Consider the following 57,395-nt stretch of genomic DNA (forward strand, 5'->3'; position numbering starts at 1 on the left):
GGTAGCCCAGGCCACCGGCGAAAGTCAGGCTGCCCAGTGGATCGAACCGCGCCGCCGAACCGTCGCGGGACTCCTCGATACTGCGTACGACCATGAACGCCAGCGCGATCACCAGCGGCAGGTTGATATAGAAGATCCAGCGCCAGCCCAAGGTACTGGCGATCAGCCCACCGAGCAGCGGCGCGAAGGTGATGGTCGCGCCCATGCAGGCGCCCCAGAAGGCCCAGGCCCGCATGCGTTCCTGCGGCGCATGGAAACGGTGGCCGATGGCGGCCAGCGCGGCAGTCAGCAACAACGCGGCACCGATGCCCTTGGCTGCGCGGGCCAGATCAAGCAACAACAGGCTCGGCGCGGCGCCGCACGCCAGCGAGGCAGCGCCGAACAGCGCCAGGCCGAGCAGCAGCATGCGCCGCCTGCCGAAGCGGTCGGCCAGGCTGCCAGCGGGTAGCAGGCAGGCAGCGAACGCCAGCAAGTACGCACTGACCACCCATTCGATGTCGCTGAACGAGCCGGACAGATCGCGGGCAATGCTGGGCAGGCTGACCGCGACGATGTTGGTGTCGAGGATGATCACGGCGCACACCGCCGAGGCAGTGAACAGGGTGAAGCGTGGTGAGGCGGCTGCAGGCATGGCAAGGCTCCATTATAGAGAGCAGGCAGGTCGTCGCCGCTTTACCGCCACGACGCCAGCCTTGTAGTGTTGCCTCAACCATAACGCCGCAGGGCGCCCGGCTTGTTAGCCAGCACGTCCCGCGTCATTAGCGCCTGGCTAACGAGGCCCCATGGAGATACGTCACTTCCGCTACTTCCTTGCCGTCGCCCGCCACGGCCACTTCACCCGCGCTGCCGAGCAACTGGGCATCGCCCCGCCGACCCTGAGCCGGCAGATCCAGGACATGGAGCGTGAGCTGGGCGTGCGGCTGTTCGAACGCAGCCAGCGCGAGGTAAGCCTCACCGCCGCCGGCCAGGCCTTGCTCACCGAGGCCGAACAGGCGGTGCAGCAGTTCGACGCCGCGCAGTTGGGTGCGCAGCGTGCCGGTCGCGGCGACAGTGGGCGGATCGAGCTCGGCTACGTTGCCTCGGCGGCTTACTCCGGTACCCTGCAGCAACAGGTCAGTCGGTTTGCCCAGGCTTATCCCGGCATACAGCTGAACATTCGCGAAGTGCCCATGCTCGAGCTCCCCTCGCTTGTCGAGGAGGGCCAACTCGACCTCGCCTACTTGCGCTCGCCGATGGAGCTGTCGCAGACCCTGAACGCCATCGCCCTGCATCAGGAAGGTTTCGTCCTGGCCCTGCCGGCCAGCTCGCGCCTCAACGAACTGAAGACCATCCCGGCCTCACGCCTGGTCGACGAAACCTTCATCTTGCCCGAGCAGATTTCCGGCACCCTGGCAATTGCCAGCCAGGGCAGTTTCACCCCGCGCCAGGGGCCGCAACCGGGCAGCCTGGTGGCGGTGCTCACCCTGGTGTCACTGGACCAGGGCGTGGCCGTGGTACCGGCGTCGGTGGTCCAGCGCATCAGTTTGCCCCAGGTCAACTACCGGCCCATCGCCGACGCCCAGGCAAGTTCATGGCTGAGCCTGGTGCACCGCCGCTTCGAAAAGTCGCCCGCGGTGCTGCGCTATATAGAAGGAGTGCGCCAAGGTGCCGAATGATCACCTACGTGCCGGCTATCGGGCACTGCTGGTGTTGCTCGCCTGCCTGGCCTGGCCCGCGTGGGCCGGCGACACCATGCAGACGATGACGCTGGGCAAGCCTGTGCCCTACCCTTTCTTCACCTATGCCAATGCCAGGCTCGACACCCGCCTGCCAGTCCAACATGCAGTGATCGTGCTCCATGGCGTGCACCGTGATGCCGACCACTACTATCGCAGCGGCCTGACCCTGCTCGGCAATGCGGGACTCACCCAGGACGACACACTGCTGCTGGCCCCCCGCTTCTTCAGCGAAGACGATCCCCAGGCAACGCCCACTCCGCCCTTGTGGGTGAAAAGCCAATGGTTGCAGGGCCACGAGTCCGTGGCCGGACGTTCCGGCATCTCGGCATTTGCCGTGCTCGACGACCTTCTCGCCTACCTTGCCGATCGTCATCGATTTCCACACCTTGAAGACATCACCTTGATCGGCCATTCCGCCGGTGGCCAACTGTTGCAGCGCTACACGCTGCTCGGCACGGGCGACCAGGCGCTGCGAGCCCTTGGCATCCATGTGCGCTACATTGTCGCCAGCCCCTCCACCTATCTGTACCTGGATGCCAACCGCCCCCTTGGCGAAGGCTTCGACCCTTTACCTGCCGCGCAGTGCGCCGACTACGACCGTTACCGCTATGGCCTGCCAGGCGCACCGGACTACTTCGTCACGCAGCATCTCGATGCCCGCCAGGTGCTGGGCCGCTACGCCGCACGCGACGTGACCTACCTGGTCGGCGAGCGCGACCGCCACCCCCACAGCCGGATCATGGACCGCAGCTGTGCAGCCCAGGCCCAGGGCAGTGACCGGGTCGAGCGGCAACTCAACTACCTGCGCTACGAGGCTTTCCTGGCCCAGCGCTGGTCGATTGCGCTCGCGCATCGTCAGTACGTACTGCCCGGAGTCGGCCATGACCCCGCCCGCCTGCTGAGCGATCCAGGCGTTGCCCAGCTGCTTTTCCCCGGCCACTGACATTCCACCACGCCGCGCAGTACACTCGGGCCCTCCCCCTTTCGGAGACGTCCAAGGTGCATCACGCAGGAAGCGATGAACATCCACCGGCACGTGCCCGAGCTGGCGCGGTCATCTGGCTTACCGGACTCTCAGGTGCGGGAAAGTCGACACTGGCCCAGGCCCTGGCCCGAGAGCTCCATGAGCTGGGACATGGCTGCTACGTGCTCGACGGTGATGTACTGCGCACAGGGCTGAATGCCGACTTGGGTTTCTCGCCCGAGGATCGCCACGAAAACATCCGCCGCACAGCCGAGGTGGCGGCGCTGTTTGCCGATGCCGGGCTGATCTGCATTGCCGCGTTGATCTCGCCCTATCGCGCCGGACGCGCCACCGCGCGCCAGGCCTGCAAGGCGGGCTTCCACGAAGTGCACGTCAAGGCTGATCTGGCCACTTGCGAGGCCCGCGACCCCAAGGGCCTGTATCGCCGCGCCCGAGCGGGAGAGCTGCCGGCCTTCACCGGGATCGATGCGCCCTACGAAGTGCCGGAGCGACCGGAGCTGGTGGTGGAGACGGCAAAAGTGCCGCTGGCGATAGCCACGGCGCAACTGCTGGCGTACGTACAGCAGCGGGTACTGCACCAAGCGCAGTAGGCGCGGGCTGACCCCGCGCCTGCTGGTTGCGCTCAACTGCCCGGGGCGATATCGCCACGCTGCCAGCGTGCCTCGTTGTTGCCCAGGGCCTGGGCAATGTCGGCGAGCTCGCCGGACGGCAGGGTCTGCGGCAGCGGGTCGAGCCCGGCGCTGGCGAACACCTGGCCATAGCTGTTGCGCAGTTCGGCATAGGCCAAGTCGCGGCGCAGGTCGGCCTGCAGCGCATTCAGTTCCCCCTGGATCAGCTCCAGCTCGCCAATGCCCTGCGCCTGGTGGCGATTGCGCAGTTGCTCGACGATCTGCTGGTCAAGGGCGACCAGTTGCTGGCTGGTGGCGAACTGGCGGCGAGCTTCGTTGTAATTGGCATTGGCCACGTAGAGCTGGGCCAGGATGGCCATCGACATCGCCTGGCGACGCGCCTCGACCACCTGCTCGCCGGCCTTGGCCACATCGATGGACGCCGGCCCCGATAGCACGTTGAACAGGTTCCAGGTGACCTTGACGCCATAATCGGCCCAGTGCTGGTTGGTCAGGAAGCTGTTGCTGTCGTAGTGCCCGCCCGCCGAGAACTCCAGCCCCGGCAGCATGCGCAGCATCGACTTGCGTACCTCGGCGGCGCTGATGCGGGCCTGGTAGTCCTGCTCGCGCAATTCGGGGCGCGTGGCCAGGGCCTGCTGCTCCAGCGCTTCGAGGCCTACCTTGAGCTCCGGTACACTGTAGTCATCGGTGGCGGCGAGGGTCAGCTCGCTACCCGGCGGCAGGTTGATCAGCGCCCCCAGTTCAGTCTTGGCCAGCGACAGCGCGCGACGCTGTTCCTCCAACTGGCGGGTGGCCTCGATCAACGAGCGCTGGTAGTTGAGCGCCTGGATCGGGTCGCCGATGCGCTGGTCACCCATGCGCTGGCTGTTGTCCCGGGCCTGCTCGACCCGCACCATCAGCGCGTCGATCTGCTTGAGCAGGCGCTCGGCGGCGACCGCACGCCAGTAGGCCGAGCGCACGTCCTGGATGATGGTCTGCACTACCTTGCGCCGGCGTTCCTGGACGATCAGGCGCTGATCGCCCTGTTGCTTGGCGCTGACATAGCTGACACCGAAGTCGAGCACGTTCCACACCATGGTCAGGTCGGCCACGTCGCGGTCGCGGTCCTGGGAGGTCGATGGCTCCAGGGACTGGGTATTGGTCAGTACGCTCTGGCTGCTGGATGCGCTGACGTTGCTGCGCCCGGCGTAACCGGCAGACAGGGCCATGCGCGGCAGCATGTCGAAGGTGGCCAGGTCGACCTGGCGCTGGGCCAGGGCTTCCTCCATGATCTTGAGGCGTGCCTCCAGGTTGTACTTGACCGCACGGGCCATGGCCTGGTGCAGGGTCAGCGGCCCGTGCAAGGCCTCCTGGCCCTTGAACATGCTGGCAAGGTCAGCCCGCGCCCGCTGCTCGCTGACGCTGCGGTCGATGGGCTGGGTCTTGACCGCGCACCCTGTTACCGCCAGTGCCAGTACGCTTACCGCAAAAATCCTCGATGCTCTGCTCATCCCTGTCCGCCCCCTTGGTACGGCACTGCTTTTCTTCTAATTGGATTGCTCGCGTGCGCAGGCTCAGGCCTGCGGCACGGGTACCTCGACCTGGCCCAACGCCTGCGCCAGTTGCCTGGCCTGGTGTTGTTCCCCCTCCCGGAAGGCCTGCAACTGCTGCCCGAGGGTCGGTGCCCCGGTCAGGCCCTTGCCCGCCCCCGCCTCTGCCCCCTGGCGGAATGGCTTGCCACCGCTCAGTTCATACTGGCCACCGTCATCCGGCAGCGTCTTGTCGAAGATGTTGGCCAGGCTGCTGGCCCCGAAGACATTGGCGTCACCGCCACCAAAGCCGAGGAAACCGGCCCCCGAACCGTTGCCGATAGCGCTGTCGGCGTGCTGGCCGGCGAATACCTGGGCCAGGTAGCTGGGCGCCAGCGCACCGTTCTGGATGAACAGATTGCCCAAGGTCGGCAGACCGCCGCCCACTGTCGGCACTTCGAACAACGGCTGTGGCAGCAGCGGCGACTGGAACGGTGCCGTTGCCGGCAACGGTGCGATCACCACTGGCGTGCCTGGGCTGGCCTGGCCCGGGCGCGCCGGTGGATAAGCGCGGAATTCCGGATCACCGTCGGTAGACTGCAATGTCACGCGTTGGCCGGCGAAGCCGCCGACCAGGTCGTTGCCTGCACCATCGCGAATGCCGGTGCCACTGGCCTTGAGCCCAAGGGCCAGGCCACCACTACCCGCTACCCCTGCGACATTGACCTGCCAGGTATGACCGTCGAGGCGTACCAGCGACTGCAGCGTGCCGCTGGCGTTGCCGCTGGTCAGCAGTTCGAAGTCGCCCAAGTCCACACCGCTGACATCCTCGCTGAAGGTCACGGTAAAGGACTGGCTGCCCGGCGTCGGCGACGGATTCGCCACGATCGAGACCACGCTGGGTGGCGTGCCGTCGACGATGACCCCATGGGTATCGCCAATATTGTTCAGCCCCGGTGTCAGTTGGTTGCCGGCCGCATCGTGCAGACTCGCGCCATTGGCCGACAGGCCGAGCACCTGGATGCCGTCGGCATCGTTGTCGCCGGCCTGGATCTGGTACTGGAACACCAGCGTCGGCGTGCCTGAACCGGCCACGAAATCGGCGTAAACCGTGCGCCCGCCGACATCCAGGGCAAGCCGCGGCACACCGTCGACCAGCACCGCTTCGCTGGTGTTGACCACGAAGGTGAGCACATCGCCCGTGTTATAGGGGACGCCGACCGGCACGCCGACACTGCTCACCGTGGGGGCGTCGCGGTCGATGTTGTATGTGGCGCCGGTCAGGCCACCGACCAGTGCGTTACCGGCCACATCAGTGATACCCGTGGCACTGCCATTGAGGTTCAGGCCCAGGGTGCCGGTGCCGTGCACGCCACTGACGGTGATCACATAGACTCCCCCGCCCAGCGCTTGCAGGCCGCTGAGCGCACCGCCGGCCGAGCCGGTGCCGACCAGGCTGAAATCGCTGAGGTCGACGCCATTGACCTGCTCGTTGAAGGTCACGGTGAAGCGCACGCTCTGGGCGTTGCTCGGCGACGGGTCGAGGGTGACGATGCCGACCGCGCTCGGCGCCTGGGTATCGACCAACACCTGGTGGGTATCGGCCACGCCATTCAGGGTCAGGTCCATGGCGTTGCCCGCGGCGTCGACAAGGGTCGCGCCATTGGCGGCAAGGCCAGTCACGGTGATGCCGTCAGCGTCGTTGTCACCGGCCTGGACGACGTACTGGAACACCAGGGTCGAGGTGCCGGCGCCCGCCACCAGTTCGGCAAACACCGCGTGCCCGCCGATATCCAGAGCCAGGCGCGGCGCCCCCGTGACCTGGACCGCTTCGCTGGTGTTGACCACGAACACCAGCGAGTCGCCGGCGTTGTAGGAAACCCCCGCCGGGCCACCGACGCTGGTCACGCTGGGAACGCGGGTATCGATGACATAGTTGTTGGAGTCGGTACTGCCCACCCCGGCGTTGCCGGAAGACACCCCGACCACACCGCTGTTGTCCAGGGTGATCAGGTTACTGGTGTCCTCAACCTGACTGCCAGGTGTCAGGGTCGCGGTCCAGGTGATGCCGCCGTCGCTGCTGCTCAACCCGCTGAGGGTGCCGTTGGCCACCGTCAGGTCGGCCAGGGTGAAGCCACTGACCGCCTCGCTGAAGGTGATCGTCACCAGGCTCGACTCGCCCGTGCGCAGGGCCGTGTCGGCAACCACGACAGTGGCGGTGGGGACGACGGTGTTGACCGTGTAGTTGGCCGATGAGGTAGTGCCGACTCCGCTGTTGCCGGCCAGGTCGGTGTAGCCGGTGTTGTTCAGTACGATCAGGTTGGTGCCGTCCTGCACACCGGTGCTTGGCGTGAAGATGGCGGTCCAGGTGATACCGCCGTCGGCGCTGGAGAGCGCGCTCAAGGTGCCGTTGGCCACGGTCAGGTCGGCGTTGCTGAAGCCGGTTACCGCCTCGCTGAACGTGATGGTCACCAACGAGGTTTCACCGACACGCAGATCGCTGTCGGCCATGACGATGGTGGCGGTCGGGCGCTGGCTGTCGATGGCGTAGTTGTTCGAGTCGGTGCTGCCGGAACCGGCGTTGCCAGCGGTGTCCGTCACCCCGCTGTTGTCCAGGGTGATCAGGTTGGAGGTGTCGGTAATGCCGGCGGTCGGCGTCAGGGTCGCAGTCCAGGTGATACCGCCGTCGTTGCTGCTCAGTCCGCTCAGGGTGCCGTTGGCCACGGTCAGGTCGGCGGTGGTGAAGCCGCTAACCGCCTCGCTGAAGGTGATGGTCACCAGCGACGTCTCGCCAATCGCGAGGCTGCTGTCGGCCACCACGATGGTTGCGGTCGGGCGTTGGGTGTCGATGGCGTAGTTGTTCGAGTCGGTGGTGCCGGAGCCGGCGTTACCGCTGCTCGTCCCGACCACGCCACTGTTATCTAGGGTGATCAGGTTGCTCGCATCCTGGATATTGCTGGTTGGCGTGAAGGTGGCGGTCCAGGTGATGCCGCCGTCGGCGCTGGACACCGCGCTCAGGGTGCCATTGGCCACCGTCAGGTCGGCATTGGTGAAACCGCTCACCGCCTCGCTGAACGTGATGGTCACCAGCGAGGTTTCACCGATACGCAGCGCCGCATCGCTTACCACCACAGTGGCCGTGGGTTGCAAGGTGCTGACGCCGTAGTTGTTGGAGTTGGTGGTACCGCTGCCGGCGTTGCCGGCCAGGTCGGCCACCCCGCTGTTGCTCAGGGCGATCACGTTGGTGGCGTCCTGCACGTTCACCGAAGGGGTGAAGGTCGCCGTCCAGGTGATGCCGCCGTCACTGCTGGAAAGCCCGCTCAAGTTGCCATTCGGCGCCGTCAGATCGGCCAGGGTGAAGCCAGTGACCGCCTCGCTGAAGGTAATGGTCACCGTGGTGGTCTCGCCGACGGTGAGATTGTTGTCGGCGACCACGATGGTGGCCGTCGGCCGCTGGGTGTCGATGGTGTAGTTGTTCGAGTCGGTGCTGCCGCTACCGGCGTTGCCGGCCAGGTCGGCCACCCCGCTGTTATCCAGGGTGATGAGGTTGCTGGTGTCGGTGATATTGCTCGACGGGGTGAAGGTGGCCGTCCAGGTGATCCCGCCGTCGCTGCTGGACACCGCGCTCAAGTTGCCGTTGGCCACGGTCACGTCGGCATTGCTGAAGCCAACTACTGCCTCGCTGAAGGTGAAGGTCACCAGCGACGTCTGGCCGATGGCCAGGGTGGGGTTGGCCACCACGATGGTCGCGGTCGGGCGCACGGTGTCGATGGCATAGTTGTTCGAGTTGGTGGTGCCGCTGCCGGCGTTGCCGGCGGCATCGCTCACCCCGGTGTTGTCCAGGGTGATGAGGTTGGTCGCGTCGCTGATGGCGCTGCTCGGAGTGAACGTCGCGGTCCAGGTGATCCCGCCGTCGCTGCTGGAGACAGCGCTCAGGGTGCCGTTGGCCACCGTCAGGTCGGCATTGGTGAAACCGGTCACGGCCTCGCTGAAGGTGATGGTCACCTGCGACGTTTCACCGATGCTCAGGCTGCTGTCGGCCACCACGATGGTCGCCGTCGGGCGCTGGGTGTCGATGGCATAGTTGTTCGAGTTGGTGGTGCCGCTGCCGGCGTTGCCAGCGGCATCGCTCACCCCGGTGTTGTCCAGGGTAATGAGGTTGGTCGCGTCGCTGATGGCGCTGTTCGGGGTTAGCGTCGCGGTCCAGGTGATCCCGCCATCACTGCTGGACACGGCGCTCAGGGTGCCGTTGGCCACCGTCAGGTCAGCATTGGTGAAGCCGGTCACGGCCTCGCTGAACGTGATGGTCACCTGCGACGTTTCACCGATGCTCAGGTTGCTGTCGGCCACCACGATGGTCGCCGTCGGGCGCTGGGTGTCGATGCTGTAGTTGGCCGAACTGGTGGTGCCAGCACCAGCGTTGCCGGCCAGGTCGGTGACGCCGGCGTTGTTCAGGGTGATGACGTTGCTGGCGCTGGTGATGTTGCTGGTCGGGGTGAAGGTGGCGGTCCAGGTCTTGCCGCCATCGCTGCTGGCCACCGCGCTCAGGGTGCCGTTGGTCACCGTCAGGTCGGCATTGGTGAAGCCGCTCACCACCTCGCTGAAGGTGATGGTCACCGTCGCCGTCTCACCCACTTTCAGGGCCGTGTCGCTGAGGCTGATGGTGGCGGTTGGCGGAACCGTCTCGTGTATGGCCACCGTGACCGACGCCGCGCTGGAAGTGGCACCGTCGCCATCGTTGATGGTGACCGACAGGGTACGGGTGGCCTGGCCGATGCTGTTGGCGGCATTGCTGTTGTCGTAGGTGAGGTTGCGCACCACCGCCTGGACCGCCGCCGCCGTGGCATTGCCGTTGAATGTCAGCACCAGGTTTGCGCCCCCCGTGCCTCCGGTGTAGGTGCCGATGGCCACGCCGCCGTAGCTGACCGTGTTGCCGCTGACGCCGATCTGCCCGACGCCATTGCCCTGGTTGCGAATGCCCAGCACATCTTCGCCGGCTACGCCGTTGGCGCTCACCGCCACGGTCAGGTTGCCGCCGGAGAAGTCGGCCGAGTCGCTGTCGGTAACGGTGGCATTGCCGCCGCTGTCGAGCAGCACCGAGCCAGCGCCTTGGGTGAAGGTCTGGCTGTCGCCGTTGAGGTTGGCGATCACCGGCGCGGCGTTGAGTGGCTGGACCACCACCGAAGCGGTGCGGGTGGTGCTGCCCATGTCGTCATTGACGCTGACCGTCACGCTGCGGGTGCCGCTGGTGTATGCCCCGGTGCTGTTGCCGTAGGCCACCACGGCGAGGATCGAGCGGTACTGGGCCAGGGTGGCCACACCGCTGAGCGACAGCACCGTGGTGCCGGAGCCGCTGATGGTGATGCCGTAGCTGGCCGCGGTGGCGATCTGCCCGGCGCTGAGCGACAGGGTTTCGTTGCCGCCGTCGAGCACGCCACCGAGGGTCAAGGTCGCGCCGCTGACCTGGGTGTCGCCGTCGGTCTGAGTGAGGCTGATATTCGGCACGATGGCCACCGGCGTGCCGGCGAAGTTGACCGTGCTGTCGTTGCCGCCGGTGCCGGTGTCCAGGTCGACCACCGGCGGCGCCGAATACAGCACCTCGTAGGCGCCGATATCAACGCCACCGCCACGGGGCCGGTCGAAGCCGCGCAGGTCGGTGAGCGGTGCGCCGGCGAGGGTGCCCTGGTCGATGGCGTTGCTGGCGGTGCTGGCCAAGCGGTAGTCACCGGTGGCGGTGTTGACGAAGTTGACCGCGGTACCGATCAAGTTGGTGGTGCTGGTGTAGCCGCCGCCAACGCCACCATTGGTGGCCGCATCGAGCTGGGTGCCGTTCACGGTATTGCCGGTGAGAATGCTGTTCTGCACCGTCACCGTGCCGGCCTGGCCGCTGACCCAGCCGAGGCCGCCCGAGGTGATGCTACCGGTACTGGTGTTGAGGAACACGTTGTTGGCGATGGTGCTGTTGGTGATGCGCACCGTGCCGCCGCTGTTGCTCAGCACGATGATCGAGCCGGCCGCCACCGTGCCGGTGGCGCCGTAGGTGCCGGTGTTGTTGTAGATGGCGACGTTTTCCAGCACGTGGTTGTTGGCGCCGCCCAGGCGCACGAGCGTCGACATGGCGGTGCCGCCGACAATGCTGGCGCTGTTGTCGTGGATCGTGGTGTTGCGCACCACCACGGTGGATCCTGCGGTGGTCGCCGAGTTGATCACCGTGCCGGCGTTGCTCTCGAAGTTGGAGTCCTCGACGGTGATCGAGCCGCCGTTGGCGCGGATCGCGCCGCCAGCAATGTTGCTGGAGAAATGGCGGAAATCCAGGTTGCGCACGGTCAGCACGCCCCCGCCGTTGCTTTGCAGGCCCGAGGCTTCGAGGGTATCGCGGGTACCGTTGTTGTTGACGTCACCGCTCAAGATGATGTCGCCCTTGCCGTCGCCGTCGACATCACCGTTGATAGTGATGTTGCTGGTCACCGCCAGTGCCGTGGCCGAGGACCAGCGGATGGTCTGCCCTTTCAGGTTCTGGTGGAACACGATGATGTCGCTGCCGCTGCCTGCGGCCGAGCCGTCCACCGAGGTGTCGGTGTTCGCGGCCTGGATGGCCTCGGCCAGGGACACCTGGCCATCGTTGGTGATGGCCGACGCATCGGTGGTGGTGACGGTGATGGTCGCAAGCGAAGTGTTGAAAGCCGACAGGTTGCCACGCTGCACGCCGACGTCCGTGGCAACCACCCCGGAGACGGTCTCCAGCGCCCAGTCCTCGCCGGCGCGGTTACCGGTGGCGTCGGACGAAGCGCCTACATCCGCACCGCTGAGCCGCGCCACTTCGTTGACGAACAGCTGGCCGTCGCTGCCGGCCCCGGTGTTGCAGGCAAAGAACCGGATGTCACCGCCCGGCGCCAGGCTGTTGCCAATACGCGCAAGGTCCGCGCCGTGGCTGGCCAGCTGGTTGGCCCAGATGGCGTTGCCGGCCAGGTAGACATAGCCCTTGTCACCGTGGCTGATGATATCGATCGAGGTCACGTCGTTGCGGCCATCGAGGTAATCGGCGATCTGCTTGAAACCATCCTTGCCGTTCTCCAGCACCACCACTTCGACCCCGGCGGGCAGGCCGGCAATGAGCTTCTGGTAGTCGCTGACGGCGGAGTCGACGAATACTACTTCGTGGTTGCCCGAAGCTGCCGTGACCGGCGCGGTGGCGGGCGCCGCCTCGTGGACGGGCTCGTGGGTGGCGCTGTCGCGGGTGCTGGCCGCATCGCTCGCGGCGCTGGTGTCCTTGGCCACGCTGGCGGCTGCGACTGCTTCGACCGCCTGGGCGCCCTGGTCGGCGACCACGCCCACCGAGGCGTCGAACATCATGCGCGGCTCCAGGGCCTGGATGAGGCTCGGGCGGCTCGTGGAAACGTTGGGTGTGTGGGTGTCCTTGCCGCGTTTCCAGAATGCCATGATGCCCTCGCTCAGCCCTGGGGCTGGTTGTGCGTGCCGCCCTTACGGGTGAGGACGGCCTGTCCTTGTTGGAAAATCCTGAACGGACGACGGGGCGCCGATGTGCGCCCCGCAGCCCTGCTTGTTGCCTATCCGGCCTCAGTTGCGGGACGGGAACAGCCCTTCCACTGCAATGATGAAGTTGATACCCAGGTAGGGGTTTCGGATCGAGAAGGGCTGGCTTTGCCCCGTGGTCGCACCGGTGCTGGCCGGAATGGTGAGGTTGAACGGTTTGAGCGTCGTGTCGCTGGCGGTCGAGGCATAGATGTCGATCGCAGCACCGGAGCCCGTGGTGTCCTTGGGCTTGGCCAGCACGCCACTGGTCGAAGGTGCGGGCAGGTCAGCATCGCCTTCCGCTGCGGGGATGGCGACCGACACCGTGCTGGCCGGGATGATCACGGGTTGCGAGGCCATGTTCAGTGACGTCAGGCTGGCCGTTGGGGCACCTGCCACCTCCCCTAGCACGACATTCGGCAACCCCGGCCCCGTCCCTTGCTGGATAGGCGCCCGGCCACGCAGGTCAGGCAGTGCGAAAGTGGTCTGGCCATTGCCACCGTAGGTCGTCCCGAGAATCGAGAACAACGCGGTGTTCTGGGCGATGCTCAGAAGCTGACCTTGGCAGAAGGCCCAGCCCCGAGGGGCGAAGTTGCCTGCGAACAAGGTGATCTGACCGAGGAACGGCTCACTCATTTGCTGCTCTCCTATGACAACACTGCGAAGACGGGCCCCATGGCCCGCCGGACATGACGCGTGTGGCGGACGCCCTCAGAGCGGCCGGTCTACGTGAAAAATCGCTTCCAGCACCGGGCGCCCATCGTCATCGGGGCTCACCGGGGTCATCAACAGCAGCCAACCTTGCTCGCCTGGCGGCGACAGGCGGAACACCGCCTGCGGCAGCTCGGTGCCGGCCGGCAGGGCGAATTCCGCCGCATAACGCTGGTGACGCGGCGACATGGCCGGTCCTTCGGTCACGGCCAGCAGTTGCGCCTGGAGCGCCTGTTCGTCGCTGATCCACAGCTGGAAATGGCTGCCGGTGGCCTGTTGCAGTGCGTCGAACGTGGGCATGGCATGCATGGGTCTGGTCCTTCAGGCGCGTATGGCAGTGGTGAGCGCCGCTCGGCGCATCTTCAGGGACAGGCCGGTCTCGCCGACCACCTCGAACCCGCAGCGCTGGTAAAGCCGCAAGGCCGGGTTATGAGGGGTGACATGCAGGCCGGCGCTGAGGCCGTCGGCATCGGCGTGTGCCAGCCACTGCCCGAGTAACCGGCTGCCGATGCCGCGCCCGCACCAGACGGGCAGCAGGGCCATGTCGATGAACTGCACGTGGCTGTCGGTCCAGTGCAGGTAGACGCGGCCAATGGGCTCGCCCGCCACTTCGATGATGAAGAAGTCGGCGTCGGCGAACTGGGCCTGGTAATAGTCGTGCTGGGCTTGGAACTGCTGGTCGAGGAACACATTGATGGCGGCCTGGGGCCACGGCAGCAGGGCCATTTCGGCGGCACGAGTGGTGCCGTAGAGGGTGCGCAGGAACGCCCGGTCGACGTCCACGATGGGACGGAGGCTCACCTCGGAAATGGACATCGGGTATGGCTTCCCTGCATAAGGTTACCCCATGGTGAGGGGCGCACATCCAAGTGAATTGTCCTACACAATCTGCAGCAGCGTAGCCGAAGATCAAGGCAAATAGCCACTACCCGAACAGGGTCTTTTCAACTTTTTTCTCAAACACCCGTTCGAGGTAGTTTGACGCCATTTCCTAGACGTTTCGCAACCGTATGGATTCCAACGCGTTGTAAGGCGCCTGGGCCCAACGGATGACCGCAGCCCGTATTTCGTCGTCGGCCTCCTCGCGCTTGCGCTGGCTGTCGGCGCTGAAGTTCATGGCCGGCTGCTTGGCGTCGAAGGCCGCGACGGCGCGCAGGTCAGCCACATCGCCTGGCTGGATGCCGAACAGTGGCCCGAGGCGTCCCCAGACGGCGTCGGGCAATTCGCTGTAGTTCACCGCGATGGCACCGTGGCGTTCGCACAACGCTAGGCCAGCCGTGAGGATTTCGCCAATCATCCGGCAGGTGTATTCCACCGTGTCCATGGCTTGGGGGGCGGACAGCAAGTTGTCCAGGCCCGAAGCGCCGAGTAGCCCCGGCACCCGGTGCATGCCCGCCTGGCGCAGTTGCGAGACGACGATTTCCAGCGGGTCACGATAGAGAAACACCCGAGGCACGTCGGGATACAGCGCCGTCAGCAATGATGCGTCGAAGATGTTCCAGGCATCGAGCTTGATCAGCAACTGGCGCTCGTCGCCCCGACGACGCTGACCGTAGGCCGAGCAAAGCGCCCGCAATGCATCGGCCTGCCAGGCGGCGGCGGACGGGTCCTGGCGCGCGGCACGCAACAGGTTGTCCAATGGCGGCGGCTCGGACAGCACGATATTTCGCGCTTGGCTGGCCAGCAATTGGGCGATCAGCGTCGAACCACAGCGTGAAGCGTGAAACACCAAGGCCGAGGGCGTCAGCCCCGGGCTACGGGCGTGCCAATCGAGCAAAGCTGAGACATCGGTGTCGCGGCGCATAGCCTGGTTGAACGGCAGGCGTAACGCCTGGTCGACGTCATCGCGGAAAAACGGGCGGGTCAGGCGCTGTTCGCCGAACCAGCACCAGTCCACCCGCCATCCGGCGTCGCCTTGCCAGAGGCGGATGGGCAGCCAGCCGTGAAAATCCATCGGGGTATTCACACTCGCCATTGATCGCTCCATGCCTGCTTGCCCCGGCGCATCGCGCCCAGGACCTCTGCCTCGGAAAACGCCAGCCCTAGCTCGGCACCAAGGCGCACCGCCTCGGCCACGAAGGCCCGAGGATCCTCCAACGCCTGTAGTTGCGCAGCCAATGCCGGCGCCTCACTCACCTGCTGGCGAAACCGTTCGAATGCCTGCCCGGCCCTGCCGGGTTGCAATGCCGGCGTCTGCGCCAGGCCTTCGTCGATCAGCGCCAGCAGCCAAGGGTCGGCCGCGCAGTCAAGTACCAGGTGGATACGCTCACCGGGCCCGGGGTTGTTGACCCGGTGGGGGCGCGACAGGTCGATGAACCAGCACTCGCCTGGGCGCATCGGCACTTGCAGGCCATCCACAAGAAACTCCACGCCCGGGGGGCTCAGCAGCGGTATATGCAAACGCAGGCAGCCGCCTGGGCGCCCGAGGTCAGGGTCACGGTGCTCGTGGATCCGCGCCCCCGCCCCCAGGCGAAGCAGGCGGGCGGCGCGCAGCGATGCCTGGAAGGGTGCAAGGGCTTGCTGCCAGGCCGGCTCGCCTTGCCACCAGGCCAGGCTTGACGGCGAGCCTGTGCCTGGGGCCAGCGGCAACGGCGCGTCCTCGGCGGCGACCAGCGCCACACCGCTCCAATCACCTTCGTGGTAGCCCCGGTTGAAATGCGCCTGCCAGGCATGAGTGTCCAGCCGGGTCAGGGCCTGCTGCAACGCGGGCAGGTTCGTGGGCAAGGTAAGGCGGGAACACAGTGGCAGAGCGGTCTCGGTCATGCGGGCTCCTTGCGTCGGCATTGTCTTGAACGGCATTCCTGGCGATGGATCGCGTAATTACGACGGGAGCCTGGCGGGAAAGGCCGCCTAAAACCCACTCTCACGAACCCCCAACGCCGCCAACCGTCGCCAGGCGGCCCCCAGCAACGACTCGCGCGCGCCCTCCAGTACCACCAGCCCACGCAACGGCTGCGCCACATCGGGCACTTCGCCCAGCGGGCTCAAATGTACGCCGTACTGGGCCTGCACCGGCTCCGCACGCTGCTGGCCATCACGTCGCACGGCTACCGGGCCATGACGGTCGGAGGCCAGCGCTTCGAGCTCCAGCACGGCAACACCGGTGGCATCCACCTGCTCCACGCGCACCGGCAATGCCGGGCGCGCCGGGTCATCGGCGATGAAGCGCCCTTCGCTGCCGGCCGCCACCCGCCACAGGTCGGCCTCGGCCAGGTAGCCGCGCAAACGCAACCCTGGCTCGACCAGCCGGCCCAAGGTCTGTGCCGGACTGACCCATTGCCCCGCTGCCAGGCCGGCCGGCAGGTCACGCAACACACCGTCGCGGGGCGCGCGCAGTTGCAAACGCTCACGCTGGGCGGCCAGGCCGCGGTACTCGGCCACGGCTTCGGCCAGTTGCTGCTCGAGCACGCCAACGTCCGCCGCCGTCTCGCTGCGCCCGGCCTGACGGCGCAATAGCAGCTGCAGGATATCGATCTCGCGGCGCACGATGGACTGGCGCGACGTCAGGTCAGGCGACTCCAGTTCCACCAGCAGCTCGCCCTGGCGAACCGCCTGCCCTTCGCCCACCGGCAAGCTTTTCACCCGTGCCGCCACCGGCGCATGCAGGGCGCTGACGCGGGACGCCTCGAGCATCGCCGGCACGTCCACCGCGCCACGCCAGGGCAGCACCAGCACGGCCAGCAACAACGCCAGCGCGGCCGCCACCCGCAGCGTCTTGCCCGGCGCCGCCTGGCCACGGTGCAGCCACCATTGCCGCAACTCCTTGTACACCGGCAAACCGATGAACCAGGCCAGCTCCACCAGCATCAGGAAGATGCCCAGCACCTTGAAGAACAGGTGATATACCGCCAGGGCAATACCGAAGAACAGCACCGCGCGCCACAGCCAGGCGCCATAGCCCCACACCAGCAAACGACGGCGCATGGTCGGCGACCAGGCTTCCGGGGCCGGCTCGCCATAGCCGAACAGCGCCTCGCGCAGTCGCCAGCGACACAGGGCAAAGGCGCGGTTCTGCAGGTTCTCGACCCGCCACAGGTCGCTGATCAGGAAGTAGCCGTCAAAACGCATGAAGGGGTTGAGGTTGACCAGCAAGGTGGTGATCCAGGTGGCGCTGGCCAGCATGAACGCCGCCGTGCGCGCGGGGCCGTCAGGCAGCAGCGACCAGGCCAGCAGCGCCAGCACCGCCAGCAGCAGCTCGGCGAACACCCCACCGGCATCGATCAGCAGCCGCGCACGGCGGTCGCTGACGCGCCAGGCATCACTGACATCGGTGTAGAACATCGGCAACAGCACCATGAACGCCAAGCCCATGCTCTGCACTCGGCACCCGGCTCGCTTGGCCATGAAGGCGTGGCCGAACTCATGGCAGAGCTTGGCGAACCCCAGCGCCACGCCAAAGGCGAGGATGCCGCCGAGGCTGAACAGGTGCGGGAACGTGGCGATGAAGCGCGACCAGTCGCGAATCACCAGGAACACACCCAACGCCAGCACCAACGGCAGGGCGTAGCGCAAGATCCAGCCGCCATGGCGTTCAAGCACCGGCCATGCGCGGTTGAGGAAGGCATCCGGGCGCCACAGCGGAATCCGGAAGAACAGGTACTGGTGCAGCACACGGGTCCACAGGCTCTGCCGGGTGGCGGCGGCCTTGGTCGCATAGCTTTCGCGCTGGCGGGCATCTTCGGCGCCGATCAGGTCGTGCTGGCCGAGAAACAGCAAGAGCTCTTCCAATGCCTGCTCGTCGACTGCCAGGCCAGGCTCGGCATTGGCGGCAGCCAGCACACGTTGCGGGTCACCCAGGCGCCAGTGCTGCAGCAGCCGCACGGCGCCACCGCCCAGCTTGAAGTAACGCCCGCGCAGCGGGTCGGCCAGGGTCCACTGCGGCGCGCCGTCATGCCCGGCCGCCGCCGGCGAAAGTTGCAGGTCGGCGCGCAGCGCTGGCAGGGTCACAGCCCCAGCCCCTGACGCAACGCAGCCAGCGGGCGACGCAGCAGGTAGTAGACCAGCGGTGCGCGCTCGCCATACACCTTGGCGGTACCGCGCAAGCCGATGCGCGGCGGAGCCTCGTCGAAACCGGCGTCCAGCCGATAGGCCAGTTGCCCGGCGGCGGTGGCCTGGGCCTCGTAGGCCGCGCGCTCCAGGCGGGCGCCATGGCGGTGCAGCGGGTCGCTGTCGAGGAACAACGCCACTTCGGCACCAGGCTGCAAGGCGATGGCATCGCCCACCGGCAGTTCCAGGCGCAGTTCGGCCTGCTGCGGATCGGCCAGTTGCATCAGCCGCTCGCCGGTCTGCACGGGCTTGCCGGTCCAGCGCTCGGCATCGGCGAACACCGCGATCCCCGCACGCTCAGCGCGAATTTCGCTGCGGCCGAGGAGCTGGCGGGCGTAGTCGAGTTCGGCGCGTTTCTGTTCCACACGGGCGGCCAGCAGGTCGAGGCGGGCATTGGATTCGGCATCGCTGAAGGCACGCTGGGTGCTGGCCTTGAGCTCGGCCTCGGCGACCCCGAGGGCGCGCTCGGCGACATCGACCTGGGCCTTGAGGGTGGTGGCGTCGAAGCGCACCAGCAGGTCACCGACAGCGACCGTCTGATTGGGCTTGACCAGGAACTCAGCGATCACACCGTCCAGCGGCGCGGCAACCACCCGCCCCGCCCGCGGCACGACCTCGGCCGGAGCCAGCACCGACTGGCGCACCGGCACCAGCAGCACCAGCAACGACATCCCCAAGGCCACCAGCAGGCGCCGCCGTGGCCAACGCAATCGCCAGGGTTTTGCCGGGCCCAAAGCCAGCCAGGCGTGGGCGTAAGTCTCCCCCAACTGATCGAGCAGGGCTTGCTCGGCGGGGTTGAACGCCTGGTCGCGGGCCAGCCACAGCCCACCGAACACTTTGCCCTGGCGATCGAGCAAGGGCAGCCAGAATGCGTGGGCGGCGGATAACGAGCGCCAGTCTGCCTGGGCCTGGGAGTCCAGCATCGTCGGCTCCACGGCCCCGGCCTGGGCCGCGACGCCGGCAGCCTGTAGCGTGTGAGCGGCACGTTCGACAAACGCCACGAACGGCGCATGGGCCTCGACCACACTGATGCCGGTCAGTGCCCGAACCTTGCCGGCGATCAGCAGGGCGGCATGGCGAAAACCGAACAGTGTCTGGCCATCGTTGACCATGTTGTAGGCCAGTTGCTCGGGACCAGCCGCCTGGCGGGCCTGGCGCTGCAGGCCGAGAAACAGTGCGAAGGCATGCTCGGCCACACCCGTGGCGGCGGCCGTCATGGTTGTGCGGCGAAGTGGGCGGTGCCGCTCATGCCGGCCAGCAGCCCCTGGCTGTCGCGGGGCAGTTCGCCGATCAGCAGCAAGGTCTGGCTGCCCTCGTCGATCCGGGCGCCGACGCGCTTGACCTGTGCTTGCAGCGGCTTGCCGGTTTCATCGGGAACGAACTCGAACGGCTGGCCTTGCTTGAGCTGCCCCAGCCACCGCGAGGGCACCAGCAGGTGGATCTCCAGCGAGCGGTTGTCCACCACCTCGAGCAGCGGCGAGCCACTGGCGACGCTTTCATGGGGCTGGGCCCGGCGCTGCACCACCCGGCCATCGAACGGCGCGCTGACCACGCAGCGCCTGACCTGCACCTGGTACACCTGTGCCTCGGCCTGGGCCTGGGCCTGCTTGGCCTCGGCCAACGACACCTCGAACTGACCGACCGACTTCAACGCGGCCAGTTGGCGGTTGTGGTTGAGCTCTTCACGGGCAGCACGCACGGCAGCCTGGGCGGCGTTGAGCTGGGCTTGGTAAGCGCTGCAATCGAAGCGCGCCAGGATGCTGCCCTGCTTGAAATCCTGGCCATCGGCATAGGGCATCTCGATGATGCGCCCAGCCAGTTCACTGGACAACACGGCCTGGTCGCGGGCCCGCAGTACACCACGGGGGTTCTGCCCGGCGCTGGACGCCACGGGTGCATCGAGCAAAGGGTCGGCGGGAGGGTCGCCGGCGTACGCCTGTGGCAGGTACAACAGACCCAGGGTCAAAGCCAGACGGAAACCGCGAAGCATGTTGCGCACTCCCTTGCGATCTGATGGCAGGAGTGTAAGACAAAAGATGATGGCACGGATATATCACGCCGATGAAGATCCAGATGGCTCACAGTGCGCAAGGAGCAGGCCTAGGAGCCCGCTCCCACAGAACCCGCGCAGGCTACAGAGTCAGGTTCAGCCAGGCGACCGCGCGGCCACCGCCCGACGCCCATGCCCTCGGGTGGTGATGATGCCGAGGAACGAGATCATGATCGCCAGGCTCAAGGTGGCGCTGACCTCGGCGCGGTGTTCCTCGGTAAACATCATCACGGCCAGTGCGCCGCCGATGAACAGGATCACCGCCCAGGTCAGCCAGGGGAACAACCACATGCGGAACTTGAGGTTGGCGTTCTCGCGCTCCAGCCGCCCACGCATGCGCAGTTGCGAAATGGCGATTACCAGGTACACCAGCAGCGCGATAGCGCCGGAGCTGGCCAGCAGGAACTCGAACACGCCCTTGGGCGCGAAGTAGTTGAGGATGGCGATGGCCGCGCCGATCAGGGTGCTGCCGAACACCGCCGCACGCGGCACGCCAACCCGTGAAGTGTTCTTCAGCAGCGCCGGCGCATCGCCGCGCTTGGCCAGCGAGTACATCATCCGCGAGGCGATGTAGATCGACGAGTTCATGCAACTGGTCACCGCGATCAGCACCACAAAGTCCACCATCAGCGCGGCATTGGGGATATTCATGATTTCCAGCGCGCGCTGGTAGGAGCCCACCACCGCCAGCTGCGGGTCGTTCCAGGGCACCACCGAGATGATCACGAAGATTGACAGGATATAGAACGTACTGATGCGCCAGATCACCGAACGGGTGGCCTTGGCGATGTTGCGCGCCGGATCGCTGGACTCGGAGGCGGCGATGGTCACCGCCTCGGTGCCGATGAAACTGAACATCACGGTGATGAAGGCACCGACCACCGCCGACCAGCCCTTGGGGGCGAAGCCGCCATGCTCGTCGACCAGCGTGCTCAACCCGCTGACCTCGCGCTCCGGCAACCAGCCTGCCAGTGCGGCAAAACCCAGGCCGATGAAGCCGAGAATCGCGGTGACCTTGAGAATGGCGAACCAGAATTCGAACTCTCCGTACTTGGCCACGCTGAACAGGTTGGTGCAGGCCAGCAACAGCACCGAGGCCAGGGCGAAGATCCAGCTGTCTACCTGGGGGAACCAGGCGTTGAGCACATGCCCCGCGGCCAGCGCCTCGATGGGAATCACCAGCACCCAGAACCACCAGTACAGCCAGCCGATGGTGTAGCCGGCCCAACGGCCGATGGCCTGGTCGGCATAGGTGGAGAACGAGCCGGTGTCGGGGTGGGCCACGGCCATTTCGCCGAGCATGCGCATGACCAGCACCACCAGGGTACCGGCCACGAAATAGGACAGAATGGTGGCGGGCCCGGCAGCCGCGATGGCATGCCCGGAGCCGACGAAAAGTCCCGCGCCGATGATGCCGGCGATGGACAGCATCGTTACGTGACGTGGCTTGAAACCTTGAGCAAGGTTGCCATCAGTTCCCACGGTGTTCATTGGTCTTGTTCTCTTTTTACTGACACAAGGAAGGGACGGGCAGGCGTAGGCGAAACTGTCTCCTCGGCTAAGGGCGGAGTACGTTGCGCACGCTCTGTTACGGCCTTCTCATGCGCCCGGGGCAACGCACCATGGGGATGCGGGCTTCACTTTAAGCTGGGCGCGGCGCCAGCAAAATGCTCGAAAACGTCAGACAACTGTTCGATCACGACACCGCGTGCCCATGCACGTCAGTCAAGCCCCCGGACATGCCTGATTGCGTCAGTCGCCGCGCACATCCGGTGTGGCGTGGGAAATCTGCCAGTGCCCCTCGTCAACACAGTACAACCTTCTGCATCGCTTCATGCCGGCCAACCAGACCTGGCATTTTTGTCAGTTCACCCTATACCGGCGCGGTGCTAGCTTGATGCCAACCTGATCGGATGCACAACTGCGGATCACTGTTCAGCGGTGTGAGCAATGAACGAGGAATTGCCATGGCTACCAGCAATTTGCTGTCTTGCGACCACATGCAAAGCCCATTGATGGCGCAAACCGGGGCGAATCGTCTGTTCTGCGTCTACAACCCCTACGGCCATCGCGCCGAAAAGGCTGGTGACCCGGGAACAGGGTTTACCGGCCAATGCCGCGAAAGCCGGCAGGGCTGGTGTCTGCTGGGAAACGGTTATCGGGTCTACAACCCGGTGTTGATGCGATTCCACTCCCCGGATCAGGGCAAGAGTCCTTGGGGGCGCGGTGGAATCAACAGTTATGCCTACTGCCATGGCGACCCAGTCAACTTCCACGATCGTAGCGGTAGAGAACCGGGCCGCCTGAATTCAATGGTGAGCTCCGATTTTTACAGTAGTGCGAGTTGGTTTACAAACGTCGCTGCAGGAGCCATGCCGGCAATCGCTTACGGGGCGATGAAGTCAATACAGCTCTCTTACGGAGCAGAAGTTTCGCCGACCGATATGAAAATTTTTGGCGCAGGGGCAGCGGGAGCAGTAATTTTTATCGCTGGAGAATATATTTATCATTATCACGACCGCGACTTAGGCACGTTTTTAAAGGATATTGGAACCTCGACAGCCAATATCAGCGGCGTATGGGGGCTCGTATTACAACGCCGCGACGCAGCGACCGATCACTATTTAAGAGTGGCAGTGGGTGATCAAGAACTAGGCACTGACCCTTCCGCGCAGATAATCCGGCGTCCGCAAAGATCCTCGTTTCGTGTGGCAGGAGGGTTCGTCATCAGACGGCCGGTGACAATAACAGATAGTCCAGACACGTCATCCAACAGTTCAGACAGCCCACCTCAAACACCCGGTCTTTTGCGAAGCGTCATGGGCAGCTTGAACAGCATTTTCAGTAACGAGCCACGCCCCCCAGGGAATATCGATGAACTTTGATGCTTCGCCACCTGCCAGTGTTTCATAACGAAATTTGAGAATTCGGCTACGTGAGCAAATAGCATGGTCAAATTTTTCTATCAAAACAACTTTTTACAGTTCGAAATTGATGAGGGGCAGACTCGGGCATTCCTCCGCACACCGCTTGGTCCCATGGCAGTACTCAAGCAGTCTAACAATAGGATATGCACCGAATTATTGCCCATTGACAGATCTGGATCCGTGATAGATCCGTTCATCTATACCTGCTTCGGCGACTCGACAGTATGTCATTCCCAGCCCCCCTTGCTCGCCTTCAATGCCCAGCGCCCGGATCCCTTTACCAGATGCTATCTGCTTGGCAATGGCAGGCGTGTCTATAACCCTGTACTGATGCGTTTCCAGACCACGGATGCGTTTAGCCCATTCGAGAAAGGTGGCGTAAACGCCTATGCTTATTGCGAAGGTGATCCGGTGAACTGGCAGGATGAATCGGGGTTTGTTCGTGAGAGAACAGACCGTCTAACAACGGCAAGCAACACCCATTCCGTAAATACCGTCAACCCTCCCATAGGAACCGGTGCTCTCGTTCTCAAACAGAATGACAAAACAAAACATCAAGACTCAAATAAACGAAAAGTCAGTTTCTCCACAGAAATAACCACAGCCTCACCCATATTAATAGATTCAAAATTAGTCCAGCCGCTTTCAAACCTTACCAAGAAGCAACACCAAAAATTACTTGACAAACGCCAAGCAGTAAAAATCGACAAAAGTCGTACAAATTTAATTGCCTTGGGAAAAGAAAAGGACACTCTTAACAAATTAGAAAAACTTCTTTACATCGCAAGAAAAGTCAGTCAACCCGAAATAGTTTACGACTTTACAAAAGTAGAAAAAATCAGATTAGAAGAACCCTTTCTCGACGAATAAAAATATCGCCTCACACCAAGGCAAAATTGCGCCCTTGTACGGATCACCCACATGGGTTACACAAAAGTTCACTCACATAGGTGACAACACCTTGAGTGTTACATAACCATCAGTGGTATCCCGCACATCGACTCTGCCAAGGATGATGGGACCGAAAATAACATCCCAGACGCCATCCCCAACCTGCTCCAGTCCAATGGTCTGGTGCTTGAGCACATAACCTACGTAGATCCTCAAGCCCCGGCGATTGATGATGCCGGAGCTATCAGCCGGCAAGCTCTCGATATGACTGGGATAGGTCATTTCGGGGAGCTTTTCAGGGAATGCGCGTGGAGATGGCTGGTAGCAAGACGCCGGTGTTTTCTGCTTCAGCGCTTCATGCAAGCGCTCGTGATTGTAGTGCTGCCGAAAGCGATCAAAGTGCCGTTGTTGAGCCTCCCAGGCCACTGCCGGCGGCGATGGGAGCGTGCTTTTGAGCGTTCGATGCATGCGCTCGTGGCGGCCATTTTGTTCAGGCCGACCAGACGCAATGCGCTCGGGAATGATGCCTAGACGCAGCCACCAGATCGACAGCTGAGAAAGTCCCGCACGCCCCTTACTGGCAAACGGCACACCGTTATCGGTACGAATCCGCTCAGGCAAGCCATTCTCTCGGAACACTTGGGTGAAAACGGCCTGGGTTTCCAGCAGGTTGGTATTGGGCATGCTGTGACAGGCGAGCAGGAAACGACTGGCGTGATCCATGATCGTCAGCGGATAGCACCAGACGCCTGCACCTGTCAGAAATTGACCTTTGTAGTCCGCACTGAACAACTGGTTAGGCGACTCGGCCTTCTCCAGGGGCTTGGGATAGACCGCTACACGCTGACGCAAGCGGCGTGGTTTGACCAATTCGGCTTTCTTGAGGATGTTGTAGATCGCTGTCTTCGAGGGCGGCGCCTGATCAGGGAAACGCTCCTGTAGCGCAGCCTGGATCTTTTTCGGCCCCGGTTCCGTTTCGCCTCGACTGCGTAATTCGATGATGGCTTCGCGAACTGCGGCGGGTACGACCCAATCCTGGTTCAACCGGCGGCGGCTGCGTTCTTCCAGCCCCGAAGGCCCCTCTTTCTCAAATCGCTCGACCCATTTGTAGCCGGTCTTTCGGCTGATCTCGTAGGCCTGGCACAGGGCGCTGAAGCTGGGCGGCCCCTGCAGGTAATCCGCAATGAAAAGCATTTTAAGGTCCATAGGTTTCAGCTCTCGCCAAGGCATGGTCAGATCCTCGAAAACCGACCCTGCCAGTTAAAGACTGTTACCTATGTGCGTGAACTGATTTGTAACCCATGTGGGTGAGTCATACCCCCTACAGTTTTTCACGACATTTTTTAACAGCGGCTACTGTTAACACTTACTTTACAGGTTTAAGTGAATTCCAGGGCGGTCTTGCTCAACGACTCGACTCTTGAACTTGTGGAACACTACCACGACGACCCGCACCTAGGCGGCGAACTCAACGTCGAGCGGGTCACACTAATGACGCGGGAAGTAGTGCTGGGGTTTGCGCCGCGGCACAGCGAAGGCTTTGCGACACGGGCTGTGGATAACGATGATGCGCTGTTCGTCTGGGGTGCGTCGCGAACTAGCCTTGATGCACAGGTGTTGATGTTTCCGTCGCTGTCCCACACCTGAGCGGGCCTCATCGCGGGGCAAGCCCGCTCCCACAGAGCGGGCGCAGCCTTCGAACCATGCTGCGCCAGTGGAAACCGGCTTGACTGGCGTGAACACCAAAAAGCAGTGCCTGCCTTACCAGGTCAGGCAGATCTTGCCGAAATGCCGGTTGCTCTCCTGGTACCGGAACGCATCGACCATCTGCTCCAGTTCGAAATGCTTGTCCACCACCGGCCGTAGGCCGTTGGCGTCGATGGCGCGGACCATCGCCTGCTGCTGGGCGCGGCTGCCCACCAGCACGCCCTGCAGGCGAATCTGCCGCACCAGCGCCTGCACCAACGGCAACTGCCCGGCCACGCCGGTGAGAATGCCGATCAACGATACGTGGCCACCGATACGCGCCGCGATCATCGACTGCTCCAGGGTGGCCGGGCCGCCGACTTCGATCACATGGTCCACGCCACGGCCGCCGGTGAGTTCACGGACCTTTTCGCCCCAGGCAGGCGTGGCCTTATAGTTGATCAGGTGATCCGCGCCCAGTGCCTTGAGGCGCTCGAGCTTGGCATCGCTGGACGAGGTGGCAATCACCGTGGCGCCGGCCAGCTTGGCGAACTGCAGGGCGAAGATCGACACGCCACCGGTGCCCTGCACCAGCACGCTGTCACCGGGCTTGAGGTGGTCGTCGCTCATCAACGCGCGCCAGGCGGTGAGGCCGGCGGTGGTCAGCGTCGCCGACTCGGCATGGCTGTAGCCGTTGGGCGCAAGGGTGAAGGAGGTAGCCCGGGCGGTTACCTGTTCGCGGGCGTAGCCGTCGATGCCATCCCCCGGCACGCTGGCGAAGCCCTCGACCTGGGCCTGGCCGCCGAGCCAGTCGGGGAAGAACGTGCTGACCACGGCATCGCCAACCTGGAACTCACTGACCCCAGCCCCCACCGCGAGCACTTCACCGGCGCCGTCGGCCATCGGGATGCGCCGCTCGCTCGGCCCCCACATGCCACTGACCACGGCGAAGTCGTGGTAGTTGAGGGAGCTGGCGTGCAGGCGCACGGTGATCTCGCCGGCTGCGGGCGCGGCGGTTTCGCAGGTGCCGACCTGGACCTTGTCGTAGCCGCCGCCGGGCAGGACGTAGAGAGCCTTGGTGCTCATGGGGTGGGTCTCCATCGTGGGAAAAGGTGCAGTGCAGCTTAGACAGGTCTGGAGGATCGCGGGGGCAAGCCCGCTCCCACGATGGTAGGCACGGGGAGCGGGCTTGCCCCGCGACAGGGCCGTCAGCCGAGCAACGCCCTCAACGCCCGGCAATCTGCCGCGTGCCAGTCGGCCAGCTGCGGCCAGGGATTGTCCGGCAAGTTGACCAGCACGGTGCGGGTGCCTGCGGCCCGCCCGCAGTCGAGGTCGAAGCGGTAGTCACCGACCATCACCATTGCACCGGGGCTTACACCCCAGGCCCGGGCGATCTGCAACAACCCATCCGGGCTGGGCTTGGGTGCCGCCTCGTCGCGACCGAGGATAAGTTCGACCGGGAAGCAGTCAGCCAGGCCGATGGCCTCGAGGGTCACGTGGGCAAGCTCGCGGGCATTGCGCGTGAGAATGGCCAGCCGGCAATCGCGTCGGGCCAGTTCGCGCACCAGCTCCACGGCGCCGTCGGCGGCCTTGGAGGCTATCGCCAGGTCGCGCTCATGCTCCAGCAGCCAGGCATGCTTGGCCACCGCCTCCGCTGCCGGCAAGGCTGCCAGGTGGGTGAGGATGTCGTGCTCGGACGGGATATCGAGCGCTTCGCGGATGGCCGCGAAGTCATGCACGGCGACCGTGAGGGTGCCGTCCATGTCGAACACCCAGTGGCGGATGTCGCCCAGGCTCATGCCCAGTCCTTGCGATGGCGGATCAGGCCTTCCTGGGTCGACGAGGCCACCAGTTGCCCGGCGCGGTTGAAGATGCTGCCCCGGCAGAAGCCACGGGCGTTGCCGGCCCAGGGGCTGTCGGTGGCGTACAGCAGCCAGTCGTCGGCGCGCAGGTCACGGTGGAACCACAGCGAGTGGTCGAGGCTGGCGATCTGCATGTCCTTCTGCCACACCGACTTGCCATGGGGCAGCAAGGCCGTGGTCAGCAGGCCGAAGTCCGAGGCGTACGCCAGCAGGTACTTGTGCAGCGCCGGAATGTCCGGAAGGTTGCCGTCGGCACGGAACCAGGCGTACTTGACCGGATCGCCGGGCTTGGGATTGAACGGGTCGCGCTCGGTGACCGGGCGGATCTCGATGGGCTTGGCGCACAGCACCTTCTCGCGGATGCGCTCGGGCAGCCTTTCAGCCATGGCACTGGCCAGCTCGACCTCGCTGGGCAGGTTCTCCGGGCCGACCACGTCGGGCATCGGCGCCTGGTGCTCGAAGCCTTCCTCGTCGTACTGGAACGAAGCGCTGCAGGTGAAGATCGGCTGGCCCTTCTGGATCGCCGTGACCCGCCGGGTGCTGAAACTGCCGCCGTCACGCACGCGGTCCACCGAGTACACCACCGGCATGCTGGCGTCACCCGGGCGCAGGAAGTAGCCATGCAGCGAATGCACATGGCGCGCGTCCTCGACCGTCTGGCTGGCCGCCGACAACGACTGGCCGAGCACCTGGCCGCCGTACAGCTGGCGGAAGCCCAGGTCCTGGCTGCGTCCGCGGAACAGGTTCTCCTCGATGGACTCGAGGCTCAGCAAGTCGACCAGATCGTCGAGTACGTGGCTCATGGGGTTCTCCTGGCAAGGCAATACGGCGCTGTTATGGCGGCAAATGATACAGGGTTTGTCTGTAGTCCCGCCGTACGAATGGCCACCTATTCAGCCGCGCAGGTTCTGTTGCCAGCGGGCGCGGTCGATGCGGTAGAGCACATGAGGGCGCAGCGGATCGCCCGGTGGCAGGCGCGGGTGCTCGAAGCTGGCCTCGAGGTCCTGGACCATGCCGATGGCCTGCATCACCTTCTGCGACGGCAAATTGCCCTCGGTGGTGAACGACACCACCTCGTCCAGATGCAGCTGGGCGAAGGCACAGCGCAGGCAGGCCCAGGCGGCCTCGCTGGCGAAGCCCAGCCCCCAATGCCGGCGGGCAAGGCGCCAGCCAATTTCCACCGCCGGGCCGAAGGGCGCGTCAAAATTGACGTTGAGCAGGCCGGTCATGCCGATGAAGGCGCCGCTGTCCTTGCGCTCCAGGGCCCAGAGGCCGAAACCGTATTCGTTGAAATGACCGCGCACCCGGCCGATCAGCGCGGCTGCCTCGACCCGGGTCATCGGTGCGGGGAAATAACGCATCACCTGTGGGTCGGCGCACAAGGCGGCGAACTCGCGCAGGTCGTCGTCCTGCCATTGGCGCAGCACCAGGCGCGGGCTTTCCAGTTCGAGGATGGGGGTCATCGGCGCGGCTCCGAAATCACAGTCTGCCAGTGTACAGCGTAGGCCGCGCACATCGGCCAGCCGATGCTTTTTTCACATCGGCTTCACCGCCCCCCGACAGGCCTCTTTGCACAATGCCGGACACTACCGCGGCCTTTGTCGACGCCGCACTGCCATCGGAGTGACGCATGCACCCCAGCAACACCCTGCACAACCCGGCCCTGCTGGCCCGCCCCGAACGCCGCCGTTCTCGCACCGCGCTCGGCGCCGCCTTCGGCCTGCTCCTGGCACTGGCCGGGGCCAGCACCTGGCTAGCGACGAGGACGCACATCGTGAATCTTGGCAACGAGCAACAACTGAGCGAAAGCGGCCTGCTGCAGGACTGGAAGGACGGCGCGGTGATCGTGATGATCCGCCACGCCGAACGCTGTGACAGTGCCCCAGGCCCCTGCCTGGACGATGCGACCGGCATCACCGTGGCCGGCAGCCAGGCGGCGCAGCGGGTCGGCCAGGGCCTGCGGCAACTGGGGCTGAGCGGTGCCGATCTGCTCAGTAGCCCAAAGCTGCGAACCCGCCAGACCGCGCATTTCATCCTTGGCCAGGCCGTCTCCAGCGAAGACTGGCTGGAGCGCTGCGACCGTCCTTTCCCCGCCGAGGCCATGGCCCGCAAGCGGCCCGGGCACAACCTGATACTGGTGACCCACAATGGTTGCATCGATCACTTCGCCCGCCAGCAGCATGTGCCGGGCGGTGAGCGTGAAAGCGGCTACGCCAGTGCGCTGTTCGTGTCGGTGGATGGCAATGGCAAGGCGCGGATTCTGGGGCGGATGAACGAGCCAGACTGGCAAAGGGTGCTGGCATCGGCAGGCCAATGAGCGCCACAAGATGACCGCAGCTGCGTGGGAGCGGGCTTGCCCCGCGATTGCGTTGGCGCCGGCGCCACCAATACTGGCAAGATCGGTGTTCGCCCCCAACGCGCCGACACCATGCCCCTGCCGCTGATCTACCACGACGACTACAGCCCCGAATTCCCGCCGGACCATCGCTTCCCGATGGACAAGTTCCGCCTGCTGCGCGATCACCTGGTAGACAGCGGCCTGACCACCGACGCGGCCCTGCTGCGCCCTGAAATCTGCCCCAACGAGATCCTCGCCCTGGCCCATGACCGCGCCTACATCGAGCGCTACATGAACGGCGAACTGTCCCGCGAGGACCAGCGCCGCCTGGGCCTGCCCTGGAGCGAAGCCCTGGCCCGACGCACCGTGCGTGCAGTAGGTGGTTCACTGCTGGCCGCCGAGCAAGCGCTGCAGCATGGCATCGCCTGCCACCTGGCCGGCGGCACCCATCATGCCCACTACGATCACCCGGCCGGCTTCTGCATCTTCAACGACCTGGCAGTGATCAGCCGTTACCTGCTGGAAGCCGGACGCGTACACCGGGTGCTGATCTTCGACTGCGACGTGCACCAGGGCGACGGTACGGCGCGCATTCTCCACGACACGCCGGAGGCGATCACCGTGTCCCTGCACTGCGAGCAGAACTTCCCGGCGCGCAAGGCCCAGAGCGACTGGGATATCCCCCTGCCCCGCGGCATGCACGACAGCGCATACCTCAAGGTGGTCGAGGATGCGCTGAACTACCTGCTGCCGTTGTACCAGCCAGACCTGGTGCTGTATGACGCCGGCGTCGATGTGCACAAGGACGACGCCCTGGGCTACCTGCAACTGACCGACGCAGGCCTCGCTGCCCGCGACGAGCATGTGCTGCGCCAATGCCTGGGCCGCGACATCCCGGTGGTAGGGGTGATCGGTGGCGGCTACAGCAAGGACCGCCAGGCCCTGGCCCGGCGCCACGGCATCCTCCACCACAGCGCGGCGCGGGTGCTCGGTTGTGCACAATGACTGTGGAACCGCCTGTGGATAACCTGCGAGAAAGCCGCTCCAGCCCTTTAACTGCCTGAGCTGCAAAGAGTTGGTTGTTTTTTGAGCAGTGCCGCGAGCCGTCCCGCTGGGGTAGAATGCGCGCTCTTTTCCACAGCCTGCCGCCCGCCATGAACGATCCTCGCCCCGCCTCCCGCCCCCTTGTCGCCGTGATCGGTGGCGGCCCTGCTGGCCTGATGGCCGCCGAAGCCCTGGCCAGGCGCGGGATGGCGGTTGAAGTGTTCGACGCCATGCCTTCGGTGGGCCGCAAGTTCCTGCTGGCCGGTGTCGGTGGCATGAACATCACCCATTCCGAGCCCTACCCGGCCTTCGTCGGCCGCTACGGTAAACGCCACGGCGAGATCGACACGCTGCTGCACGACTTCGACGCCGATGCCCTGCGCCAGTGGATTCACAGCCTGGGCATCGAAACCTTCGTCGGCACCTCGGGTCGCGTATTTCCCCGCGACATGAAGGCCGCGCCGCTGCTGCGTGCCTGGCTCAAGCGCCTGCGCGAGGCCGGGGTGGTTATCCACACCCGCCACCGTTGGCTGGGCTGGACCGACGCTGGTGCCTTGCGGATCAGTTATCCACAGGGCGAACGACACGTGCAGGCAGACGCCGTGGTGCTGGCGCTGGGTGGCGGTAGTTGGGCGCGCCTGGGTTCGGACGGCGCCTGGGTGCCGCTGCTGGTCGAGCGGGGTGTGGATATCTCAGCGCTGCAACCGAGCAATTGCGGCTTCGAAGTCGAAGGCTGGAGCACGCTGCTCAAGGACAAGTTCGCCGGTGCCCCGCTGAAGAACATTGCCTTGAGCGTCCCCGGCGCCGCACCGCGCAAGGGCGAGTTCATCCTCACCGCCCAGGGAGTGGAGGGCAGCCTGGTGTATGCCTGGTCGGCGGCGCTGCGCGAGGCGATCAACCGCGACGGTCGAGCAACCCTGCTGCTGGACCTGCTGCCGGACCGGCCTGTGGAGAAGATTGCCCAAGCCCTGGCCAAGCCGCGTGGATCGCGCTCGATGGCCAAGCATCTGCACGGTCAGCTCGGCATCGACGGGGTGAAAGCGGCGTTGCTGCGCGAACTGACCGACCAGGCGACCTTTGCCGACCCCGGGTGCCTGGCGGCGGCGATCAAGGCGCTGCCGATCGTGCTGGTGCGGACCCGGCCGCTGGACGAGGCGATCAGCAGCGCCGGCGGGGTACGGTTCGAAGGGTTGGACGACGGACTGATGGTGCGCAACCTGCCCGGGGTGTTCTGCGCGGGGGAGATGCTGGATTGGGAAGCGCCGACGGGTGGGTACCTGCTGACGGCGTGCTTCGCTAGTGGGTTGCGGGCGGGAAATGCGGCGGCTGATTGGCTGACGCGCCTGACCTGATGAATGCCGGGGCTGCTACGCAGCCCCGAGGATCTCAAGGCTTGGGCTTGCGCGGCTTGCCACCGAACGCCGGCACCTTGCGCACCGCCTTGACCGCCGGTGCCGCAGCCCCCGCGCCCTCGCTGTCCATCCAGCGCCCCAGGCCGCGCTTGGCGCTGTTCTCCTTCGGCTTCTTGGGCTTCTTCGGTTTCTTCAGCACCTGGCCACTGGCATCGGTCACCGGCACCCGGTGATCGGGGATGAAATCCGGCTCCTCGTGCCGTGGCAACACCTGGCGGATCAGGGTCTCGATCGTGGCCAGCAATTGCACCTCGTCGGCGCACACCAGCGAAATCGCCTCGCCCTTGTTCCCCGCGCGGCCGGTACGGCCGATGCGGTGCACGTAGTCTTCGGCGACGATTGGCAGGTCGAGGTTGACCACCAGCGGCAGGTCGTCGATGTCCAGGCCGCGAGCGGCCACATCGGTGGCCACCAGTACCTGGATCTCACGGGCCTTGAAGCTGTCCAGGGCACGCTGGCGGGTGGCCTGCGGACGGTCGCCGTGGATGCCGTCGGCATTCACGCCCTCGGCCAACAGGCGCTCGACCAGTTGATCGACACCGTTGCGAGTCTTGGCGAACACCAGCACCTGCTTCCAGCGCTGCTTGCGCATCAGATGGATGAAAAGATCGGCCTTGCGCTTTTTATCCACAGGCACCAGCCACTGCTTGACCGTAGTCGCGGCGGCGTTGCGCGGGCTCACTTCGATGCTCAGCGGATCGTTCAGCGCCAGGCCCGCGAGCAGGCGGATCTGCTCGGAGAAGGTGGCGGAGAACAACAGTGTCTGGCGCTTGCGCGGCAACGCCGCGTACACCGATTGCAGCTCCTCGGCAAAGCCCAGGTCGAGCATGCGATCGGCTTCGTCGAGCACCAGGGTCTGCACCTGATTGAACTTCACCGCGTTTTGGCGGAAGAGGTCGAGCAAGCGGCCTGGGGTCGCCACCAGCAGGTCAACGCCACGACGCAGGCGCATCATCTGCGGGTTGATGCTGACCCCGCCATACACCGCGTAGGTGCTCAACGGCAGGTTTTCGGCATACTCGCGCACGTTGTTGTGCACCTGCTCCGCCAGCTCGCGAGTCGGCACCAGCACCAGCGCGCGGATCGAGTTGCTGGCGACCTTCTCCCCTTCCAGGGCCAGGCGCTGCAGCACCGGCAGGGCGAAGCCGGCGGTCTTGCCGGTGCCGGTCTGGGCGGCGGCCATCAGGTCACGGCCAGCGAGCACGGCGGGGATGGCCTTGGCCTGGATCGGGGTGGGCGTGGTGTAGTCCAGCGTCTGCAAGGTGCGCAGCAGCGGTTCGATCAGGCCGAGTTGGGCGAAATTCATGGCAATACCGTCAGGGGGTTCAGCGAAGGCGGCAAGTTTACCGCAACGCCCTGCCCTACTTGCACATTTCGCCTTTCAGCGGCACCGGCTGCTGCGGCGCCTTGCGCCATTGCGGCAGGCCGATCAGCACCACCGCGCCAATGATCACCGCCATGGCCACGCACTCCTCGGCGCCGATCTGCTCGCCGGCGAAAACGATCCCCAACAGCACCGCCACCGCCGGGTTGACGTAGGCGTAGCTGGTCGCAGCCGCCGGACGCACGTGCTTGAGCAGGTACATGTAGGAACTGAACGCCAGGATCGAGCCGAAGAACACCAGGTAGGCCAGCGCCCCCCAACCGGCCGCCGTGGGCATCTCGGTCAGGCGCTCGCCGCTCACGGCACTGCCGATCAGCAAGGCGGCGCCGCCCACCAGCATTTCCGCGGCACTGGCCATGGCGCCCTGGGGCAGCGGCAGGCTCTTGCTCCACACCGAGCCGAAGGCCCAGGCCGCCGCGGCGAACAGGATCAGCGCCGCGCCCATGGGGCTGGCCTGCAGGTTCGAGCCCAGGTTGAGCATGCCGATGCCGACCAGCCCCAAAACAATCCCCGCCCATTCCAGGCGCGAGTTGCGATGGCCGAAGAACAGCCCGAACACCAGGGTGAACAGCGGCACCGTGGCTACCGCCAGCGCCGCCACGCCCGAGGCGACTCCGGCATGCTCGGCCAGGGTCACGCCACCGTTGCCGCAACTGAGCAGGAGAAAGCCGATGGCGCCGGCGGCGCGCCACTGCGGCCAGGTCGGCGCCGGCGCGCCACGCCAGCGCAGGAAGCCATACAGCAGGCTGCCGGCAATCACGAAACGCACCCCGGCCATCAGCATCGGCGGCCAGGACTCCACGCCGATACGAATGAACAGGTAGGTCGAGCCCCACACCAGGTACAAGGCAAGGAAGGCTCCGATGAGCAACAGCGGGAAGCGGCGGGCGGTGGACATGGCAGGGCTCGAAATCCGTTTACGGGTGGATTAGTTTAGAAAGGCCCTCGCGCAAACTTAAGTTACAAAACACGTTTAAAACACCAAAACACTTTGCAATACACGGTTATGCAGACGCTTCACCGTCGATTGCAAGGTCACCTGGAATCGCCATGGACAAGTACGATCGCATGCTTCTCGCCGCGCTGCTGGAAAACGGCCGGGCCACCTACGCGCAGCTGGCGCGCCAGGTCAATCTCTCCGCCCCGGCGGTGGCCGAGCGGGTGGCCAAGCTGGAGGCCAGCGGTGTTATCAGCGGCTACACGGCCAAGGTCGACCTGGAAAAAATCGGCCTGCCGATCCAGTGCGTGATGGAACTGCGCCTGGCCAGCCATGGCAACCAGCAGGCCTACGAGGCCTTGGAGAAGATCCCTGAACTCACCGAGTGCCACCGAGTGACCGGTGACCCGTGCGTGATCATGCAAGCGGCCGTCACGTCCATGGGCGAGTTGGAGGCGCTGATCAACCGCGTGTCGCAGCTGGGCTTCACCAAGACCTCGATCATCCTGTCCAGCGCGGTGGCACGAAGGGTGCCGCTGGGGCATCTGGGGGGCAACGGCAAAAAAACCTGAGCCTGGGTTCAGTGACGCAGCAGCAGCCTGCCCTCGATCGGCACGTAGCGGCTTGCGGCGCGGATTACCGACAACGCCGTCAACCCCGGCACGCCGTACACGACGGTTTCCACGCCATGGCGTTGCATTGCCCGCTCCAGCAACAGGTCGAAATCACCGTCGCCGGAGGCCAGCACTACCTGGTCGACCCGAGCTGCCGCCTCGATCACATCGAGGGTGATGCCAACGTCCCAGTCGCCCTTGGCCGAACCGTCGGCACGCTGGATGAACGGCTTGAGGCGCACCTCAAAACCGAGGTTGCGCAGGATCTGCTGGAACTGCTGCTGCTTGCTGTCGCCGCGGTCGATGGCATAGGCCACCGCTTCGACGATCTGGCCCTCGCGGCTGACGTCGGCCCACAGCGCGGCGTAGTTGAAATGGCAGCCATGGCCTTGGCGAACCGTGTAGTAGAGGTTCTGTACATCGGCGAACAGCGCGATTTTCTTCACCGGGAGCCTCTCTCTGGCGGTGGCAGACAATCGCGGGGCATGCCCGCCCCCACGCTTCGGCAGGAGCGGACTTGCCCCGCAATCAGACGCTGCAGTATGCCAGAGCCCTCAGACGTAGTCGTCGTCCGAGAAGAAGCCGCCATCGTCGCCGCCGCTGTAGTCGGTATCGGCGAACCCGCCCTGGTCATTGCCCCAGCCACCGTTGTCGGCCACCTGGCGCTGACTGTCCTGATCGTTCCAGCCTCCAGCATCGCTGGCCGGCGCCGGCTCTTCCTTGATCACCTCGACGATTTCTTCAGGCTGCGAGTTGTGGTTGAACAGGCTGCTGATACCTTGAGCCAGCAGCACGCCACCAGCCACCCCCGCAGCAGTCTGCATTGCCCCGCCGAGGAAGCTGCTGGCACCGCTGCGCGCCGGAGCAGGCGCCGCACCGAAACCCTGTTGTGGTTGCGGCGGGGAATAAGCCTGTGGCGATGGCTCACGCCAGCCTCCTGAGGAACTCGAAGCCGGTGCCACCGGCCGCTGCGGCTCCGGGCTGCGCGCTCCGGCGCCGAAGATGCTGGAAAGAAAACCGCCGCCGCTGCCACTGGGGCGACTTGCCTCCAGTTGCGCCCGCACTTGCTTGAGCTCGGCCTCGAGCTGCTTGTTCTGTTCGTCCAGGCGCTTGATCGCCGCTTCCTGCACCAGGATCGCCTGGGCCATGTAGTACGGCGCCGCCGGCTGCTGGCGCAGGTGCTCCTCGATGCGTGCCTGGGCCTGGGCATCGCGCGGCTGGGCCGGGTCTTCGGCTTGCTTGAGACGGCCGAACAGGCCATCGATCAGGGTTTGTTCTTCAGTGTTCATCGGGGCAACCTCGTGCGCTGAACAGGGCATCGGACAGCGTCAAAGATGGGGGGCCGGGCGCGGTGATTCAATTGCCCCGGCCATGAAACTTTTTTCAGCAAGCGGGCGGTCTGGGCTAAAGTTACGCCCTGCTTTTTCCGCCATGCGATGTTGACCGATGAATCCGTTGAGCGTTCTGCGCGACTCCCTGTACTTCTTCCGCCGTCACCTGACGAGCATCCTCCAGCTGTGCCTGCCGTTGGTGGTACTTGAGGCCCTCGGCACCCAGTTGCTCTACAACCATCTCGGCGAACAGGCCTCGCCTGCCTACGGCATGCTGGTCAGCCTGCTGTTCTATCCGCTGTACAGCGCCGCGCTGATCCTCTACCTCGACACCCGCAGCAATGGCCAGGACACCGCCAAGCGCGACCTGTTCGCCCGCGCCCTGCAGCTGTGGCCGATGCTGGCCCTGCTGATCGTGATCAGCTCGCTGCTGATCATGGCCGGCCTGGCGCTGTTCATCTTCCCCGGCGTGTGGATCATGGTGAACCTGGTGTTCGCCGAGTACCTGCTGGTGCTGCGCGGCCTGCCGGTGATCGAGGCGATGCGCACCAGCGCGCGCATGACCACCGGGCACTTCCTGCGCATCATGGTGTGCATGCTCTCGGTGCTGGCGCCGCTGTGGCTGATTGACGGCCTGCTGCTGCAGCTGTTCCCCGAACCGCAGGCCGGTGTGCAACTGGCTTTGGACAGCCTCAGCGGCTTCCTGCAGCTGTTCAGCACCGTGGTGCTGTACAGGTTGTTCATGCTGCTGGAGAGTGAGGCGGGCGCAGCCAACTGATCGCGCGCGTTCAGGGTTTCCTCGGCTTGGCCCTGGCCGTGGCTTGCGCCACCAGCGGGTCGTCCGGCCAGTAATGCTTGGGATAACGCCCTTTCAGGTCCTTCTTCACCTCGGCGTAGGTGGTGCGCCAGAAGTTGGCCAGGTCCTGGGTCACTTGCACAGGCCGACGTGCTGGCGACAGCAGGTGCAGCTTGACCTGCTGCCGCCCATTGGCGATGCGTGGAGTATCGGCCAGGCCGAACAGCTCCTGCAGGCGCACGGCCAGGATCGGTGGTTGCTCACTGTAGTCCAGGCGTATGCTTGAGCCCGAAGGCACGGCCAGGTGCGACGGTGCGAGCTCGTCCAGGCGCTGGGGCAGCGGCCAGGGCAGCAGGTTGCGCAGGATCGAGGCCAGGTCCAGGTTAGAGAAATGGCTCAGCCGCGACACCTTGCCCAGGTAGGGTTGCAGCCAGTATTCCAGGCTGGCCAGCAAGGCGTCATCGCCCAGATCGGGCCACTCGCTGTGGCCGTCCTTTTCCAGATCCAGCTGACGCAGCAGCGCGACGCGGGCCTGCCACTGGCGCAGTTCCGGGGTCCAGGCCAGCAGGTTCAAGCCTTTGCGCCGAACCAGGCCGAGCAACGCCTTGGCCCGCGCCTCGTCGTCCAGCCCAGGCAACGGTTCACGGCTGAGGACCAGCTCGCCGACCTTGCGCTGGCGCTCGGCGCGCAACACCTGCTCGCGTTCGTCCCAGTCGAGCAGGTCGATTTGCTCGACCTGCTCGGCCAGCACTGCGTCGAACAATACCGGGTCGAACTCTGCAGCCAGGTAGATACGTTCCTCGCGCTGCCCCTGCCGGCTGCCCAGATCGGCAATCACCAGCCACGGGCTCTTCATCAGCACATCGGCTTCGGCGAACAGTGCCGCCCGGCCATTGGCCAGGCGGTATTCGCCGCCGCCTTCGCGGCGCTGTTGCGCCACCCGGTCGGGGTAGGCCAGCGCCAGCACCGCGCCCAGCCAGCGTGGATGGTCGGGGTCGGCGACCGGGTTGCGCGGTTTGCCACGCAGCTGGCCGCGGTATTGCCGGGCCAGCTGCCGCGCACGCTGCACACCGCCCTGCCCACCTCGCGCGGCGCGGCTTTCACCGCTGAGCAAAGCCAGCCGGCTATGCAGGTCAGCACCACCGCCACGCAGGATGTCGCGCTCGCCCAGCAACGCTGCGACATCGCACGCCAGGTCGGCCAACCCGAGATCCTGACCGCGCAGCAGCAAATGGGCGATGCGTGGATGCGCAGGCAGCTCGGCCATGGCTTGGCCATGGGCGCTCAGAACGTCGCGGCAACCTGGCTTGAAGGCGCCGAGTCGGGTCAGCAGGTCCAGGGCTTGGCCATAGGCGGCCGTAGGTGGCTGGTCGAGCCAGCTGAGCTGCTCCGGTGGTACGCCCCAGCGCGCCAGCTGCAGGGCGAGCCCGGCCAGGTCGGCCTGGAGGATCTCGGCGCTGCCATGGGCCGCCAACTGGTCGTGTTGCGCCTCGGACCACAGCCGATAGCACACGCCAGGCTCGAGGCGCCCGGCCCGACCGGCGCGCTGGGTGGCGCTGGCCCGGGAGATGCGCTGGGTGTCCAGGCGGGTCATGCCGCTACCGGGGTCGAAGCGTGGCACCCGCGCAAGCCCTGCGTCGATCACCACGCGCACACCTTCAATGGTCAGGCTGGTCTCGGCGATGTTGGTGGCTAGCACCACCTTGCGCTGGCCCTTGGGCGCCGGCTCGATGGCGGCGCGCTGGGCACTCAGCTCAAGCTCGCCGTGCAGCGGGCAGAGCAGGATCTGCGGACGCTCGCCCACGGCCTCCTGCAGAGCCTGGTGCACGCGGCGGATCTCGGCCTGCCCGGGGAGGAACACCAACAGGCTGCCGGATTCGTCGGCCAGGGCCTGGAGCACGCAGTCGACCACGCGCGGCTCGACGAACTCGCCAGGCTGGAACGGCCGGCTCCAGCGAATATCCACCGGGTGCATGCGCCCCTGACTGCTGATGATCGGTGCATCGTCGAGCAGGCGCGACAGGCGCTCACCCTCCAAGGTCGCCGACATGAGCAGAATCTTCAGCGGCGGCTCGTCACGCAGCAGCGCCCGGCCGTTGAGGCTCAGGGCCAGGGCCAGGTCGGCATCCAGGCTGCGCTCGTGGAACTCGTCGAAGATCACCAGGCCCACGCCTTCAAGCGCAGGATCGCTTTGCAGGCGGCGGGTGAGGATGCCTTCGGTGACCACTTCGATGCGCGTGTTCGGGCCGATCTTGCTGTCGAGGCGGATGCGATAACCCACGGTTTCGCCGACCTTCTCGCCCAGCTCGCTGGCCAGGCGTTCGGCAGCGGCGCGGGCGGCCAGGCGCCGGGGCTCGAGCATGAGGATGGTCTGCCCGGCCAGCCAGGGTTCGTCGAGCAGCGCCAGTGGTACGCGGGTGGTCTTGCCGGCGCCGGGTGGCGCCTCGAGCACCGCTTCGTCACGTTCGGCCAGGGCCTGGCGCAGGTCGGACAGTACGGCATCGATCGGTAATGAAATCATGGTGGTCCTCGAACAATCGTCCGAGTATAACGGCGAACCGAGGCTGCCCTATCATGGTCTTAACCTCAGGCGCCGGCGATTGCCGCGCCCTTGATCGTCGTTACCTTTCGGAGATTCACATGCGCATCCCCTCCCGCGTCATCGGTGGCGCCCTCATCGCCACCTTGCTGACCCAGCTGACGGCCTGCGGCACCCTGTTCTACCCTGACCGTCGCGGCCAGATCGAAGGCAAGATCGACCCTGTGGTGGCGGCCATGGATGCCATAGGTATTCTCTTCTACGTGCTCCCCGGCCTGATCGCCTTCGGCATCGATTTTGCCACCGGTGCCATCTACTACCCTGGCGGCAAGAGCGCTCAGGTCGACCCGGCCAAGCTCAAGCCGGCGATCAATGCAGATGGCCACGTCGACAGGACCAAGCTGCAGGCTATCCTGGAGAGCGAACTGGGCCAGCGCCTGCCGCTGAACGACCCACGGCTGATCCAGCACCGTGGCAGTGTCGAACAACTGGCCAGCTACGGCCTGGTGCCCGCCGCCTGATCTGACCACGGACGATTCATAGCGCATGACCGCCAACGCCGAACACCAACGCCTGCTGCGCCTGGCCACCCGTGCGTCGCTGAGCGTTGCCTGCATCCTGGTGCTGAGCAAGGCCGTGGCCTGGTGGCTGAGCGGCTCGGTCAGCCTGCTGGCCGGGCTGACCGATTCGGCGCTGGATGCCGCCGCCTCGTTCCTTAACCTGCTGGCCGTTCACTACGCTCTGCGCCCCGCCGACGACGACCACCGCTTCGGACATTGCAAGGCCGAAGCCCTGGCCGGCATGGCCCAGGCGCTGTTCATCGGGGTCAGCGCGGTTCTGATCGGGGTCCAGGCGGTTGATCGGTTGTCGTCGCCAGAGCCTTTGGGCGATACCGCTGCCGGTATCGCCGTGATGCTGCTGTCGCTGGTGCTCACTTTCGCGTTGCTGGCATTCCAGCGCAAAGTCATCCGGGCGACTGGCTCCACGGCCGTGCGAGCCGACTCGCTGCATTACCGCTCGGACCTGCTGCTCAACGCCAGCATCCTCCTGGCGCTGCTGCTGGCCCGCTTCGGCTGGCCGCAGCTCGATGCCCTGTTCGGCCTCGGGATCGCCTTGTATATCCTGTGGAGCGCGCTGCATATCGCTCGCGAAAGCACGGCAATCCTGATGGACAAGGAACTGCCGGCCGATGTCGGCGAGCGCATGCATGAAATAGTGCTGGCGATACCAGGCGTGAAGGGCGTACACGACCTGCGCACACGGGTGTCCGGCAACCAGTGGTTCGTGCAGCTGCATCTTGAGTTGCCCGGCGAAATGCCGCTGCACGCCGCCCATGAATTGTGCGTGCAGGCATCTCAGGTCATTCGCCAACACTATCCGCGGGCCGATGTAATGGTTCATGCCGACCCGGTGTAGCCGGCTATCGCAACTGACTTGTCAATTGACGCTGTAGCCGCGGCCGCTCAGGCAGGCCCCCAATGCCCGCCTATAGTTGTCCGCCACATTGGCCGGCGGCGCATAGGTCGCCGTCGCCGGATCGAACCCCGACTGGCTCACCGCCCAGCGGTGGCACTGGTAGCGGTCCTGCTCCTGCTGCTCCGGCCCCTGGCCGTACATCGGGTAGGCGATCACATCATAGCCACTGCCCTGCTGCTGCGGTGCAGGCGCAACGCTGGGCGGGTTGACCACCACGTACTCGCGGCTGTCGGCGAGGTACTGGTAGTAGGTGTCGGCCACCAGGAAGAACAACGCACCGCTCAACCACACCTCGCGGGCATAGGGCGGCAGATAGCCGACCCGCACACCGTAAGGCGGCGTGACCACCACGTAGCCGCCGCCATGGGGCCGGTACCAATACCCGCCCGAGTAGAAGTAGTCCTGCCCACGATAAGGCACCTTCCAGTAGCGGTCCGGGAAGCGATCGACGGTGTGCCCTGGGTGATACTGCGGTCCTGGCCCCCAGCCATTGCCATGACCATCGGGCCGTCCCGACCAATCGCCGCCGGGGCGCTGACCCGGACCTCCCGCCTCCCAGTGACGGTTGTCACCGTAACGCCGGGGAATGTCCTGGTAGTAGCCCTGGCGCGGCGGTTGCGTCTGGCGCACTTCGTCCCGTGAATTGAGCGGTGATCCGCGCCGTTCACCACCGCCCTGCTCCTGCTGGCCGCCATGACCGTCATGCCCGTCTCCGGGGCCCTCGGCCATGGCGCCCAGGCTGATGCCCAGGCCCAGCAAACCAACGCCTGCCAACCGCCAGATGCGCGAACTCATGTTGTTCCTCTCGATGAAAACGCTCGCCTTTACCGTTCGCAGTCTACTGCGCAGACCGCGACCGGCAGATGAAATAGCCGACAGCCTAGCGCGCCAGCAGGCCACGCAGAATTAATTCCAGGGCAACCAGAGCCTGGCCGAGGCGGGAATCGCCGTCCTCCACCTGGGCGATCCAGACCGCCGCCTCCGACAGGCTGCCATGTACCAGGGCCGCCAACGCCCAGGGATCGGCCTCGGCAACCACACTTTGCTGGACCAGCCCGCTGAGCATCCGCTGCAGTGATGCGATGCAATGCTGCTGCGCCTCAGGCGAGGCCGCACCCAGGACGGCGCGCGCATCACGCAGGACAATGCGCTGGATTTCCGGCTCGCGGGCCATGCGCAGGTAGGCCTCGCAACGCTGGCAGAAGCCTTGCCAGGGGTCATCGCAGGATGCGGAGATGGCCAGCAGACGTGCATCCATCTCACCATCGATCTGTGCCACCACGGCCGCCAGCAGGCCCTGCTTGTCGCCGAAATGGTGGTAGAGCGCGCCACGGGTAAGCCCGGCGCGAGCGGTCAGGTCATCCATGGACGCCTGTGCGTAACCTTGTTCGCTGAAGACCTGGCGGGCCATTGCCAGCAAGGCGGCGCGGGTTTCTTCCATCTCGGCGCGGGTGCGACGAACCATGGCCTCTCCTTTACGTACAATCCGTATGAATATTTACATTCAACTCGTATGAATATTTAATCATACGCACTGTACGTATTATCCACGTCCTGCCTTGCCGCCAGCAAGCGGGCCGTCTCACGGAGGAAGCGACATGCCCAACCCTTATGCACACTTGTTCGTCCCGACCGGCACCCTCGGGTTCACCTTGGCCGGCCTGCTGGCCCGCCTGCCGTTGCCCATGACCGGTATCGGCATCATTACGCTGGTGGCGCAATGGCGCGGCAGCTATGCCTTGGCCGGGGCGGTGTCGGCCTGCTTCGTGCTTACCTATGCCCTGTTGTCGCCACAGGTATCACGCCTGGTGGATCGCCTGGGCCAGCGCCGCGTGCTGCCGCGGGCCAGCCTGCTGAGCGTGCTCGGGCTGCTGCTGATGGCTGCCTGCGCCTGGTGGCGTAGCGCCGACTGGCTGCTGTTCGTCGCCGCCCTGCTGGCCGGCTGCATGCCGAGCATGTCGGCTATGGTCCGGGCGCGCTGGACCCATCTGTACCGTGGCCAGCCGCAACTGCAGACTGCCTACTCGCTGGAAACCGTACTCGATGAAGCCAGCTTCATTGCTGGCCCACCGCTGGCCGTCGGGCTCAGCGTGGCGCTGTGGCCCCAGACCGGGTTGCTGGCGGCTGCCGCGTTACTGCTGCTGGGTACCCTGGCGTTGACCCTGCAGACCGGCAGCGAACCACCGGTGGCCCCTGCCGAAACCTCGTCCAGACGTGACCTGCCGGCCTGGCGATGCGACGGGGTGCCTCAGCTGACGCTGCTGATGGCGGCAATGGGCATGATCGTCGGCACCGTGGACATCGTCAGCGTCGCCTTCGCCAGCGAACAAGGGCAACCGGCTGCCGCCAGCCTGGTATTGTCGGCCTATGCCGTGGGCTCCTGCGTTTCCGGGCTGCTGTTCGGCACCCTGCGCTGGCGGATGTCGCTGCCCCGTCAGTTGCTGGTCGGCGCGCTGGCTACCACCCTCAGCACCCTGCCGCTGCTCCTGGTCGGCAATATCGCCCAGCTCGCGGCGGCAGTGTTAATGGCCGGGGTGTTCTTCGCCCCGACCATGATCGTGGCAATGGCCCTGGTCGAGCGCAGCGTGCCAGAGCGCCAGCTGACCGAGGGCCTGACCTGGCTGCTCGCCGGGTTGAATGTCGGCGTGGCCATCGGCGCGGCAGGTGCCGGCCAATGGGTGGACGCCACGACAGCGCGCAGCGGCTTCATGATTGCCGTGATCGGCGGCTTGCTGGTGCTGCTGGCGGCGCTCGCCGTGGCGAGTCGCCGCCAGGCCAGGCCTGTGCAATCTTCAGCACAATAAAAAAGGGAGGCCTTGCGGCCTCCCTTCGGGAATTGTCGTCCGTGCTCGGCACTTGTGGCACCGGCTCACCTCGCGCCGTCTTCTGGACAGTGCGTAGCCCGGGGGCCTGGCGGATCCTGTTGGATCGCTGGCCGCGACCGCCCGCCTAGGGCGCGTCGCCGTGGACTGATGTCCGGGCAGTGATTCTGTTGATAAAGATAGGGCAGACGCCGGGGCAGAGGATTGCGAAGATTGCTCTGTTAAATAGGGCTTGCGCAATTTTTCACTCAGGATCGATAATTCGCCGCAATCTGAACAGAAAAGGCCCTTTTCATGAGCAAGCTCGACCGCTACGACCTGAGCATCCTCGCCGAATTGCAGCGCGATGCGCGCATCTCCAACCAGGAACTGGCCGAACGCATCGGCTTGTCGCCGTCACCCTGCTCACGTCGGGTCAAGCAGCTCGAAGACGACGGTTATATCTCGCGCCAGGTAGCGCTGCTGGATCGCAAGAAACTCGGCCTGAGCCTTACGGCCTATGTGCTGATCGGCATGGACCGGCACACCCCCGAACGTTTCGAAACCTTCGAGGCGGCGATCCGCAGCCTGCCCCAGGTCCTCGAATGCAGCCTGGTTACCGGAATGGACGCCGACTACCAGCTCAAGGTGGTGGTGCCGGACATGGATCATTACCAGAAACTGCTGCTGGGCAGCCTGACCCGTATCGAAGGGGTGACCAGCGTGCGCTCCAGCTTCGTGCTCAACCAGGTACTGGCCAGCACTGAGCTGCCATTGACCCACCTGCGTTGAATCCCCGCGCGCCCGGCGTATGATCGGGCTTTGTGCTTGCCTGGAGTAAACCGATGGATCCCGCCGTATTCGAAGAATGGATGATGATCATCCTCGTCACCGTGCTGATCGCCTTCATGGGCTTCATCGTCTGGGACCTGGCGAAGAAGTCCAAGGCTGGCCGCTTCGGCACGCTGATCCTGTTCTTCGTGCTGGGCCTTGGCGTGCTGGCGTTCATCATCAAGAGCGTGGTGGTGGGGTTCCTGGAAGGGGTCTGACAACCCCACCCTGGGCGGCGACTACAGCTTCGCCGCCACTTCCCGCCAACATCCCTGCTGCAGCCCTTCGATCGTCCAGTCACCGATACGCACCCGCACCAGACGCAAGGTCGGCAGCCCCACCGCCGCCGTCATCCGCCGCACCTGGCGGTTGCGCCCTTCACGGATCACCAGCTCCAGCCAGGCAGTCGGCACGCTCTTGCGAAAGCGGACCGGCGGATTGCGCGGCCACAGCTCGGGTTCCTCGAGCTGACGTGCCTGCGCCGGTAGCGTGGGCCCGTCGTTGAGTTCGACGCCCTCGCGCAGGCGCTGTAGCTGCTCCTCGCTCGGCTCGCCCTCCACCTGCACCCAGTAGGTCTTGGCCAGCTTGTGCTTGGGGTCGGCGATCCGCGCCTGGAGGCGCCCGTCGTTGGTCAGCAGCAGCAGGCCTTCGCTGTCGCGGTCCAGGCGCCCGGCCGGGTAGATGCCGGGAATGTCGATGAAATCCTTGAGCGTGGCGCGCCCTTCTCCGTCGCTGAACTGGGTGAGCACATCGAACGGTTTGTTGAACAGGATCAGGCGCGGCTCGGCCGGCGGCGCCTTGGGCTGGCGACGCGGGCCGGTGGGTCGCGCCGCAGGGCGACGCGGGTTGCTACGGGGTGGCAGGGGCATGGATCCTCAGCGGAACGGCGGCTCATCGAAGCTGCGCAGTTTACGCGAGTGCAGCGAGTTGAGCTCGGTGCGCAGCAGGTCGAGGGCGGCGATGCCGATCTTCAGGTGCTGGCTGACCGCGCGGTTGTAGAAGGCGTTGGCCGACCCCGGTAGCTTGATCTCGCTGTGCAGCGGCTTGTCGGAGACACACAGCAAGGTGCCGTAGGGAACGCGCAGTCGGTAGCCCTGGGCAGCGATGGTGCCGCTTTCCATGTCTACCGCCACGGCACGGGACAGGTTGATAAGCGGGCGCTCCTGGGCCCAGCGCAGCTCCCAGTTACGGTCGTCGTAGGTGAGCACGGTGCCGGTGCGCAGGCGCTTCTTGAGCTGCTCGCCACGCTCACCAGTGACCTGCGCCGCCGCCTCCTGCAACGCCAGCTGCACCTCGGCCAGGGCCGGGATCGGGATGTTCGGCGGCACAACCCGGTCGAGGATGCCGTCGCGGCGCATGTAGGCGTGGGCCAGCACATAGTCGCCGATGGTCTGCGACTGGCGCAGGCCGCCGCAGTGACCAATCATCAGCCAGCAGTGCGGACGCAGCACCGCCAGGTGGTCGGTGATGTTCTTGGCGTTGGACGGGCCGACGCCGATGTTGACCAGGGTCACGCCATCGCCGTCGGCGGCGATCAGGTGGTAGGCCGGCATCTGGTAGCGGTGCCAGACCACGCTGGCAACCAGCGCCTGGGCCTCGCCGTTGTCCATGCCCTTCTCGATGACCACGTTGCCCGGCAGGACCATGCGCACGAAGCGTGGATCCTCGCGCAGTTGCTCAAGGCCATGGGCGATGAACTGGTCGACGTAGCGGTGGTAGTTGGTCAGCAGGATCCATGGCTGCATGTGCCGCCAGTCGCTGCCGGTGTAGTGCACCAGGCGGCGCAGGGAGAAGTCCACGCGGGCGGCGTCGAACAGCGCCAGCGGCAGGGTCTCGGCGCTTTCCCAGTCGTACAGGCCATCGGCGGTGTTGTCGGTGGCCGCCGACAGGTCGGTGCTGGGGAAAACGCGTGCCAGCTGGGCCGCGGTGATGCCGCTGCCCGCCAGCTCATCGCCCTGGTCTACCACGTAGGGGTAAGGGATGTTCTGTTCGCTGACACCAACTTCCACGGTCACGGTGTAGTCGTGCATCAAGGGGCGCAGCTGTTCGAGCAGGTAGCCACGGAACGCCGCGGGCTGGGTGACGGTGACGCTGTAGGTACCATCCACCTGGACCTTGGCGTAGGCGCGGGTGGTCGCGGCGACTTCGCCCTGGCTGGAATAGATGAGGCGCAGGGCCGGGTAGCGAAACAGCGCGCGTTCTTCGTCACCGGGCTCGGTGCGGTCTTTCAGGTAGCGCTTGAGGGCCTGGCTCAGGGCACCGGTGGCCTGTTCATGCAAGGCCGCCAGACGGTCGACGGCCTGTTCGGGGGTATCAACGACTACAAACGCTTGGCTCACGCTGGGCTTCCTGTCTTATGGAATGCATGACCACCATCTTGCCTGCGTTGCAGGGTAAAAACACCCCCGCGATGGCGTTAACCGGCCCACGCCGGCGTGGCCCTGGCCACCAACGCCGCAGCATCCACCCCGCGCGGCAACACACCATACACCCGCCCGCCAGCGCCCAGCCGGCTGCCGATGAACGCATCGCTCACCGTGGCGTTGCCCGCCTCCAGCAACAGCTTGGCCTGCAACGCCACGGCGATGTCCTCGGTCAGCTGCCGGGCGCGGTACTGGATATCGCCAGTATCGGCGAAAGCGCCCTTGAGGTTGCCGATGAACGCCGCCAGGCGTGGGTCGCCATGACCATCCCCGAGCTCAGTGAAAAGTGCCTCCAGCACACCCGGCTCCTTCGACAAGGCGCGCAGCACGTCCAGACACTGCACATTGCCCGAGCCCTCCCAGGTCGAGTTGACCGGCGCCTCGCGGTACAGCCGCGGGAGGATGCTGTCCTCGACGTAGCCGGCGCCGCCCAGGCACTCGGCGGCCTCGTTGATCATCCCGGGGGCGCGCTTGCAGATCCAGTACTTGCCCACGGCTGTCACCAGGCGGGAGAAATGTGCCTGCTGCGGGTCGTCGAGCCGATCAAGCGCCTGGCCCATGCGCAGGCTCAGGGCCAATGCGGCCTCGCTTTCCAGGGCCAGGTCGGCGAGCACGTTCTGCATCAAGGGCTGCTCGGCCAGCACGCGCCCACCGACCTTGCGGTGGGCGCAATGATGCGCGGCCTGGGTCAAGGCCTGGCGCATCAAGGCGCTGGAGCCGACCATGCAATCGAAGCGGGTCATGGCCACCATCTCGATGATGGTCGGCACGCCACGCCCCTCCTCGCCCACCATCCAGGCCAGGGCGCCACGGAACTCCACTTCGCTGGATGCGTTGGAACAGTTGCCGAGCTTGTTCTTCAGGCGCTGGATATAGAACTGGTTGCGGTTGTCGTCAGGGCGGTGGCGCGGCAACAGGAAGCAGCTCAGGCCCTTGTCGGTCTGCGCCAGGGTAAGGAAGGCATCGCACATCGGCGCCGAGCAGAACCATTTGTGCCCCACCAGTTCATAGGGCTGGCCCGGCCCGGGCGCGCCGACCGGGTAAGCGCGGGTGGTGTTGGCGCGCACATCGGTACCGCCCTGCTTCTCGGTCATGGCCATGCCGATCGTGACGCCGGCCTTGTGCCGGTCGCCGACATTGCGCGGGTCGTACTCGCGGGCAAGGACCTTGGGCAGCCAGTAGCCAGCCAGCTCGGGCTGCAGGCGCAGGGCCGGCACGGCGGCGAAGGTCATGGTCAGCGGGCAGCCGGTACCGGCTTCGGCCTGGCTGTGCAGATAGGTCATCGAGGCCCGGGCCACGTGGGCACCGTCTCGTGGCTCCGCCCACGGCAACGAGGGCAGGCCATGCTCGACGGCAGTACGCATCAACTGGTGATACGCGGGATGGAATTCCACCAGGTCGATGCGGTGACCATAGCGGTCATGGCTGCTGAACTCGGGCTTGTGGGCATTGGCCAGGAAACCCGCCGCCATCAGCGGGCCACCGGCCAGGGCGCCGTAGGCGTCGATCCGCGACTCGGCCCAGCCGGCACCGAAGCGCCGCGACCACTCCTGCAAGGGCTGGTCGAGGCGGTAGAGGTTGGCACCGTCGAGGGACGGCGGCTGGTTGGTGACTTCGTGGGTTTCCGCGAACTGGTGCAGGTTCATCGTGGGCCTCCTGGATCCGTTCATGCCTGGATAACCCAGTGAAGCACCGCGGGCCGGTCAGTCAAAGTGACAAAACGGACTACATCGGGGGCACCTCTGTTCAGAAGCGGTCCAGCCTCGAGGCGGCACGCGCCGGTGGAGCCTGCACCTGTGCCACCGCCAGGGGCAGCGTCAGCTCGAACCGACTGCCCAGCCCCTGGGTGGACTCATGGGACAACGTGGCGCCGATCAACTCGCTCAACTGGCGGCAGATGGACAGGCCGATCCCCAATCCGCCATAGCGCCGGGTCATCGAACCGTCCACCTGGAAGAAGCGCTGGTACAGCACCGCCTGGTCCAGGTCGTCGAAACCGATGCCACTGTCGCTGACCGTGAGGCTCAGGGCCAGGCTGTCAGGTCCGGTACGCCGGCCACGGGCCTGCACGGTAACGCCGCCCTGGTGGGTGAACTTCAGCCCGTTGTCCACCAGGCACGCCAGGCAGCGGGCGAGCTTCTGCGCATCGCCGACCAGGCTGTCGGGCAGGTCGGCGGGGATGTCCAGGCTCAGGTACAGGCCCTTGGCCAGCGCCTGGCTCGCATAACCGGCCCGCAGTTCCTGGAGCAGGCGCCGTAGGCTGAACGCCATGCCATGGTTGCGCAGGCGCCCGGCCTGCAGTTCGGTGAGGATGAGGATATCGTCGACCATCGCCATCATGTCCTGGGCCGAACCGGTGGCGGTGCGATGGTACTGAGCCTGCTCGGCGCTCATGGGCAGTGTGTGCAGCAGCTCCAGCGAACCGATCACGCCGTTCATCGGCGTGCGCAGCTCGTGGGTCACGGTGGCGAGGAACTCGTCCTTGAGCCGGTTGCTGCGGGCCAGTTGCAGGTTCATCTGCTCCAGGGTGCGTCCGGTTTCGCGCAGGGCCTGGGCCTGCTGCTCACGCAAACTGTTGATGCGGTCGGCCAGGGCCAGCGACAACAGCGCCACTTCCAGCGCAGCGCCCAACTGACTGGCGTACATGGTGATGAACAGGTTGGGCAGGTACCCCAGCACCATCAAGGTGTTGACCAGCCCGCCGACGAGGAAGGCCGTCCAGGCGATGATGAACCAGCGCGCCACGCGCAAGCCGCGCCACCAGGCATACAACCCCGCACTGAAGACGCTCACGGTGAACAACAGCGCCAGCAGCGTGGCCATGCGCAGCGCCACGCCGTAACGCAGGGTCACCGCCAGCACCATCACCAGCGCGCCGCCAGCCATCAACCCCTTCAGCAGGCGGTCGAGGCCACGGCTGAGGTTGCCCAGTTGCAGGAAGTGCCGGGCGAACTGGCAGCCGAACAGCCCGGCGGCGCCGATGAAAAATGGCGTGGCGGCGTTGGCCCACCAGGGACTGTCGGGCCAGAAGTAGGCGATGCCGGCACCATTGACCGAGACCTGATAAAGGCCGAACGAAGCGATGTAGAGGATGTAGTACAGGTAGCTGACATCACGCACACTGAGGTAGAGAAACAGGTTGTACACCAGCATCACCAGCAGCACGCCATAGATCATCCCCAGCACATAAAGACGCGTGGGCTGGTCTTCCAGATAAGCCTGAGCCGACCACAAGGTCAGCGGCGCCTGGATCGAACCCTCGCTCTGCAGACGCAAGTAGGCGGTCGTCGCCTGACCGGGACGCAGTGGCAGCTCGAACAGGTAGTTGTTCTGGCGGATCTGCCGGCTGGCATAGGGCAGGGCATCACCCGTGCGCTGGGCCAGCCGATAAGTGCCCTGGGCGTCGGGCAGATAGAGTTCCAGATGATCCAGCGGCGGGTAGGCAAGCTCCAGCAACCACTGGCGTGGTGCTGGCGAAGGTGTGGCTGCATAGGCGAGATCGACCCGGAGCCAGAAAACGGAGGTCGAATAGCCGGCGTTGAGCACCTCGTCGTGATGGGCATGGAAGCGTTTGGCGAATGCGCCGGCACTGACCTGAGCGATGCTGGCACTGCCTTCGTGGTCTTCATAGACCTGCATGTAGCGGCCCAGCGGCAAGCGTCCGGTGGCGTCGTCGAATTCGACCGCTCCGGCCAGCAGGGGCAAGCAGCCCAGAAGCACAATCAGCAAATAGCGCATACAGCCCCAGCATGGCCTGTCCGGTCGCGTCGCGGTTGCCTCCCTTCCCTTTGAGACGACGTGATCCGGCAGAACCCGTTCATCGAGTTATCCGAGCACTCTAGCATAGCCTCCAGCATTGCTCAGCAGCTACTGTCAATTTCAAAGCAGAGGCTCTAGAACGCACGTTTCAGAATATCCAATAAAACCAATCTGACCACTTGATCAGCAAATCTCTCACCGCGACCGAACCGCACAAAAAGGTTTGGTGATAAGCTCGCCGACCATGAATACCTACAGCTCCCGCCCCGTTGTCCTCTGTCTCTCCGGCCACGACCCCAGTGGTGGCGCCGGGCTGCAGGCAGATATCGAAGCCCTGATCGCCCAGGGTTGTCACGCCGCACCCGCCGTGACCGCCCTGACCGTGCAGGATACCGTCAACGTTTCCGACTTCCGCGTGCTCGACCGCGAGTGGGTGCTGGCCCAGGCCAACGCCGTGCTGGCCGACTCCACGGTGGCCGCGGTGAAGCTGGGGATGCTCGGCTCGATCGAGATGGTCGACACCGTCGCCGAACTGCTGGCCGCCCACCCGCACCTGCCACTGGTCTGCGACCCGGTGCTGCGCGCCGGTGGCGGTGGCCGCCTGGGCAAGGACGAGGTCGGCTACGCGCTGCGCGAACGCCTGCTGCCGCTGGCCACCATCGCCACGCCGAACCTGCCGGAAGCACGCATTCTGGCGGAACTGCCCGAAGGCACCGCAGACGAGTGCGCCGAGAAATTGCTGCCGTTCTGTAGACACCTGTTGATAACCGGCGGTCACGGCGACGAGGTGGAAATCCACAACCGCCTGTATAGCCGCGACGGTCAACAGCACACCTGGACCTGCCAACGCCTGCCGGGCAGCTACCACGGCTCGGGCTGCACCCTGGCCAGTGCCCTTGCCGGCCGCCTGGCCCTGGGCGAAGCATTGACCAGCGCCGTGCGCAGCGCCCTGGACTACACCTGGCGCACCCTGCGCGACGCAGAGCAGCTGGGCAAGGGCCAGTACGTGCCGCGCCGCCTGCCCCTGGATTTCTGTTCCTGACTCGAGGCCATCCGATGAAGCTCCGCGGTCTGTACGCGATCACCGACAGCCAGCTGCTGGCCGGCCGTTTCCTCTCCCACGTTGAAGCGGCACTGGAAGGTGGCGTTCGTCTGCTGCAATACCGCGACAAGAGCGACGACACCGCCCCCAGACTGCGCGAGGCCGAAGCGCTGAAGACGCTCTGTGAGCGTTACGGCACCGAGCTGATCATCAACGACGACGCCGAACTGGCTGCCCGCCTGGGCGTTGGCGTGCACCTCGGCCAGACCGATGGCCCGCTCACGCCGGCCCGCGCCCTGCTCGGCCGCCAGGCGATCATCGGCTCGACCTGCCACGCCAGCCTCGACCTCGCGCAGCAGGCCGCCAACGAGGGCGCCAGCTATGTCGCCTTCGGTCGCTTCTTCAATTCCGTCACCAAACCGGGTGCGCCCGCCGCCAGCGTCGATCTGCTGGAGCAGGCCCGCGCCCAGGTCAAGCTGCCGATCGCGGTGATCGGCGGCATCACCCTCGACAACGCCGCCCCGCTGGTCGCCCATGGCGCCGACCTGCTGGCGGTGATCCACGGCCTGTTCGGTGCCGACAGCGCGCAGGAAGTCACCCGCCGCGCCCGCGCCTTCAATGCCCTGTTCGCTTGCTGATTTCGAGAGAAGATCCCATGTCCCGTTCCGAAGCCCTGTTCGCCCAAGCCCAGAAACACATCCCCGGTGGCGTCAACTCGCCGGTGCGCGCCTTCAAGAGCGTCGGCGGCACCCCACTGTTCTTCAAGCACGCCGAAGGCGCCTACGTCATCGATGAAGACGACAAGCGCTACGTCGACTATGTCGGTTCCTGGGGCCCGATGATCCTCGGCCATGCCCATCCGGACGTGCTGGACTCCGTACGCAAGCAGTTGGAGCACGGTTTGTCCTACGGCGCGCCGACCGCCATGGAAACCGAGATGGCCGACCTGGTCTGCTCGATCGTGCCGTCGATGGAGATGGTGCGCATGGTCAGCTCCGGCACCGAAGCGACCATGAGCGCCATCCGCCTGGCCCGTGGCTACACCGGCCGTGACGCCATCATCAAGTTCGAAGGCTGCTACCACGGTCACTCCGACAGCCTGCTGGTCAAGGCCGGCTCCGGCCTGCTGACTCAGGGCGTGCCAAGCTCGGCCGGGGTGCCGGCGGACTTCGCCAAGCACACCCTGACCCTGCCGTTCAACGACATCGCCGCCGTCGAGAAGACCCTGGCCGATGTCGGCCAGACCGTGGCCTGCATCATCGTCGAGCCGGTGGCCGGCAACATGAACTGCGTCCCGCCGGCGCCGGGCTTCCTCGAAGGCCTGCGCGCATTGTGCGACAAACACGGCGTGGTACTGATCTTCGACGAGGTGATGACCGGCTTCCGCGTCTCCCTTGGCGGTGCCCAAGGCCACTACGGCATCACCCCCGACCTGTCGACCTTCGGCAAGATCGTCGGCGGCGGCATGCCGGTCGGCTGCTTCGGAGGCAAGCGCGAGATCATGGGCTGCATCGCCCCGCTGGGCCCGGTCTACCAGGCCGGTACCCTGTCGGGCAATCCGTTGGCCATGGCCGCCGGCCTGACCACCCTGAAGCTGATCAGCCGCCCGGGCTTCCATGACGAGCTGAGTGCCTTCACCAGCCGCATGCTCGATGGCCTGCAACAGCGTGCCGACGCTGCCGGTATCCCGTTCGTAACCACCCAGGCGGGCGCCATGTTTGGCCTGTACTTCAGCGGCGCCGACGATATCGTCACCTTCGACGACGTGATGGCCAGCGATGCCGAACGCTTCAAGCGCTTCTTCCATCTGATGCTCGAAGGCGGCGTTTACCTGGCGCCAAGCGCATTCGAGGCGGGCTTCACCTCAATCGCCCATGGTGACAAGGAGCTGCAGATCACCCTGGATGCTGCCGAGCGGGCATTTGCCAAGCTGAAGTAAAGGATGTGCCTGGCTCTGCCTGATTGCGATCAGGCAGAGCCAGGCAAGCCTGTGACACCCATCACAACCCGACGCGTCCCATTGTGCTGTAGAAATTCGCGTAAATCTTTGTAAGGTAGGCGCTGCTTATCCCATAATGTGCCACCAGAGACATTGGCCGCAGCTTTGCAGAGGTAAGTCGATCCCCATGAACCGCACCGGCCGCGCCCTGACCCTGGGCTGCCTGTTGCTTCTTCAGCCCCTGCTGGCACTGGCAGAGGGCGGTAATTCGTTGCTGATTCCGGCGACGGGCCGCTGCGCCCTCGATACCGCGCCCGAAGACCTGCAAAATGCCCTCAAGGCCTGTGAGCAAATCGCGCAGTCAGGGGATGCCGAAGCGCAGTACGAGCTGGGCGAGTTCTACTACAGCGGCACACCGCGTCAACTCGACAACGCGCTCAAATGGTTCGAGAAAGCCTCGCTGCAAGGCCAGGCGCAGGCACAATACCGCCTCGGATCGATGTTCTTCCACGGTGAAGGGGTCAAGGCGAACAACGTCCAAGCCTACATCCTGCTCAAGATCGCCGCGGTCAACGGTGCCGAGGACGCGCTGGACATGGCTGACGAAGTCACCGAGCAAATGCCCCGCGACGAACTCGAGCACGCTACCCAGGTACTCGGCCAGATCTTCCGCAAATACCTGCTGGAACTGCAGAATGCCGAAGGGCGCACCCCTTTCTCTCCCCTTCCCTGAACCATTGCCCTGCCTGTAGCTGGCCCCTATCATCAATTCGTCAGCTTGCCCCGCCATGCTCGAGGACGCTTCGCACCGACCCTTGATCGTTTCAGTGCTTTCGCCACTGCCACTCTAGGGTTATTCTTGAGTTCACATTCATTGCCGTCGAGCGGCTAAAAACGACCTTGAACGCACCCATACAACCCCATCGCTTCATCCTCGAACCCTTCGAGGCCCACCGTTTCGCCAACCTGTGCGGCCAGTTCGACGAGCACCTGCGCCTGATCGAACAACGCCTGGCCATCGAGATCCGCAACCGCGGCAATCAGTTCGAACTGATTGGAGAACCCAAGACCACTTCTGCCGCCGAACAGCTGCTGCGCCGCCTCTATCGCGAGACCAAGGCAACCGACCTGTCGCCGGAAACGGTCCACCTTTATCTTCAAGAATCGGCGGTTGAGAGCCTCGAGAATCCGGCTGTCAACGAGGTCAGCGTCTCGCTGCGCACGCGCAAGGGCAACATTCGCCCACGCGGCGTCAACCAGCAGCGCTACGTCAAGGAAATCCTGGCCAACGACATCAACTTCGGCATCGGCCCGGCCGGTACCGGCAAGACCTACCTGGCCGTAGCCTGCGCGGTCGATGCGCTGGAGCGCGAGCAGGTGCGCCGCATCTTGCTGGTGCGCCCGGCGGTCGAGGCCGGCGAAAAGCTCGGTTTCCTGCCCGGCGACCTGGCCCAAAAGATCGACCCGTACCTACGCCCGCTCTACGACGCACTTTACGAGATGCTTGGCTTCGAGCACGTGGCCAAACTGATCGAGCGCCAGGTGATCGAGATCGCTCCGCTGGCCTACATGCGCGGCCGCACCCTGAACAACAGCTTCATCATCCTCGACGAGAGTCAGAACACCACGCTCGAACAGATGAAGATGTTCCTCACCCGCATCGGCTTTGGCTCGACCGCGGTGATCACCGGTGACATCACCCAGGTCGACCTGCCCCGCGGCACCAAGTCGGGCCTGGCCCATGTGATCGAGGTGCTCAAGGACGTGCCAGGCATCAGCTTCACCCATTTCCAGCCAAAGGACGTGGTACGCCACCCGTTGGTGCAGCGTATCGTCGAAGCCTACGACCGCTTCGAAGCCCGTCAGTCCAAGCCCGAGGCACCCGGCAAAGATGCTTGAACTCGACCTGCAACGGGCCACGGACGCCGCTGCCCCGGATGACGCCGCCTTCCGCCGATGGTGCGAACTTGCCCTGCGCCAGCGCAGCGCCGACTCGGAAATGACCATTCGCCTGGTCGACGCCGCCGAAGGCCGCGAGCTGAACCACACCTACCGGCACAAGGACTACGCCACCAACGTGCTGTCATTCCCCGCCGACGTCCCGGACGAGTTGCTCGATATCCCGCTGTTGGGTGACCTGGTGATCTGCGTGCCAGTGGTCGAGCGCGAGGCCGCCGAACAGGGCAAATCCCTGGAGGCGCACTGGGCGCACCTGGTCATCCACGGCTGCCTGCACCTGCTCGGCTACGACCACATCGAAGACGATGAGGCCGAGGAAATGGAAGCGTTGGAACGGCAATTGCTGGCGGAACTGGGTCATCCGGACCCTTACGCCGACGACGAAACCGAAACAATCACACACTGATACTGCAAGGATCACGAGTAACCGCCATGAGCGAAGACCGATCGAGCAACGGGCAAAAGTCCTGGTTGGGTAAGCTGACCCAGGCTTTTGCCCATGAGCCGAAAAACCGCCAGGAGCTCCTCGAGCTGCTGCGCGAAGCCCATCAGAACAAGCTGCTCGACAGTGAAGCGCTGACCATCGTCGAAGGCGCCATCCAGGTCGCAGACCTGCAGGTGCGCGACATCATGGTGCCGCGTTCGCAGATGATCAGCATCAAGGCCAACCAGTCGCCCCGCGAGTTCCTGCCGGCAGTGATCGATGCCGCGCACTCGCGCTACCCGGTGATTGGCGAGAGCCACGACGATGTGCTCGGCATCCTGCTCGCCAAGGACCTGCTGCCGCTGATCCTCAAGGAGAATGGCGACAGCTTCAACATCAAGGATCTGCTGCGCCCGGCCACCTTCGTGCCCGAGTCCAAGCGCCTGAACGTGCTGCTGCGCGAGTTCCGCGCCAACCACAATCACATGGCCATCGTCATCGACGAGTACGGCGGCGTGGCGGGGCTGGTGACCATCGAAGACGTGCTCGAGCAGATCGTCGGCGATATCGAGGACGAGCATGACGTCGAGGAAGACAGCTACATCAAGCCGCTGCCCAGCGGCGACTTCCTGGTCAAGGCCCTGACCCCGATCGAGAACTTCAACGAGTTCTTCGACAGCGAGTTCTCCGATGACGAGTTCGATACGGTCGGCGGCCTGGTGATGAGTGCGTTCGGCCATTTGCCCAAACGTAACGAAACCACCGAGATCGGCGGCTACCGCTTCCGCATTCTCAATGCC

General features: G+C 65.2%; 50 protein-coding genes (2 of these 50 only partly in view). 22 read left to right on the forward strand and 28 right to left on the reverse strand.

Annotation, left to right across the window (positions count from 1 at the left end):
* Positions 1-631, reverse strand: the 5' portion of a protein-coding gene (locus C3F42_RS13750) for an MFS transporter (protein WP_104444545.1). 926 nt of this gene lie to the left of the window's left edge; only the first 631 of its 1,557 coding nucleotides appear in the window; its start codon is at positions 629-631; the stop codon falls past the left edge of the window.
* Between the two features lie 151 nt (positions 632-782).
* Here C3F42_RS13750 and C3F42_RS13755 point away from each other — a divergent pair, with 151 nt between their 5' ends.
* The 3 genes from C3F42_RS13755 to cysC are packed head-to-tail and all read left to right on the forward strand — an operon-like array spanning position 783 to position 3,293.
* A complete protein-coding gene (locus C3F42_RS13755; protein WP_104444546.1) occupies positions 783-1,655 on the forward strand; it encodes a LysR family transcriptional regulator in 873 nt (290 codons plus the stop codon).
* Entirely contained in the window at positions 1,645-2,661 is a 1,017-nt protein-coding gene (locus tag C3F42_RS13760; protein WP_256586303.1) for a hypothetical protein, read from the forward strand. The genes C3F42_RS13755 and C3F42_RS13760 overlap by 11 nt, the downstream gene beginning before the upstream one ends.
* 56 nt (positions 2,662-2,717) lie before the next feature.
* Entirely contained in the window at positions 2,718-3,293 is a 576-nt protein-coding gene (cysC, locus tag C3F42_RS13765) for an adenylyl-sulfate kinase (protein ID WP_023631771.1), read from the forward strand.
* Between the two features lie 32 nt (positions 3,294-3,325).
* Here cysC and C3F42_RS13770 read toward each other — a convergent pair whose 3' ends face one another.
* The 11 genes from C3F42_RS13770 to gabP form a co-directional block, all read right to left on the reverse strand.
* Entirely contained in the window at positions 3,326-4,822 is a 1,497-nt protein-coding gene (locus tag C3F42_RS13770; RefSeq protein ID WP_038707307.1) for a TolC family protein, read from the reverse strand.
* A 63-nt stretch (positions 4,823-4,885) separates the two neighbouring features.
* Complete coding sequence (locus C3F42_RS13775; protein WP_104444547.1) at positions 4,886-12,280, reverse strand: Ig-like domain-containing protein; 7,395 nt, start codon at positions 12,278-12,280, stop codon at positions 4,886-4,888.
* Between the two features lie 138 nt (positions 12,281-12,418).
* Entirely contained in the window at positions 12,419-13,009 is a 591-nt protein-coding gene (locus tag C3F42_RS13780; protein ID WP_028692046.1) for a phage tail protein, read from the reverse strand.
* 75 nt (positions 13,010-13,084) lie between these two features.
* The gene (locus tag C3F42_RS13785) at positions 13,085-13,393 is read right to left on the reverse strand and encodes a hypothetical protein (protein WP_094012599.1); all 309 of its coding nucleotides are present in this window, start codon (positions 13,391-13,393) and stop codon (positions 13,085-13,087) included.
* A 12-nt stretch (positions 13,394-13,405) separates the two neighbouring features.
* Positions 13,406-13,900: a GNAT family N-acetyltransferase gene (locus C3F42_RS13790; protein ID WP_094012598.1), complete on the reverse strand. Its 495-nt coding sequence runs from the start codon at positions 13,898-13,900 to the stop codon at positions 13,406-13,408.
* Between the two features lie 175 nt (positions 13,901-14,075).
* Positions 14,076-15,059 carry a sulfotransferase family protein gene (locus C3F42_RS13795; protein ID WP_094012597.1) on the reverse strand — a complete coding sequence of 328 codons (984 nt, stop codon included), beginning with the start codon at positions 15,057-15,059 and terminating at the stop codon, positions 14,076-14,078.
* Positions 15,047-15,847: an aspartyl/asparaginyl beta-hydroxylase domain-containing protein gene (locus C3F42_RS13800; protein ID WP_038707305.1), complete on the reverse strand. Its 801-nt coding sequence runs from the start codon at positions 15,845-15,847 to the stop codon at positions 15,047-15,049. Before C3F42_RS13800 ends, C3F42_RS13795 begins: the two co-directional genes overlap by 13 nt.
* 87 nt (positions 15,848-15,934) lie before the next feature.
* Positions 15,935-18,031, reverse strand: a complete 2,097-nt coding sequence (locus C3F42_RS13805) for an HlyD family efflux transporter periplasmic adaptor subunit (protein ID WP_104444548.1) — start codon at positions 18,029-18,031, stop codon at positions 15,935-15,937.
* Entirely contained in the window at positions 18,028-19,347 is a 1,320-nt protein-coding gene (locus tag C3F42_RS13810; protein ID WP_094012595.1) for an efflux RND transporter periplasmic adaptor subunit, read from the reverse strand. Before C3F42_RS13810 ends, C3F42_RS13805 begins: the two co-directional genes overlap by 4 nt.
* Positions 19,344-20,120 (reverse strand): efflux RND transporter periplasmic adaptor subunit, encoded by a 777-nt coding sequence (locus tag C3F42_RS13815; protein WP_038707302.1) that lies wholly within the window; start codon positions 20,118-20,120, stop codon positions 19,344-19,346. The genes C3F42_RS13810 and C3F42_RS13815 overlap by 4 nt, the downstream gene beginning before the upstream one ends.
* 156 nt (positions 20,121-20,276) lie before the next feature.
* Positions 20,277-21,671 (reverse strand): GABA permease, encoded by a 1,395-nt coding sequence (gabP, locus tag C3F42_RS13820; protein ID WP_094012594.1) that lies wholly within the window; start codon positions 21,669-21,671, stop codon positions 20,277-20,279.
* A gap of 476 nt (positions 21,672-22,147) precedes the next feature.
* Between gabP and C3F42_RS13825 the strand changes: the two genes are divergently transcribed.
* Positions 22,148-23,065 carry an RHS repeat-associated core domain-containing protein gene (locus C3F42_RS13825; protein ID WP_371041642.1) on the forward strand — a complete coding sequence of 306 codons (918 nt, stop codon included), beginning with the start codon at positions 22,148-22,150 and terminating at the stop codon, positions 23,063-23,065.
* Positions 23,066-23,128: 63 nt separating this feature from the next.
* Positions 23,129-23,977, forward strand: coding sequence for an RHS repeat-associated core domain-containing protein (locus C3F42_RS13830; RefSeq protein WP_094012592.1), 849 nt, complete (start codon positions 23,129-23,131; stop codon positions 23,975-23,977).
* A 72-nt stretch (positions 23,978-24,049) separates the two neighbouring features.
* Here C3F42_RS13830 and C3F42_RS13835 read toward each other — a convergent pair whose 3' ends face one another.
* The 5 genes from C3F42_RS13835 to C3F42_RS13860 form a co-directional block, all read right to left on the reverse strand.
* A complete protein-coding gene (locus C3F42_RS13835) occupies positions 24,050-25,228 on the reverse strand; it encodes an integrase core domain-containing protein (RefSeq protein ID WP_104444549.1) in 1,179 nt (392 codons plus the stop codon).
* Positions 25,229-25,759: 531 nt separating this feature from the next.
* Entirely contained in the window at positions 25,760-26,770 is a 1,011-nt protein-coding gene (locus C3F42_RS13845; protein WP_094012271.1) for an NAD(P)-dependent alcohol dehydrogenase, read from the reverse strand.
* 122 nt (positions 26,771-26,892) lie between these two features.
* Entirely contained in the window at positions 26,893-27,483 is a 591-nt protein-coding gene (locus C3F42_RS13850; RefSeq protein ID WP_094012272.1) for an HAD family hydrolase, read from the reverse strand.
* The gene (gene tesB, locus C3F42_RS13855; protein WP_023632343.1) at positions 27,480-28,349 is read right to left on the reverse strand and encodes an acyl-CoA thioesterase II; all 870 of its coding nucleotides are present in this window, start codon (positions 28,347-28,349) and stop codon (positions 27,480-27,482) included. Before tesB ends, C3F42_RS13850 begins: the two co-directional genes overlap by 4 nt.
* A 90-nt stretch (positions 28,350-28,439) precedes the next feature.
* Positions 28,440-29,009 (reverse strand): GNAT family N-acetyltransferase, encoded by a 570-nt coding sequence (locus C3F42_RS13860; protein WP_023632344.1) that lies wholly within the window; start codon positions 29,007-29,009, stop codon positions 28,440-28,442.
* Positions 29,010-29,176: 167 nt separating this feature from the next.
* Here C3F42_RS13860 and C3F42_RS13865 point away from each other — a divergent pair, with 167 nt between their 5' ends.
* The 3 genes from C3F42_RS13865 (at position 29,177) to C3F42_RS13875 (ending at position 32,280) form a co-directional block, all read left to right on the forward strand.
* Positions 29,177-29,863, forward strand: a complete 687-nt coding sequence (locus C3F42_RS13865; protein ID WP_094012273.1) for a histidine phosphatase family protein — start codon at positions 29,177-29,179, stop codon at positions 29,861-29,863.
* A 111-nt stretch (positions 29,864-29,974) separates the two neighbouring features.
* Positions 29,975-30,889 carry a histone deacetylase gene (locus C3F42_RS13870; RefSeq protein WP_094012325.1) on the forward strand — a complete coding sequence of 305 codons (915 nt, stop codon included), beginning with the start codon at positions 29,975-29,977 and terminating at the stop codon, positions 30,887-30,889.
* A gap of 149 nt (positions 30,890-31,038) precedes the next feature.
* Positions 31,039-32,280: a TIGR03862 family flavoprotein gene (locus C3F42_RS13875; protein WP_038707295.1), complete on the forward strand. Its 1,242-nt coding sequence runs from the start codon at positions 31,039-31,041 to the stop codon at positions 32,278-32,280.
* A 34-nt stretch (positions 32,281-32,314) separates the two neighbouring features.
* On the opposite strand, the gene C3F42_RS13880 is transcribed toward C3F42_RS13875, so the two are convergent.
* Positions 32,315-33,646: a DEAD/DEAH box helicase gene (locus C3F42_RS13880; RefSeq protein WP_038707294.1), complete on the reverse strand. Its 1,332-nt coding sequence runs from the start codon at positions 33,644-33,646 to the stop codon at positions 32,315-32,317.
* A 55-nt stretch (positions 33,647-33,701) separates the two neighbouring features.
* Complete coding sequence (yedA, locus tag C3F42_RS13885) at positions 33,702-34,622, reverse strand: drug/metabolite exporter YedA (protein ID WP_038707293.1); 921 nt, start codon at positions 34,620-34,622, stop codon at positions 33,702-33,704.
* A gap of 152 nt (positions 34,623-34,774) precedes the next feature.
* Between yedA and C3F42_RS13890 the strand changes: the two genes are divergently transcribed.
* A complete protein-coding gene (locus tag C3F42_RS13890; protein ID WP_023631363.1) occupies positions 34,775-35,233 on the forward strand; it encodes an Lrp/AsnC family transcriptional regulator in 459 nt (152 codons plus the stop codon).
* A gap of 8 nt (positions 35,234-35,241) precedes the next feature.
* Here the strand turns inward: C3F42_RS13890 and C3F42_RS13895 are convergent, their stop codons facing one another.
* Together C3F42_RS13895 and C3F42_RS13900 are read right to left on the reverse strand one after the other, a co-directional pair.
* Positions 35,242-35,721 (reverse strand): NYN domain-containing protein, encoded by a 480-nt coding sequence (locus tag C3F42_RS13895; protein WP_023631362.1) that lies wholly within the window; start codon positions 35,719-35,721, stop codon positions 35,242-35,244.
* A 108-nt stretch (positions 35,722-35,829) separates the two neighbouring features.
* Entirely contained in the window at positions 35,830-36,564 is a 735-nt protein-coding gene (locus C3F42_RS13900; protein ID WP_038707292.1) for a DUF2076 domain-containing protein, read from the reverse strand.
* Between the two features lie 157 nt (positions 36,565-36,721).
* On the opposite strand from C3F42_RS13900, the gene C3F42_RS13905 reads away from it, so the two are divergent.
* Positions 36,722-37,384 (forward strand): YciC family protein, encoded by a 663-nt coding sequence (locus C3F42_RS13905; RefSeq protein WP_023631418.1) that lies wholly within the window; start codon positions 36,722-36,724, stop codon positions 37,382-37,384.
* A gap of 10 nt (positions 37,385-37,394) precedes the next feature.
* On the opposite strand, the gene hrpB is transcribed toward C3F42_RS13905, so the two are convergent.
* Positions 37,395-39,923 carry an ATP-dependent helicase HrpB gene (hrpB, locus tag C3F42_RS13910; RefSeq protein ID WP_104444550.1) on the reverse strand — a complete coding sequence of 843 codons (2,529 nt, stop codon included), beginning with the start codon at positions 39,921-39,923 and terminating at the stop codon, positions 37,395-37,397.
* A gap of 119 nt (positions 39,924-40,042) precedes the next feature.
* Between hrpB and C3F42_RS13915 the strand changes: the two genes are divergently transcribed.
* The gene (locus C3F42_RS13915; protein ID WP_023631922.1) at positions 40,043-40,462 is read left to right on the forward strand and encodes a hypothetical protein; all 420 of its coding nucleotides are present in this window, start codon (positions 40,043-40,045) and stop codon (positions 40,460-40,462) included.
* A 25-nt stretch (positions 40,463-40,487) separates the two neighbouring features.
* Positions 40,488-41,357 (forward strand): cation diffusion facilitator family transporter, encoded by an 870-nt coding sequence (locus C3F42_RS13920; RefSeq protein ID WP_104444551.1) that lies wholly within the window; start codon positions 40,488-40,490, stop codon positions 41,355-41,357.
* A 21-nt stretch (positions 41,358-41,378) separates the two neighbouring features.
* On the opposite strand, the gene C3F42_RS13925 is transcribed toward C3F42_RS13920, so the two are convergent.
* Entirely contained in the window at positions 41,379-42,212 is an 834-nt protein-coding gene (locus tag C3F42_RS13925; RefSeq protein ID WP_046857260.1) for a DUF6515 family protein, read from the reverse strand.
* Between the two features lie 85 nt (positions 42,213-42,297).
* Positions 42,298-42,882, reverse strand: coding sequence for a TetR/AcrR family transcriptional regulator (locus C3F42_RS13930; protein ID WP_094012277.1), 585 nt, complete (start codon positions 42,880-42,882; stop codon positions 42,298-42,300).
* Between the two features lie 133 nt (positions 42,883-43,015).
* Here C3F42_RS13930 and C3F42_RS13935 point away from each other — a divergent pair, with 133 nt between their 5' ends.
* The 3 genes from C3F42_RS13935 (at position 43,016) to C3F42_RS13945 (ending at position 45,267) form a co-directional block, all read left to right on the forward strand.
* The gene (locus C3F42_RS13935; protein ID WP_094012278.1) at positions 43,016-44,221 is read left to right on the forward strand and encodes an MFS transporter; all 1,206 of its coding nucleotides are present in this window, start codon (positions 43,016-43,018) and stop codon (positions 44,219-44,221) included.
* 312 nt (positions 44,222-44,533) lie between these two features.
* Complete coding sequence (locus C3F42_RS13940) at positions 44,534-45,010, forward strand: Lrp/AsnC family transcriptional regulator (protein ID WP_011535815.1); 477 nt, start codon at positions 44,534-44,536, stop codon at positions 45,008-45,010.
* A gap of 53 nt (positions 45,011-45,063) precedes the next feature.
* The gene (locus tag C3F42_RS13945; protein WP_023631482.1) at positions 45,064-45,267 is read left to right on the forward strand and encodes a DUF2788 domain-containing protein; all 204 of its coding nucleotides are present in this window, start codon (positions 45,064-45,066) and stop codon (positions 45,265-45,267) included.
* A 21-nt stretch (positions 45,268-45,288) separates the two neighbouring features.
* On the opposite strand, the gene C3F42_RS13950 is transcribed toward C3F42_RS13945, so the two are convergent.
* The 4 genes from C3F42_RS13950 to C3F42_RS13965 form a co-directional block, all read right to left on the reverse strand.
* Positions 45,289-45,918: a pseudouridine synthase gene (locus C3F42_RS13950; protein ID WP_104444552.1), complete on the reverse strand. Its 630-nt coding sequence runs from the start codon at positions 45,916-45,918 to the stop codon at positions 45,289-45,291.
* Positions 45,919-45,924: 6 nt separating this feature from the next.
* The gene (amn, locus tag C3F42_RS13955; protein WP_023632409.1) at positions 45,925-47,388 is read right to left on the reverse strand and encodes an AMP nucleosidase; all 1,464 of its coding nucleotides are present in this window, start codon (positions 47,386-47,388) and stop codon (positions 45,925-45,927) included.
* A gap of 77 nt (positions 47,389-47,465) precedes the next feature.
* Positions 47,466-49,118: an acyl-CoA dehydrogenase family protein gene (locus C3F42_RS13960; protein ID WP_104444553.1), complete on the reverse strand. Its 1,653-nt coding sequence runs from the start codon at positions 49,116-49,118 to the stop codon at positions 47,466-47,468.
* A gap of 100 nt (positions 49,119-49,218) precedes the next feature.
* Positions 49,219-51,210 carry a hybrid sensor histidine kinase/response regulator gene (locus C3F42_RS13965; protein ID WP_094012281.1) on the reverse strand — a complete coding sequence of 664 codons (1,992 nt, stop codon included), beginning with the start codon at positions 51,208-51,210 and terminating at the stop codon, positions 49,219-49,221.
* 265 nt (positions 51,211-51,475) lie between these two features.
* On the opposite strand from C3F42_RS13965, the gene C3F42_RS13970 reads away from it, so the two are divergent.
* The 7 genes from C3F42_RS13970 to C3F42_RS14000 form a co-directional block, all read left to right on the forward strand.
* Complete coding sequence (locus tag C3F42_RS13970) at positions 51,476-52,273, forward strand: hydroxymethylpyrimidine/phosphomethylpyrimidine kinase (protein ID WP_038707286.1); 798 nt, start codon at positions 51,476-51,478, stop codon at positions 52,271-52,273.
* A 14-nt stretch (positions 52,274-52,287) separates the two neighbouring features.
* Positions 52,288-52,911 (forward strand): thiamine phosphate synthase, encoded by a 624-nt coding sequence (gene thiE, locus C3F42_RS13975; RefSeq protein ID WP_038707285.1) that lies wholly within the window; start codon positions 52,288-52,290, stop codon positions 52,909-52,911.
* A gap of 17 nt (positions 52,912-52,928) precedes the next feature.
* The gene (hemL, locus tag C3F42_RS13980; protein ID WP_038707284.1) at positions 52,929-54,212 is read left to right on the forward strand and encodes a glutamate-1-semialdehyde 2,1-aminomutase; all 1,284 of its coding nucleotides are present in this window, start codon (positions 52,929-52,931) and stop codon (positions 54,210-54,212) included.
* Positions 54,213-54,399: 187 nt separating this feature from the next.
* Positions 54,400-54,945 (forward strand): tetratricopeptide repeat protein, encoded by a 546-nt coding sequence (locus C3F42_RS13985; protein WP_031314991.1) that lies wholly within the window; start codon positions 54,400-54,402, stop codon positions 54,943-54,945.
* A gap of 167 nt (positions 54,946-55,112) precedes the next feature.
* Positions 55,113-56,111 (forward strand): PhoH family protein, encoded by a 999-nt coding sequence (locus tag C3F42_RS13990; protein WP_023630354.1) that lies wholly within the window; start codon positions 55,113-55,115, stop codon positions 56,109-56,111.
* Positions 56,104-56,577 carry an rRNA maturation RNase YbeY gene (gene ybeY / locus C3F42_RS13995; protein ID WP_023630353.1) on the forward strand — a complete coding sequence of 158 codons (474 nt, stop codon included), beginning with the start codon at positions 56,104-56,106 and terminating at the stop codon, positions 56,575-56,577. Before C3F42_RS13990 ends, ybeY begins: the two co-directional genes overlap by 8 nt.
* Before the next feature lie 26 nt (positions 56,578-56,603).
* Positions 56,604-57,395: the 5' portion of an HlyC/CorC family transporter gene (locus C3F42_RS14000; protein ID WP_023630352.1), read on the forward strand. The gene runs 48 nt beyond the window's last position; only the first 792 of its 840 coding nucleotides appear in the window; the start codon lies at positions 56,604-56,606; its stop codon lies beyond the right edge, outside the window.

Origin of the sequence: Pseudomonas sp. PONIH3 (assembly GCF_002934345.1) — a bacterium.
Lineage (GTDB): Bacteria > Pseudomonadota > Gammaproteobacteria > Pseudomonadales > Pseudomonadaceae > Aquipseudomonas > Aquipseudomonas soli.

Coding starts and splice junctions, on each gene's coding strand:
- C3F42_RS13970 (WP_038707286.1), top strand. CDS start 51,476: ATGAATACCTACAGCTCCCGCCCCGTTGTCCTCTGTCTCTCCGGCCAC.
- C3F42_RS13905 (WP_023631418.1), top strand. CDS start 36,722: ATGAATCCGTTGAGCGTTCTGCGCGACTCCCTGTACTTCTTCCGCCGT.
- hrpB (WP_104444550.1), bottom strand. CDS start 39,923: ATGATTTCATTACCGATCGATGCCGTACTGTCCGACCTGCGCCAGGCC.
- ybeY (WP_023630353.1), top strand. CDS start 56,104: ATGCTTGAACTCGACCTGCAACGGGCCACGGACGCCGCTGCCCCGGAT.
- C3F42_RS13835 (WP_104444549.1), bottom strand. CDS start 25,228: ATGCCTTGGCGAGAGCTGAAACCTATGGACCTTAAAATGCTTTTCATT.
- C3F42_RS13870 (WP_094012325.1), top strand. CDS start 29,975: ATGCCCCTGCCGCTGATCTACCACGACGACTACAGCCCCGAATTCCCG.
- C3F42_RS13845 (WP_094012271.1), bottom strand. CDS start 26,770: ATGAGCACCAAGGCTCTCTACGTCCTGCCCGGCGGCGGCTACGACAAG.
- C3F42_RS13865 (WP_094012273.1), top strand. CDS start 29,177: ATGCACCCCAGCAACACCCTGCACAACCCGGCCCTGCTGGCCCGCCCC.
- C3F42_RS13925 (WP_046857260.1), bottom strand. CDS start 42,212: ATGAGTTCGCGCATCTGGCGGTTGGCAGGCGTTGGTTTGCTGGGCCTG.
- gabP (WP_094012594.1), bottom strand. CDS start 21,671: ATGAACACCGTGGGAACTGATGGCAACCTTGCTCAAGGTTTCAAGCCA.
- C3F42_RS13790 (WP_094012598.1), bottom strand. CDS start 13,900: ATGTCCATTTCCGAGGTGAGCCTCCGTCCCATCGTGGACGTCGACCGG.
- thiE (WP_038707285.1), top strand. CDS start 52,288: ATGAAGCTCCGCGGTCTGTACGCGATCACCGACAGCCAGCTGCTGGCC.
- C3F42_RS13960 (WP_104444553.1), bottom strand. CDS start 49,118: ATGAACCTGCACCAGTTCGCGGAAACCCACGAAGTCACCAACCAGCCG.
- C3F42_RS13795 (WP_094012597.1), bottom strand. CDS start 15,059: ATGGCGAGTGTGAATACCCCGATGGATTTTCACGGCTGGCTGCCCATC.
- C3F42_RS13985 (WP_031314991.1), top strand. CDS start 54,400: ATGAACCGCACCGGCCGCGCCCTGACCCTGGGCTGCCTGTTGCTTCTT.
- C3F42_RS13775 (WP_104444547.1), bottom strand. CDS start 12,280: ATGGCATTCTGGAAACGCGGCAAGGACACCCACACACCCAACGTTTCC.
- yedA (WP_038707293.1), bottom strand. CDS start 34,622: ATGTCCACCGCCCGCCGCTTCCCGCTGTTGCTCATCGGAGCCTTCCTT.
- C3F42_RS13860 (WP_023632344.1), bottom strand. CDS start 29,009: ATGACCCCCATCCTCGAACTGGAAAGCCCGCGCCTGGTGCTGCGCCAA.
- C3F42_RS13900 (WP_038707292.1), bottom strand. CDS start 36,564: ATGAACACTGAAGAACAAACCCTGATCGATGGCCTGTTCGGCCGTCTC.
- C3F42_RS13830 (WP_094012592.1), top strand. CDS start 23,129: ATGGTCAAATTTTTCTATCAAAACAACTTTTTACAGTTCGAAATTGAT.
- C3F42_RS13940 (WP_011535815.1), top strand. CDS start 44,534: ATGAGCAAGCTCGACCGCTACGACCTGAGCATCCTCGCCGAATTGCAG.
- C3F42_RS13915 (WP_023631922.1), top strand. CDS start 40,043: ATGCGCATCCCCTCCCGCGTCATCGGTGGCGCCCTCATCGCCACCTTG.
- C3F42_RS13755 (WP_104444546.1), top strand. CDS start 783: ATGGAGATACGTCACTTCCGCTACTTCCTTGCCGTCGCCCGCCACGGC.
- C3F42_RS13880 (WP_038707294.1), bottom strand. CDS start 33,646: ATGAATTTCGCCCAACTCGGCCTGATCGAACCGCTGCTGCGCACCTTG.
- C3F42_RS13850 (WP_094012272.1), bottom strand. CDS start 27,483: ATGAGCCTGGGCGACATCCGCCACTGGGTGTTCGACATGGACGGCACC.
- C3F42_RS13770 (WP_038707307.1), bottom strand. CDS start 4,822: ATGAGCAGAGCATCGAGGATTTTTGCGGTAAGCGTACTGGCACTGGCG.
- C3F42_RS13920 (WP_104444551.1), top strand. CDS start 40,488: ATGACCGCCAACGCCGAACACCAACGCCTGCTGCGCCTGGCCACCCGT.
- C3F42_RS13930 (WP_094012277.1), bottom strand. CDS start 42,882: ATGGTTCGTCGCACCCGCGCCGAGATGGAAGAAACCCGCGCCGCCTTG.
- C3F42_RS13945 (WP_023631482.1), top strand. CDS start 45,064: ATGGATCCCGCCGTATTCGAAGAATGGATGATGATCATCCTCGTCACC.
- C3F42_RS13875 (WP_038707295.1), top strand. CDS start 31,039: ATGAACGATCCTCGCCCCGCCTCCCGCCCCCTTGTCGCCGTGATCGGT.
- C3F42_RS13965 (WP_094012281.1), bottom strand. CDS start 51,210: ATGCGCTATTTGCTGATTGTGCTTCTGGGCTGCTTGCCCCTGCTGGCC.
- C3F42_RS13815 (WP_038707302.1), bottom strand. CDS start 20,120: ATGCTTCGCGGTTTCCGTCTGGCTTTGACCCTGGGTCTGTTGTACCTG.
- C3F42_RS13810 (WP_094012595.1), bottom strand. CDS start 19,347: ATGACGGCCGCCGCCACGGGTGTGGCCGAGCATGCCTTCGCACTGTTT.
- tesB (WP_023632343.1), bottom strand. CDS start 28,349: ATGAGCCACGTACTCGACGATCTGGTCGACTTGCTGAGCCTCGAGTCC.
- C3F42_RS13800 (WP_038707305.1), bottom strand. CDS start 15,847: ATGACCGAGACCGCTCTGCCACTGTGTTCCCGCCTTACCTTGCCCACG.
- C3F42_RS13825 (WP_371041642.1), top strand. CDS start 22,148: ATGGCTACCAGCAATTTGCTGTCTTGCGACCACATGCAAAGCCCATTG.
- C3F42_RS13950 (WP_104444552.1), bottom strand. CDS start 45,918: ATGCCCCTGCCACCCCGTAGCAACCCGCGTCGCCCTGCGGCGCGACCC.
- hemL (WP_038707284.1), top strand. CDS start 52,929: ATGTCCCGTTCCGAAGCCCTGTTCGCCCAAGCCCAGAAACACATCCCC.
- C3F42_RS13780 (WP_028692046.1), bottom strand. CDS start 13,009: ATGAGTGAGCCGTTCCTCGGTCAGATCACCTTGTTCGCAGGCAACTTC.
- C3F42_RS13890 (WP_023631363.1), top strand. CDS start 34,775: ATGGACAAGTACGATCGCATGCTTCTCGCCGCGCTGCTGGAAAACGGC.
- C3F42_RS13935 (WP_094012278.1), top strand. CDS start 43,016: ATGCCCAACCCTTATGCACACTTGTTCGTCCCGACCGGCACCCTCGGG.
- C3F42_RS13785 (WP_094012599.1), bottom strand. CDS start 13,393: ATGCATGCCATGCCCACGTTCGACGCACTGCAACAGGCCACCGGCAGC.